Here is a 45,048-nt window from a genome sequence, read left to right on the forward strand (position 1 = left end):
CCGTGGGGCTGGGCGCGGGCCTCGCGCTGGCAGGCGGCACGGCGACCGCGCAGCCGCTGTTCGGCGGCGCGCCGGGCTCCGTGGAGTTGCCGCAGATCCCTGCGCCCGAGCTGCCGCAGATGCCGCCCGTCCAGGTGCCTGACGTTCCACTGCCCGGGGGGCAGAACCTCGCCGGCGTGCTCGAGCAGGCCGGCGTGCCCGTCGCGCACGGGCCCGACGGCGCCACCGTCGGGCAGTCCGGCCCGGCGCCGCTGGAACCGGCCAACTTCGCCACACCGCAGATCACGCCGTCGGAGGGCGCCGTGGTGGGCGTCGCGCAGCCGATCATCATCAACTTCCCCGCGCCGGTGGGCGACCGCGCCGCAGCCGAACGGGCGATGCGCGTGACTACCGACAACGGCGTGACCGGCGCGTTCCACTGGTTCGGCGACTCGCAGGTGCGCTGGCGCCCCGAAAACCTGTGGCCCGCGCACACGCAGGTCACCGTGGAGGCGGGCGACGCGGTCCGGCACTTCACCATCGGCGACGCCCTCATCGCCACCGCCGACGACGCGACGAAGACGATCACCGTCACCCGCGACGGCCAGGTGGTGCGCACCATGCCCACGTCCATGGGCAAACCCGGCCACGAGACCCCCAACGGCATCTACACCGTGGGTGAGAGCTTCCGGACGATGATCATGGACTCGTCCACGTACGGGGTGCCGATCGACGCACCGGAGGGCTACCGGCTCGAGGTCGAATACGCCACGCGGATGTCCAACAGCGGCATCTTTCTGCACGCGGCACCGTGGTCGGTGGGCGCCCAGGGCAATACGAACGTGAGCCACGGCTGCCTCAACGTGAGCACCGCCGACGCCAAGTGGTTCTTCGAGAACGCCAAGCCCGGTGACCCGGTGATCGTCGTCAACACGCAGGGCGGCCAGCTGAACGGGCACGACGGCTTGACCGACTTCTCCATGCCGTGGGGCACCTGGGCGGGCTGACCCGCCAGGGCGCCGCCGAGCGCCGACCCTTCCGATGCGCGCCGGCCACCCGGGATCTCCGGGTGGCCGGCGCGCTTGTTCGTGGCGGGCCCGCCGAGCAAGCGGTTTTTGCACGTGCTGGCCCGCTGGTGTGCATATTCCGCTTGGTCGGCGGAGCAGTAGGGGGCCGGCAGGAGGTTCAGAGCCTGTCCACCGGGGCGGCGCTGTCCGACTCGATGATCTCGACCGGCCGGATGCCGGTGGCGCGGCGGCCCCGCAGCCGGCGCCAGCGGGCGGTGCGGGCATCGTCCCCGACGTCGACGGGGGTGGGCCCGGACCCGGCGCTGCGGGTTCCGAGGCGCCGCGGCTCGAAGGCCACCACTGCCACCGCCGCGATCACGACGACGCAGCCGAGCAGCTGGGCGGACGTGGGCCGCTCGCCCAGGATGATCATGGCGAACACGACGGCGAGGGCGGGCTGGAGCAGCAGCATCGACGCGCCCACCTGGGACGGCAGCTTGGGCAGCGACGCGCCCAACAGCACCCATCCGAGTACCTGGCCGACGAGGGCGAGTGCGGCGAGCCAGCCGATGGCGCCCCAGCCGGGCGTGAAGTCGATGCCGCCCCACGCGGTACCGAACGCGGTCCCGACGATGCCTGCGGTGATCGTGGCGACGAGCACCTGGGAATTGGGCCCGCCGCCGCTCGCCTTCCCCGTGCGGCCGATGATGATGATGTAACCGGCGAACGCGACGCCGGAGAGCAGGCCCAGGGCGGTGCCGGCGAGCGGATCGGAGCCCGCGGCCGACTCGCCGCCGAGCACCCCGCCCGCCAGCGCGATGCCGAGGAACATCACCGGCACCGAGATGACGAAGCGCATCGGGATCGTGTCCCGGAAGAACGCCCAGGCCAGGAGTGGCACGACGAGCACCTGCACGTTGTTGAGGATGGTCGCGATGCCAGCGCCGATCATCGCGATCGACTGCGTCCACAGCGCGAAGTCGAGGCCGAGGAACACCCCGCCGAGGGCGTGCAGGGCGACGGTGCGGCGCGACGGTGCGCCGTTCCTGCGGATCTCGGCGTAGGCGAGGAACGCCAGGGGCAGCACCGCGAGCAGGCAGCGGTAGAACACGATGGTGGCCGTGGAGGCGTCGACGAGCTTGGTGAACACCGCGGTGAGCGAGATCGAGGCCGCGCCCGCGGCGGCGATGAGGCGCGGGTCGAGCCCGGGGCGCGTGGTGGGCGCCCCCGTCGCGGAGGTCGGGGCGGCTGAAGTTGCCGGGGCGAGCGTGCGCGACGGGGTGCGGAAGACCATGCCCCAATGATGTCGCCGTGAACAATCCAGCACAAGTGACGAGTGTTTAGTATTTCGCATTAGAAAACGTCATGTATTGTCGGTCACATGCTGAACGTGGAACGGTTGCGGGCGCTGTGCAGCGTGGCAGATCTGGGATCGCTGGCCGCGGCGGCCGATGCGCTGCATGTTTCGGCGTCGGGAGTCTCCCAACAGCTCGGCCGGCTGGAGAAGGAGCTGGGCGTGGCGGTGGTCGAGCGGCAGGGGCGCGGGGTGCGGCTCACCGACGCCGGCGCGTTGCTGGCCCGTAGGGGGCACCGGATCCTGTCGCTGCTCGAGCGGGCGGAATCCGAGGTGGCCTCGATGCACGGCGACGTGGTGGGCGCACTGCGGCTGGGGGCGTTCGTCTCCGCCAGTCGCACAGTGCTCCCGCGGGCCGTCGCGGCGCTCCAGGCGCGCCACCCGCACTTGGAGGTGACGCTCGCGGAAGGCGAGGCGGAGTGGCTGATACCGCACGTGCTGCGCAGGCAACTCGACCTCGCCGTGGTGGACAGCTGGTCCACTCTTCCGTTGGAGATCCCGCAGGACGTCTCCATCCACTTCCTGCACCGTGACGTGGCGGACCTTGCCCTGCCCGTCGACCACCCGCTGGCGGAGAGGACGGTGGTGCACCTGGCCGACCTGTCCGGGGTGCCGTGGGCCGCGTGGAGCGAGGGGACGGGATTCCATGACTGGCTGGTGCAATCGCTGCGCGGCCAAGGCGTCGAGCCGAGGATCGACTACCGCGTGGCCGAATTCGCGACACACCTGGAGTTCGTCGCGCGTGGACTGGCGGCGGCGCTCATCCCCCGCCTGGCGCAGCTCCCTACGCCCGAGGGGGTCCGCGTGGTGCAGACGGAACCGGAGCTCTATCGCGAGGTGTTCGCTCTGTCGCGCCGCGACAACGACCGGCCGACGGTGCGGGCCGGGATCACCGCACTGCAGGACGCTTTCGTCGAGACATGATCCGCCCGGCATGCCGGGGAGGCGTCACCACTGCGCGTTAGCAGTCATTATGCTAATCTGTTAACCATGCGGCGGAGGGCCGCACTACCGCATCCGACGTATTGCGTCACCCGAACAGAGGAGCACCTCATGGCCGACACCGACAAGAACGCCACCGTCATCGACGGTTCCGTCGACTCCGATGCGAACGTCGCCGGCCGGATCGTGTCCGTCGTCAAGCAGGCGGGGCTCTACGGCGTGGAGACCTACGAGAAGTCGCTCGAGCGCAGCTTCGGGTTCCAGAAGAAGATCGCGGGCATCACCGGCGTCAAGCCCTATGGCTCCCTGGTGGAGACGCAGGAGAAGGTGGTCATGGGCGTGAGCGGCGCCGCCACGAACGTGCTGCGCGGAGTCCTTTCCTGACCCGCCCCTGAACTCGTGCCGCACCGGAGCGGGGCCCGCGATCACCGCGGCCCCGCTCCGGTGCGTTCGTCACCGGATGCGGCACCGTCGCGTTCGGCGACCGCCTCCCCGTGCAATGCGACATCGCCGGCGGCCCGCCCGGTGCCGCGGCCGCGTCGGCGGTTCTCGACGGTGACGTGCCGGAAAGTCGAGTACATCTCCTCGAGCGTGGCGCGCTGGGCGTGCGTCAGGTCGGGATCGCGCCGGATCGCCGCCACCACCTCGGGCTGGCCCTCGGGGTCGGAGGGGCGGGCCGTGCTGAACAGCAGCTCCGAGGACAACTTGAGGTTCTCGGCGATAGCCTCGAGCACCTTGTCGCTCGGCGCGCGCAGGTTCCTTTCGATCTGTGAGAGATACGGGTTGGAAATGCCCACCATCTCCGCCAGGCGGCGCATGGGAAGCGAGGCCATCTCACGCTGGGTGCGGATGAGCTCGCCCAGCGTAGGGCGTCGTTTGTCCCCTTCTGCCATGCCCCGATGATAATCGGCCGGGATGCCTCGCGGCCCTGCGAGTCTGCTCGGCGATGCGGTGCGACTCAATCGGGCGGGGCGGTCTCGTCCAAAACGAGGACGCCGACGCGGCCGGCGGCCACGTGCATCGGCCGGGGCAGGTCGCCGCTGGAGCCGTCCGTGACGATACGGGGGTTCGTCAGCTCGACGATCTTGCCGCGGCGCCGCATCCGGCAACCCTGTGCCGCGACGACGTTGCGCACCCAGTCCGCCTGCGCGCCGTAGGGGAGGGCCACGCTGACCGACCCCTTGTGGCGCAAGGCCAGCACCGGCGTCTCATAGGCCCGCCCGCTGCTGCGGCCGACGTGCAGGACCATCGCCCACGGCGGCAGATACGGCGCCCACGCGCCCTGGATCCGGTTGGTGAACCGCCGGTTGACCCGGGGAAGCCAGCGCGGAGTGACGACGGGGGTGGCGGGCGGCGTCGGACGTGCGGCCTCCCCGCTGCCGCCCGTCCTGCTGCCGCCTGTCTTGCTGCTGTCCGGCTTGTCGCCGTGCGGTCCGTCGGCCATTGCCCGCTCCCTCCACGCCCCTACGCCCGGCGTCCGCCTGCAGTCGCGCACCAGCCCCCCCCGGCTCACGTGCGACGCGAGTACTCCCGCGCGCGCCGGACCTGCTCCTCGTCGGGGCGGATTCCCGTGTACAGCCGGAATTGCTCGGCGGCCTGCAGTGCCATCACCGCGTCACCCGTGACCGTACCGACCCCAAGCCGCTCGGCGAGCGCGATGAGCGGGGTGCGCGGTGGCAACGCCACCACGTCCACCACGGTATGCGCGCCCGACACCGCGGCGCGCGGGAATGCCGGATCCGGGGTCGCGGTGGCCCCGTCGGCCGCCCCGGCCATGCCGATCGGGGTGGCGTTGACGAGCACGTCCGCCCGGTGCCCGCCGCACTCCGGGATCCACCGGGCGGAGAAGCGCCCGGCCAGCGCTCGGCCCGTCTCCTCGTTGCGCGCGGCGATCACGACGTCGTCGAACCCGGCGCGGCGCAGTGCGGCGACCACGGCCGACGCCATGCCCCCGCTGCCCGCGACGAGCGCGCTGCGGCCGGCGCCGTCGGGCAGCAGCGACTGCACGGCGATCACGTCGGTGTTGTAGCCGGTGAGCCGGCCGCCGTCGTTGACGATGGTGTTCACCGCGCCGATCGCCGCGGCCGACGCGTCCACCGCGTCGAGCATCGGAAGGACGTCCTGCTTGTACGGCATCGACACCCCGCAGCCGCGGATGCCGAGCGCCCGGATCCCCGTCACGGCGCCGGCGAGGTCGCCCGTCGTGAACGCTTTGTAGACGAAGTTCAGCCCCAGCTCCGCATAAAGGAAGTTGTGGAACCGGGTGCCGACGTCGCTGGGCCGCGCCGCCAGCGACATGCACAGGCGCGTGTGACGGTCGAGCCTGTGCACGCCCGGATCGGCGGCGGGCAGCGCGGCGTGCGGGCGGGACGGGTCGTGCGGTCCGCTCACCAGATGCCGACCCGCTCGTCCGGCGGCAGGTACAGAGCGTCGTCCTCGGACACCCCGAACGCCTCGTAGAACGCGCCGATGTTGCGGATCACGCCGTTGCAGCGCAGGTCCGGCGGCGAGTGCGGGTCGATGGTCAGGCGGCGGATCGCCTCGGAATCGCGGACCTTGGTGCGCCACACCTGCGCCCACCCGAAGAACACGCGCTGCACGCCGGTGAGCCCGTCGATCTCCGGGGCCGCGCCGCCCGTGCGCTCGAGAGCGATCCGGTAGGCGGCCAGCGCGATCGACAGGCCGCCGAGGTCGCCGATGTTCTCGCCGATCGTCAGTTCCCCGTTGACCTTGTGCTCAGGCAGGCCACGCGGCGAGAGCTTGCCGTACTGCTCGATCAGCGCGCGGGTGCGCACACCGAACTCGGCGCGGTCGTCGTCGGTCCACCAATCGACCAGGTTGCCGTCGCCGTCGTACTTGGCGCCCTGGTCGTCGAAGCCGTGGCCGATCTCGTGCCCGATCACCGCGCCGATCCCGCCGTAGTTGGCGGCGTCGTCGGCGTCCGGATCGAAGAACGGCGGCTGGAGGATGGCGGCGGGGAACACGATCTCGTTCATGCCCGGGTTGTAGTAGGCGTTGACCGTCTGCGGTGTCATGAACCACTCGTCCCGATCCACCGGCCCGCCCAGCTTGTCCAGCTCGCGGCGCGACTCGGCCAGATTGCCGCTGCGCACGTTGCCGAGCAGGTCGTCGGAGGTCACCGTCACCGCGGAGTAGTCACGCCACCGGGCCGGATACCCGATCTTGGGCGTGAACTTCTCCAGCTTGGCCAGCGCCCGCGCCCGGGTGGCCGGGGTCATCCACTCCAGCTCGGAGATGTTGCGGCGGTAGGCCTCCAGCAGGTCCTCGACGAGCACCTGCATGCGCTCCTTGGCCCGCGGCGGGAAGTGGCGTTCCACGTACAGCCGGCCCACGGCCTCGCCCATCAGCTCCTCGACCAGCGAGACCGCGCGCTTCCACCGGTCGCGCAGCTCCTCGGCGCCGGTGAGGGTGCGGCCGTAGAAGTCGAAGTTCTCGTCCACGATCGCGTCGGTCAGGTACGGCGCCCGCGCGTGGGCCAGCTGCCACAGCGCCCACTCGCGCCACTGCTCCAGCGGACGCTGCGACCACAGCTCGGCCAGGCCCGCAAGGAAACTCGGCTGCCGGACGATGAGCTGTTCCGGGTGCGCCGCGGCATCCGCGCCGGTGGCCTCGACCGTGGCCGACAGCCACTGCTGCCAGGGGAAGCCCGGATGCTGTGCGGTCAGCTCGGCGGCGGTGGTGGGGTTGTAGGTGAGGTCGGCGTCCCGGTTGCGCACGCGGTCCCAGTGTGCGGCCGCGATCGCCGTTTCGAGGTCGACGATGCGCGCGGCGGCGGCCGCCGCGTCGGTGCCGGCGTCGGGCCCCGCGAACCCCGTCGACTCCAGCATCCGGCCGATGTGCGCGGTGTACGCGGCGCGGGTCTCGGCGTGCTCGTCGCCGCGGTAGTACGACTCGTCCGGCAGGCCGAGCCCCGACTGGTTGAGGTGCAGCAGGTACCGGCTCGAATCCTTGGCGTCGGTGTCGACGAAGAGGCCGACGACGCCGCGCACGCCGCCGGCCTGCAGGCGCGCGACGGCCACGGCCAACTCGGTGGGGGTGGCGGCGGCGCGGATCCCGGCGGCTTCCTGCGCCAGCGGCTCCGTCCCGGCGCGCGCGACGGCGTCGGAATCCATGAAGCTGCGGTAGATGTCGCCGATCTTGCGCTGGTCCGAGTCCTCGGCGGCGGCGCCGGCGCGCGCCGCCGCCACGGCCTCCTCGATGATGACGCGCACGTCCTTCTCGGCCTGGTCGTAGAGGGTGCGGAACGCCCCGTCCACGGCGCGGTCGGCCGGGATCGCGTGCTCGTCCAGCCACGTGCCGTTGACGTGGGCGAACAGGTCGTCCTGGGGGCGCACGTCCGGGTTCCGGAACGACAGGTCGATGCCCGACGGGCGGTCTGCGGGGTGCTGCGAATCGCTCATGGGCCCCATACTTCCATCGGAGCAGTGGATCGCGCACTGACGGATCGCGCACTGACGGATCGCGCACTGACGGATCGCGCACTGACGGATCGCGCACTGACGGATCGCGCACTGACGGATCGCGCACTGACGGATCGCGCACCGACGGCGCGCGGCTGCCGGCTCAGGTGCCGATGCCGAGGTTGAGCGCCGTGAGCACGGTGCCGTCGGACCGTTTGCTCACGGACAGTCCGGTGGGGTCGTAGATCGTGTCCGCATCGTTGCGGGTGTCCCGGGTGCCGCGCAGCGAGTACGGCGCGGTATCGCTGTAGACGGCGTCGGTGAGGCCGTCGTCGAAGTACAGCTGCGTGGTGAGCACCGTCTTCTTGTCGATATGCACCTTGATGTGCACGTGCACGGCCCGCCCGCTGTACCAGCCCGGGAAGATCGACGTGAACCGGACGATCCCGTCCGCGCCGGTGACCTGGGCGCCGCGCAGGAACGTCGCTGTGCCCGAGGGTGTCGATTCCACATCGCCCGCGCTGTAGCCGCCGTCGGAGACGGGGCCCGAGGCGGGCGCGCCGCCGGAGTCGAAGGCGGGCGGGACTGGCGGCGCGCCGGACGGCCCGGGGCCCGCACCCTCGCCTCCCGGAGGCGGTCCCGGGGGAGCGCCGGAGCCCGGCGCGCCGAACCCGTTGCGGAACCCCGAGTACACGCCCATCGCGTCGCAGTGCCAGATTTCGACCACGGCGTTCTGCACGCCGCCGGCGGAGGGGTCGGCGGCGCACTGCGCGAGGTCCTGCACCCGCAGTGCGAGCTCCATCGGCATCCCGGCGCGGTCCTCGCGGATGTCGCTGCGGATCGAGTCGACGTCGAACCAGTACGGCCCCTGCGTCTCCTCGGTGGTCATCACGCACTGCGGTGCGGAGGCGAGCATCGCCGACAGCCGGTCATCGATGCTGCCGGTGGCCGCACCGGTGCCCGCCGCCGCTGTACCGGTGGCCTCGGCGGGGCCCGCCGCCTGCGACCCGCACGCCGCGAGCAGGCCTGTCGCCCCGAGCAGGCCGCTGAGGCCGAGCGCGCGCCGCCGGGTGAACCGCGCACCCGGCGCGGTCGAGCGGGGGTCCACCCCGCGGTGGTGATGGCCGGGCTTCGGCATCGGCACTCCTTCCGGTCCGTCGCCGCGCGCCGACTCCGGGGCCGGGGGCGGCGATGTTCCCCGTGAAACATCGAGGCGGGCGCTCTGTACACGCGAGTCGCCGAGCCCGGTCCTGCGGCGTATGCGGCCGATGCCGGAACGATAACGCGGGGAATTCGCAACCGACTGTGCGCAGGCTGTGAGCAACCTGTGAGAAAAGCGGTTCCGGCAGACTTCTGACAGACTGCAGCGATGATCGTCCCCGCGGTGTTCGACGCCGTGCAGTACTCGTACTCGCTGCCCCCGGCCGTGGGTGAGCGCGTGTGCTGGGAACTGGCTTGGAATGAGTCGATGGGACGGCGGTGGAGCGCGCTGCAGCCGGGGTGGCGCGTCACTACGGCATTGCGGCCCGCGGACGAGGATCCGGTGATGATGTTGGGTGGCCGCGACATGCAGGAGCGCGTCGCGGTGCAACCGTCGATCGCGTCCAGCGGCGGCCTCCGGGTCCGGTATGAGACGGCGGACCCCGTCCCTCTGTCGTTGACGATGCACGGCGCGGTGCGGGTGCTGGCCACGACGAACCCCCGGCCAGGCAGGCGTGACGCACTCCCACCGACCCCCGGGTTCGCGACGTTCGGCGAGGTGACGCGGCTGCGCCTCGTGTCGATGCTCATCGACTGGGAGCTCAAGCGCGAGGGCTGGATCGGGATGGAGCCGGTGCCGGGCGCGGAATGGATCTATGAGCTCGCGGAGCCGCCGTCGACTCTGCATCACTATCGGCCCCCTGGCGAAGACACCGCGGCCGTGCGCAACGAGGTGCTGCTGGTCGACCTTGCGGTGCCCGACTGAAGGCAACGGCCCCGGGAACCGAGATCCCCGGGGCCGCCGCTATGCGGACGCCGCTACTGCTCGCCGGCCCGCTTCATGCCGCGCTCGACGGCCGCGATCAGCTGGGGTCGCAGCTGCTCGGCGGTGACGATGGTGTGCACCGATCCGACCTCGCGCGCCCGCTCGATGTTGTGCACGGCCTCGAACTCGGAGGCCACCTCGCCGAGCTTGCCGGAGCGCACCTCTGTCCAGGCGGCGGACAGCTCGACGCCGATCCGCGCCTGCTCGGCCTCGGTGGTCGCCGCGGCCAGCTCGGTCTCCAGCCGGCGCACGGTGTCGTCGGCCTTGGTGCGCTTGTTGACCTCGCGGGTGAACACCACGGCCGCGGCGGGCGCTCCGCCGAGCACCGAGGCGTAGGAACCCTCGACGGCGAGCACCTCCATGTTGTCGTTCAGCGCGCCGGAGAACACGACGAAGGCGCCGCCGTGGTAGCGGGAGACCACGCAGAACACGATGGGCCCGTCGAAATTGACGATGGCCCGGCCGATCTCGGCGCCGTACTGCAGCTGCAGGTTGCGCAGCGACTCCGGCGAGCCGTCGAATCCGGACAGGTTGGCCAGCACGACGATGGGCCGCACGCCCGACGCCGCGTTGATGGCGCGCGCCGTCTTCCACGACGACGCGGGGAACAGGGTGCCGGCGGTCCAGGTGTCGGGCCCGTCGGCGGGGAACCAGCCCTTGCGGGGGATGGCCCGCGACTCGATGCCGATCACGCTCACCGGGTTGCCGTCGAGGTGCGCGTCGAACACGACGGACGTGTCGGCGTCCTTCATGTCGGCCCAGCGTTCGAGCGGCGCGTGGTCCTGGTCGACGACGGCGCGCATGACCGTGCGGATGTCGAACGGCTTCTTGCGCTCGAAGTTCTTCTCGGCGGAGAAGATTTCGCCGACCGTGGCGAAGTCGCTGCCCGGGTGCACGTGCGGGTAGCTGCGCACGTCGCGGTCCACCGGGTCGGTGCTGGGGGCGCGCCGGGGGAAGCGTTCGCCGGAAGCGGTGTAGGAGTGCTCGTAGTGGGCGGCGAGCACCTCGCAGGCCGCGCTGAGGTTGGGCGCCCAGTACTGCGCCTGGCCGTTGGGGCCCATCACGCGGTCGTAGCCGCCGATGCCGAAGTTGTCCTCGGCGGACACGCCGCCCGAGTAGTCCAGCGACTGCTTTCCGGTGAGCACCATGGCGCTGTCCGGGGTCATCACCAGGATGCCCTTGGTGTGCATGAGCATCGTGGCCTCGGCGTTCCAGTACGGCTGGGCACCCACGTTGATGCCGGCGACTACGACGTTGATCTCGCCGCCGTTCTGCGTGAACGTGACGATCTTGCGCAACGCCCGCGACACCCAGTCCATGTTCTCGGTGCCCGAGTCCATGGCGATGGTGGCCCCCGAGGACAGGGTGAACCATTCGACGGGCGCGCCCAGTTCCTCGGCGAGGGTCAGCGCCGCGACCACGCGAGCGCATTCGGCCTCGGCGACGGTGCCGAGTGCCCGGGTGGGGTCGCCGAACAGCGCGACGCGCCGGACGCCCTCCGGGTACCGCTCGGTGGGGGTGGTGACGACGCCGGTGATGACGCCGGCCTTGTTCTCGCCGTGCGGGCGGTCCACCGGCACCAGCGTGAGCGTGCCGTCGTCGGCCAGGTCGTGCTCGATGAAGGTCCCGTCGGGGCCGGTGAGCAGCGGGATCAGCTCGTACGGGTACACCGTGCCGCGAGCCCGGGAGCGCTGCACCTTCTGGGTGTAGGAGGAGACGGGCTGCATCGGAGCGGTGGGCGGCTCGGTGATCGACATGACCACGCCCGCGCCGGAGCGGTACGAGAACCGGACGGCGACGTCGCGTGTGCCGGCATCGCCCTGGCCTGTCTCGCCGGGGTCGCTGATCGATGCCATGAGGATGATCTGCTCGATGCCCGCGCCCTGGGTGATGGGCGCGATGTTGCGGGCGATCTTCTCGATGCGGTCGGGGGCCAGGGTGATGGTGGGCCAGATGTAGAGGACCACGCGGTTGGCGTCGAGCCGGCGCTTGCCGGTCCGCGCGCCCTGGGCGCGGCGGATCCCGTCCAGGCACGCGGTGAGCGTGCGCTCGATCTCCGGCATGCCGACGACCAGGCCGGCCGCGTCGAGCTCGGGCGTGGCGTCGCGGACCTCGGCGAGGGCGATGAGCCGCTCGTCGCTGGGGTTCTCGCGCCCCTCCAGGTGGTAGAGGTACGTCCCGGGGGCCGCGGGCATGCGGGTGCCGACGAAGTTCTTCAGCCGCCACAGGTCCAGCCGCTGCGCCGTGAGCGGGTGCAGGTCGCGGATGACGACCTCCTCCTGGGGGGCGCCGTCGGCGTCGGGGCGGAAGGTGAACTGGCGGTTGGGGCCCGTGTCGGAGCAGACGGTGAAGGTGACGCGCCGGCCGTCGCCTGTGGTCCGCCGCCCCGCCAGCAGCGCGCGAAGCTCCTCACCCACGGCGTCCGGGTCGGTGATGGTCTCCGGCCAAGTGATGTAGAGGTCGGTGACGAGGGTGTCCGTGCGCCCGCCGTCCCCACCGTTCGGGTACATCCCGGCGGTGATCCCGTCGACCTCGTCGAGAAGCTGCGTGATCGTGTCGTGCGAGCCGAGCGCCGACACCAGCCGCAGGGTGTCGCCCTGCAGCGTGTAGGAGCCGGTGACGAAGTGGTGGCTGCCGCGGCTGGTGAGCTCCACCCCGGTCAGGTCGCGGATGTCGTAGTAGCGCCGGGTGATGACGTCGAGCAGCGGGCCGGCCTCGGCGGCGTCGCGCGCCACGTGCGCGGCGAGCAGGTCCGTCAGCGGTTCGGGCGTGGAGATCAGGCGCGCGATGCGGCGGGTGTAGTCGGTGGCGCGCGGGTTCTCCGCGAGCCGGGCGAGCACGCCCCGGATACGGTCGAATGAGTCCTGCCGGGTCTGCGCGATGCGCGGCTGGTCGTACAGCCGGAACCGCAGGTTGCGCGCCGCGTCGCCGATGACGGGGTAGCGCAGCTGCGTGGCGACGATGAGCCGGTCGAGCACCTCGGCCAGCTGTTCGGGCGGGGTGGCGGCGGCGTCCGCGGCGGCGAGCCCGTCGGTCTGGGCCAGCGCGTCGGCCGCGTCGTGGGCGGGGCCGGCGTCGGCCGGGCGGGCCGACCCCGCCGCGTCGCTGAGCCAGCGTTCGAGCAGCGCCGCGACCACCGGGATCTGGTTCTCGGTGCGCTGCAGCGAGAGGAACACGCGGTAGACGGCCTCTTCGAGGGTCTGGCCCTGGCGATCCGCCGCGTCGCTTTCGACTTCCTTGGGCGTCACGCCGTAGTGGCGCAGCGCGCGGGCCAGGTTGTCCTGGAACGACGGGGGAAGCCCCTCACGCTCGGCGTCGAGCGAATACAGGAACGTGTGGAAGTGCTCGCGGGGGCTGTGGACCGACTCGTCGCCGGACTCCTCTTCGTAGGTGGGCCGGTTGCGGGACAGCTCGCACACGTCGGCGAACATGGTGAGCAGGTTGAGCTCCGCGTCGACGATGGCGGAATCGTCGGCGGCCAGGCCCGAGCGCAGCCGCTGGTACTCGTCCAGCAGCGCCTGCGCGCGCTCGCCGGGCACGTCGTAGCCGGTGATCATCGAAGCCATGACGTCGATGAGGTGCAGGGCGCGTTCGCGAGGGTCCTGCACGGCGGCGTCGACGGTGGACGGTGTGAACGCGATGCGCGGCGCCGCGGCGGCCGCGGCGCCCTCCTCGCCCTCCGGTTCGACGCGGACGAGCGGTGCGCCCGCGTCGACCTGCGAGTTGACGGTGGCGACGACCTCGCTGACGCGGCCGGCGATGGGCGCGCGCACGGCGGTCTCCATCTTCATGGCCTCGAGGACGACGACCTGGTCGCCGGCCTCGACCAGGTCGCCCGCCGCGACGGGCACGTCGACGACGACGGCGGGTGCGGGCGCGCGGACCACGCCGGCCTCGTCCTGGCTGATCTGGTGGCTGACGCCGTCGACCTCCACCAGGTATTGGGCGGGTCCGGCCACGGTGACCACCTGGTGGCGGCGGCCGTGCACGTTCAGGCGCGACTCGTAGAGACCCAACCGGTCGACCCCTACCTCGACCTCGCCGTGTTCGCCCTCGATCAGGTAGGTGCGCGGGCTGATCTGGCCGACGGTGAGCTTGTAGCCGGCGCCCAGGTGGCTCAGCTCCACGGTGCGGCCGATGGTGTGCGAGGCGCGGGGGCGGCCGCCACGTGCCGACGACAGGAAGTTGGTGCGCTCGACGGACTCCTCGACGTCGTAGGCGTGTACGGCGGCGGCGAGCAGCGCCACCTCGGCGGTCTCGCCGGGCTCGCCGCCCACGCCGGCGCCGGTCTTGTCCAGCCAGCCGGTGTCGGCCGCGCCGCTGAGCAGGTCGGGCTCGTCGAGCAGGGCGAGGAGGAACGACTTGGTGGTGGTGCCGCCGTCGAGTACCACCGTGGTCTCGCGCAGCGCGGTGCGCAGGCGCGCGAGGGCCTCGTCGCGGTCGCTGCCCCAGGCGATGATCTTGGCGACCATCGAGTCGTAGTCGGGTGGGATGACATCGCCCTGGGCGATGCCGGTGTCCACCCGCAGGCCAGAGCCCAGAGGGAACTTGCACAGTTTGACGGTGCCCGGAGCGGGGGCGAAGCCGTTCTCCGCGTCCTCCGCGTTGAGCCTGGCCTCGACGGCGTGACCGAATTCGGGCGGGCACCCGCCGGTGAGCGGTGCGCCCGCGGCGGTGAGGATCTGCAGTTTGACCAGGTCGAGGCCGGTGGTGATCTCGGTGATCGGATGCTCCACCTGCAGGCGGGTGTTGACCTCGAGGAACGTGAAGATCTGCTGGCTGGGCTGATAGAGGTATTCGACGGTGGCCGCGCCGTGGTAGTCGGCGGCGTGGACGAGGTCGGCGGACACCGTGCGCAGGTGGTCCTTCTGCTCCTCGGTCATGAGCACCGAGCTGGATTCCTCGATGACCTTCTGGTTTCGGCGCTGGATGGAGCAGTCGCGCACGCCCGGCGCCCACACGGCCCCGTGCTTGTCCGCGATCACCTGCACCTCGACGTGGCGGGCGTCGGTGACCAGGCGCTCGATGAACACGACCGGGTCGCCGAAGGACCGCTCGGCCTCGCCCTGGGTGCGCTCGAGCGCCAGCTCCAGCTCGTCCTCGGCGTAGACCTTGCGGATGCCGCGGCCGCCGCCGCCGCTGCGCGCCTTGATGATCAGCGGGTATCCGATGGCCTGCGCGTGGCGGCGTGCGTCCGCGCGGGTGTCGACGGGGCCGCCGCTCCACGGGGCGACGGGCACACCGACCTTCTCGGCGAGCAGCTTTGCCTCGACCTTGTCGCCGAGGAGCTTCATCGCCTCCGGCGAAGGCCCGATGAACGTGATGCCCATTGCACGCACCATCTCGGCGAAGGCCGGGTCCTCGGCGACGAAGCCCCAGCCCACCCAGACGGCGTCGGCCCCGCAGCGGCGCAGCGCGTCGGCGAGGGCTTCGTGGTCCAGGTATGCGTTGCCGGTGCCGGTGGGGCGGATGCAGACGGCGTCGTCGGCCTGGCGGACGAACATCGCGCGGCGCTCGGCGTCGGTGTGCATGGCGATCGACTGGATGCCGTAACCGTGCTCGGCGTTGAGCTCGCGCACGGCGCGGATGAGGCGTACCGCAGACTCGCCTCGGTTCACTACCGCAATCCGCTTGAACATCGTCGTCATCTGAACCATCGCTCTCGTCGTCGCCCTGTCCTGGTCCCGCATGGCGGGTGTGCTGTGCTCGTCCCCGTCGGCAGCCCCCCGCCGTGCTCCGCAGGATCGCCTGCGGGCCCGCCGGCGGCCGCGCTCCCGCGGCCGGTGCAGCCGTCCGCGCGCTCCCGCCATTGTCCGGGATCCGCTCGCCGTCGACGGCGTATCGGCCCCTCCCGCCGGGGCACTGGAATGCGGCAGGGCCGGGCTGCCGGCGCGGGAGGCCACATCAATAATGCACATTCCCGTGGCGCGTGTCATATCTGAGTCCGATTGCGCAATCGGCACCGCAACGCGTTCGATATCGGCGTGGGGCGGGTGCCGCGGACTGCGTCAAGAATGTCTGTGAACTGCCATCGCGGCTGGGTCCGACGGGTTTCGGAATCGCCTACCAATGGGTAACGGAATTGCTACCGGTAGGTACGAGATTCGTTACCGACGGGTATCGGACGGCGTACCCGTCGGTAGCGATTCCGGTACTGTAATAGACGACACATCGCGGGTTCGGCCGGTGCACCGAACAGCCCGGATGCGGATGTCCGATACGCCCCGCCAGGCCCCGGCACGGCCCCGGGCATGCCCGGCCGCCCGCCGGCCGGGCATAGATTGGGTGCGTGAACGCCGACGATCCCGCTGCCCCTGATGCTGTCGCCCCTGCTGCCGCCTCCGGCCCCGCCGCTCCCGTAGTGCCGCGGGACGCCCGGCACTACGGATCCGGGACGATGCCGCCGGACGCGCAGGCCGGGCCGATGACCACGGCGGTGCACGTGGGCAACGAGATCGACGGCGGCACGGGCGCGGTGCGCACCCCGCTGGTGCTGGCCAACTCCTACGCCCTGCCCTACGACCCGTCGCAGATGAGCTGGTCGGGCACCGACGTGCCGTTCTATACCCGCAACAGCGGCGTCAACCAGCTGGCGCTGCAACGCAAGCTGGCCGCGCTCGAGGGGGCGGAGGACGCGGTGGTGCTGGCCAGCGGCGTCGCCGCGCTGCATGGCATCTTCTTCGCGCACCTCCAAGCGGGCGACCACGTAGTAGTGGCGGACGTGAGCTACGAGGCGATCTTCCGGCTGTTCTCCGACTTGCTGCCACGCAAGTACGGCATCCGGGCCGACTTCGTCGACGCGTCGGACCTGCAGGCCGTGCGCGCGGCGATCCGGCCGAACACGCGGCTCGTGCACCTGGAGACGCCCGCCAACCCCACCACCAAGATCACCGACGTCGCCGCAGTATCGGCCATCGCGCACGAGGCCGGCGCGCTCGTCTCGGTCGACTCCACGTTCGCCACGCCGCTCCTGCTGCGGCCGCTGGAACTGGGCGCCGACTTCGCGGTGCACTCGCTCACCAAGTACATCAACGGGCACGGCGACGCGATGGGCGGCGCGGTGCTGGGGTCGCGCGCGCTGATCGAGCCGATCAAGGCGGACGCGATGGTGGACGTCGGCGGCGTGATCAGCCCGTTCAACGCGTGGCTGATCGGACGCGGGGCGACCACCCTGCCGCTGCGCATGCGGCAGCACTGCGCCAACGCGCAGGCGGTGGCCGAACTGCTCGAGGCGGACGAGCGGGTCGCCTACGTGTACTACCCGGGGCTGGCGTCGCACCCGCAGCACGCGTTGGCCGCGCGGCAGATGCGCGGCGGATTCGGCGGGATGCTGGCCTTCGCGGTCGACGGCGACTCCGACGCGCAGAACCGGTTCGTCTCCCACCTGCGCATCGTCACCTCGGCGGTGTCGCTGGGCCACGACGAGTCGCTGATCGTGCACGTCTCCGGCGACGGCCCGCGGACGGCGCCGTACCCGGAGGAGTTCCGGAAGTACGGTCACCTGCGGTTCTCGGCCGGAATCGAGGATACCGAGGACCTGGTGGACGACATGCGCCGCGCGCTGGACGCCACCGTCGAGGCCTGAGTCGGGCACGTATGCTGCGAAACACGCCGCGCCACGCCGTCGGCCGGGGGAACATGCAGGTGACGGTGGTGTTCTGCACTTCGCCCGGGCACCCTGCGCCTGCAGAAGGGCACCGGCATAGGACAATCGTGGCGTGAGGAGGACATCGACGGTGGGAACCCGGGGGAGCAGGCGCCGCGCGCTGGCAGTACTGGCGGTGGCGGCGGCGCTGGTGGCGGGCCTTGTCGCGTGTGCGGACACCCCGTCGTCGGCGGAGAACATCGTCCGGCAGTTCACGGCGTCGATGAACAGCCGCAATGCGGCGTCGGCCGCCAATCTCACCGACAATCCCGCGGCCGCGCGCCCGGTGATCGAGCAGATGCTCGCCGGCCTTCCGGCCGAGGACATCGACTATTCGATCGAGCAGGTGGCGACCACCGGCGGCCGGTCCGGCAATGTCAGCCTCGAGGCCAAGTGGGACTTCGGCGACGGCCGCACCTGGCGGTACACCACCGACGGGCAACTCACCCAGCTTTCGATCGGCTGGCGGCTGGTGTGGTCGCCGGGCCTGATGGTGCCCAATCTGGGTGTGGGTCAGACGGTGCACCTAGGCCGCACCGACGCCGCGCCCCCCACGGTGCTCGACGCCGCGGGCGCGCCCTACATGCAGGAACAGAACGTGCACGAGGTGCGCTTGGATCCGGCGAAGGTGCGCGACCCGGCGGAGACCGCCCGCAGGCTCGCCGCGGCGCTCGCTCCGGTGGCGCCGCTGGTCACCGACGCCGCGCTCACCTCCAAGCTCGCGGACGCGCAGGGCAAGACAGTGGACGTGGTGGCGCTGCGCGACGGCGACTACGCGGTGCTCAAGAGCACCCTGGACTCGATCCCGGGCGTCGTGGTGGCGGAGGAGCCGCAGCTGGTGCTGGTCAACAGGCTGGCCACCTCGCCGGTCACCTCGGCGATCGCCGCGCGGTGGCAGGCCAGCCGCGACGCCACCGCGGGGTGGGAGGTCACCATCAACGACCCGGACGGCACCCGCCACCGGGTCGCCGGGGAACAGGGGCCTCCGCCGCCCGACCTGGCCACGTCCGTGGACCCGCACGTGCAGATCGCCGCGCGCAACGGGGTCGTGGGGGTGGGCCCGCCGGCGGCGCTCGTGGCGTTCCGGCCGTCCACCGGACAGCTGGTGGCCGTGGCGCAGAACAACCAGGCGCAGCAGGAGGAGGGCATCGTCGCGCTCGAACAGGCCGACGAGCCGGGCGTGATCTTCCAGGCGTTCCTGGACGCCGCGGGGGTGGACCCGGAGGACGAGGACGCGGTCGCGAACGCGGCGCGCCAGCTCGGCATCGGCGTCGACATCCCGGTGCCCGGACTCGACGTGAGCACCGGGAGCGCGGGCGACGACGGTGTCACCGCCACCACCTACGGAATGGCGGTGGCGGCCGCGACCATCTCGGTGGGCGCGCTGCCGCATCCGGTGCTGTTCGCCGGTGACGCGGGGAGCCCGCAGGGCGACCCGCCGGCGCTGCCTGGAGAACTGCGCGACAAGTACCGCGCAATGATGCACGAGTCCGTGCAGACGGGCGCGCTGACGTCGCTCAAGCGCCACGAAGGCCTCGATGCGCTGACGGGGCAGGTCGTCAGCACCAGGCCCAACCCGCCCAGCTGGCTCATCGGCATCAAGGGCGACCTGGCCTTCGCCGTCTACGTGGCGTCCACCGACGGAGCCTCCAACGCGGTGATCGTGGCCGACCAGTTCCTGCGGTGGCTGGAGCAGCCGCCGTCGGAGTAGGCCACGCCGGGTGGCAGGTGGTCAATGCCCGGGCCGGCCTCCGGTGCTGGGGAAGGTGCTCAGTGTTCGGGCAGGTATTGGGGCAGCCGTGACCGCCGGGCCTGATTGACCAGGTCGCCGGCGGGGCCGCCGAGGGTGCGCGGCGAGCGCCACACCGCGCGCAGCGTCCGGCGCAAGTCCAGGTCCTGCACCTGGACCTCGTGCAGCACGCCGCTGGCGATCCACGGCGCGGTGGCCAGTGTCGACAGGACCGCGGGGCCCACGCCCGCGAGCACGCTGGTGCGCACGGCCGCGCTGCTGCCCAGCTCCAGCAGCGGGGCGGGCCGCGGGAAGTCGGCGAGCGCGACGTCCAGCGTCGTGCGTGTGCCCGAGCCGGCCTCGCGCACCACCAGCGGGGCCGCGGCCAGCTCGGTGACCGTGAGCGGCCGGCGCAGCCGGGCCCACCGGTGATCCGGGTGCACGATCACGGTGAGCCGGTCCTGGCCGACCACCGTCGTGTGCAGCCCCTTGGCGACGTGTGGCGACTCGATGAAGCCGACGTCGTGCTCGCCCGCGAGTACCGCCGCCGCCACCTCCGTGGAGTTCTGCACGCGCAGGTGGACGCGCACGTCGGGGTGCTGTTCGCGGAATGCCCCCAGCCACGACGGCACCAGGTGCTCGGCGACGGTCATCGACGCGCCGATGCCCAGTTCGGATTCGCGCTCGCCGCGCAGGGCGGACGCGGCATCGAGCAGCCGCTCCGCGTCGGCCAGCAGCTCGCGGGCCCAGTGCGCGATCACCGTGCCCTGGGGCGTGAGCCGGGAACCGCGTGGGTTGCGGTCCAGCAGGGGCAGGCCCAGCCGTGTCTCGAGCCCGCGAAGCCGGCGCGTCGCATTGGGCTGGGCCATTCCGATGCGGCGCGCGGACGCGCCCAGGCTGCCGAGGTCGTCGATGCCGACGAGAAGCTCGAGCACCGTGAGGTCGGGCCACTCCTGCGTCATGCGTCGATCGTATGCCTCGACGTTAAGTCATGCTTCAACGATATGTGCTCATCCAGGTTTGGGGGCTACTGGAGGGGGCGGATCCGCAGCAACCTGGTGGCATGACGCAAGCAGATGTGGATACCGGGGGCCGCGAGCCGGCGGACGCCACGCGCAGCACGGGCCCGAGCGCCGTGCGCGCCGACCGGACGGGCGAGGGCAAACCGCCCGTGGCGCAGCGCCTCGCGGCGTGGGGCCGTGACGCGCTGCCCGGGCTCGCCGTCGTGGCGGTGTGCACCGGCCTGGCGATGCTCATCGGCCGGTTCACCCCGACGGTGAGCCCCCTGCTCATCGCCATCGTCCTGGGCGCAGTGATCGCCAACGTGGTCCCGCTGCCGCAGCGCATCGAGCCGGGCCTGACCTTCTCGGCCAAGCGGCTGCTGCGCGTCGGTGTCGCCCTGCTGGGGCTGCAACTGGTGGTCGGGGACATCTTCGACCTGGGCTGGGGTGTCATCGGGCTCATCGTGGCGGTCGTCGGCCTGGGCATCGTGTTCGGGATGTGGGCGGGGAAGCTGCTGGGGCTCACCTGGACCCAGCGCCTGCTGATCGCCTGCGGGTTCTCGATCTGCGGTGCAGCCGCAGTGGCCGCGGCCGACGGCGTCGTCGACGCGGAGGAAGAAGAGACGATCACCGCCATCGCGCTCGTCGTCATCTTCGGCACGCTCATGATCCTGGCGATTCCGCTGCTCACCGACCTGACCGGGATCACCGACGAGCAGGGTGGCCTGTGGGCGGGCGCCTCGATCCACGAGGTGGCCCAGGTGGTGGCGGCCGGCGGGGCGATCGGCGGCGGCGCGCTGGCCGTGGCGGTCGTCGTCAAGCTGGGACGCGTGCTCATGCTCGCCCCCGTGCTCACGGCCATCGGGCTCATGCGCCGGCGGGCCGACCGGGCGCGGGCCGCCGCCGGAGATGCGGGCTCGGGGGCCGGCGACGACGTGACGGGCGATGCGCCTGCGGCGGTGAAGCGCCCGCCGCTGGTGCCGCTGTTCGTCGTGATGTTCATCGTGTTCGTGGCGATCAGCTCGACGGGGATCCTGCCCGACCCGGTGCTCTCGGTGGGCAAGACCGTCGAGACCGCGCTGCTCACGGCCGCGATGTTCGCGCTCGGCACCGGCGTGCGGGTGGCGACGATGAAAAAGGTGGGGCCCAAGCCGTTCGTTCTCGCCCTGGTGCAGACGGTCTTCGTCGCGGCTCTGTCGCTGGGCGGGGTGCTGATCCTGACCTGAGGGGCGCCGGCCGGAGCGGGGGTGGACGGGGTGCGGGGCCGGCCGGCCCCGCACCGCCCTCTCTCTGTCTCAGTGCGGGGGGTCGTCGAGGCCGTCGAGGAAGTTCCGGGCGGCGTGGGCGATGGTGTCGGTCTCGTAGTCGTGGACGTAGTGTCCGGAGTTCAGGATCACCTGGCGGCTGTCGTGCACCGTGTCCAAGAACGCGCGTTGATACCCGCGCCAGGTGTCCGTGTCGATGCCGGTCCCCTCACCGTTCGAGGTGAAGAACAGCATCGGCACCTGCGGCGGCGGTGCGGCCCCGACCTTCTCGGCATTCTCCTTGACAGCCTCGATCTCGCGGATCATCGGCGTGGTCTCGGTGCGCCGGTACAGGATCGCCCGGTAGACCTCCTCATCCTCGGCGCTCAGCCCGCCCGAGGCGATCGCCGGACGGCCGTCGGCGAACGACGGGACCAGCCGCGTCAAGCCGAGCTTCGCCACCACCGAGAAGGCATGCAGCAGAAGGCTGTTCGGTATCGTGATGTCGGAATAGGATTGAGGAACCGCCGCGTCGAGCCCGACGATCCCCGCCACTTCCTCCGGCCGCACCTGCGCCCAGCGGATCGCGGTCAGCCCGGACATCGAGTGGGGGAGCAGGACGTACGGGCCGTGCACACCGGCCTCGACGAGGGCCTGCCGCGTCTCGCTCAGGACCGTGTCCACGTCCCGCGGTTCATCCGCGACATCGCTGTACCCGTACCCCAGTCGCTCGACGACCGCGATCCGGTAGTCGCCCGACAGCCGCGAGAACAGCGGCGTGAAGTCCAGGACCGGCGACGCGGTTCCCCCGCCGGCGAGGAATACGAGGGTGGGCGCATCCGGCGCCGCCCCTTCGCCGCCCTCGGTGTAGACGTGCATCCGATGGCCGTCGACTGAGACCATCGTGCCCGGCGGATCCATCAGCGAATCCTCGCGATCCAGCGCAATGCGGTGGTGGACGAAGCTCGCGGCGAGTGCGACACAGATGGTGAGCAACAGGGCCGTTCCCGCGACGGCCGCCCACCGCAGGGCCCGTCTCGTACGTCCTCGACCGGTGGACACTCCGGTGCCGGTGCCGATCACGATCGCCTGCCCGTCCGGTCGGCGACCGCGTCCGGGGTCTCCTGCGCGGTGGCGTCTTCGCCGCTCCGCGCGATCTGTGCCCCGGTGAGGTTCGCTTCCAGGGCGGCGAGAGCTTCGAGCGCGGAGATGCGCTCGGCTGCGGCCCACTCGCCCGTGGTCGAGGCTTCGAGTGTGGACCAGGCCCGTTCGACCTCGACCCGCAGCGCTCGGCTCTGCCCGGTCGCCTCGACGATGACGACGCGGCCGTCTTCGGGGCTCCGCGACGTGCGCACCAGCCCGGCCTTCTCGAGGCGTTTGATCGTGCGGGTGATGGTGGGGGCCTCGGACTCCAGCATGCGTACGAGGTCGACCTGGCGCTGCGGCCCCTCGGCCCACAGACGCATCATGACGAGTTCCTGGTTGGGGTACATGCCGACGTCCCGCAAGAGCTGCCCGGCCAGCGTCTTGTGCAGCCGTGCGACGCGGAAGATCGCGTGGCTGACCGGCGCGAGCCGGGCGAGGACGTCGTCGCTGCCCTCGCCGGCCGAGGTTCCGGGCGTATCGGCCGGTCCGTTCGAGTGCCGGACCTTCCCATCCCGTCGTCCCGGCTGCTCAGCCCCGTCGTCCATCCTGACCCTCTCGTCTCATTCCGTCGTCTCGAGGTTCTCGATCCGATACTGCGGACCCAGACCCACGGCTGTCTGCAGCCGCCGTCGGGACTCATCCTCGTCCAGGCGCGGCAACGCTGTGCGGGTGGGCAAGGGCACCCCCCAGGTGGCGGCGGGCCCCCGCCCGGCGGGACGAGCATGTCGATCAGCGCGTAGCGCCCGTCAGTCTCCTCGCCGGTGAGCAGGATCGTGTAGTCATCGCCGACGACACCGTAGTGCGGCAACTCCTCGTCGGAATCCGGGCGGGCGACGGCCAGGTCGCGCACCGGGTCGTCGTCGCCGAGCGGGGCTGCGGCCATTCTCCACTCCTCTCTGTCAGGATCGGCTCCGTCGCGGGGGTCAGTTCATGAACATCCCGCCGTCGACGTTGAGGGTCTGGCCGGTGATGAAATCGGCGTCGGGTGAGGCGAGGAAGAACACCGGGCCGACGAGGTCGCCGGGCTGCTGGTCCCGCTTGATCGCGCGCCCGTCGCGCTGCGACTCGATGAGTTCCGGCGCGAAATTCTCGCGGACGGGGCCCGTCATGGTGACGCCGGGCGTGACCATGTTGACGGTGATGCCGGCGTCGCCCACCTCGCGTGCCAGGCTGCGGGTGAAGCCCATCAGCCCCGATTTCGCGGAGACATAGTGCACCTGCCCCGCCACTCCGGGGAACATCGATGCGGAGCCGAAGTTGATGATGCGGCCCCTGCCGTGTCCCGTCATCAGCGGGAGCATCGTGTGCGTCACGAGGTAGTAGCCGGTCAGGTTCACCTCGATCACGTTGCGCCACAGTGCGGGCGTGGTGTCGGTGAAGGAGTGGAACGGGAAGTATCCGGCGCAGTTGACGAGGACGTCGAGGCGGCCGCCGCCGGCCCGTCGGACCGTCGCGGCGAGCGCGTCGACGTCGTCGCCATCGGTGATGTCGCCGGCGATGGTGACGAGCGCCGGGCCCGCGGCCATGTCGGTCTCGAGGGCCGACAAGGCATCTGCGGAGCGGTCGGTGCCCACGACCGTGTCGCCGTTGTCGAGGAACCTGCGGACCAGTGCTGCGCCGACGCCGCCGCCGGCTCCGGTCACCAGGACGATGCGTCCGTTCGTGTCGCTCTGTGTGGTCATGGCGTGCCTGTCCTTCCTGGGGGCGTGCGGGGTCAGACGGCGGCGACTGTCGCGGCGGCCGCATCCGTCATCGCCGGGTAAGTGGTGTAGCCGTGGTGGTCGCCGGCGTAGGCCTTGGACATGTCCGGGACGGCCAGCGGGGCGCCGGCGCGCAGCCGCGCGGGGAGATCCGGGTTCGCGATGAAGGCCTGCCCGAACGACACCAGGTCCGCGGCGCCGCTGTCGATCAGTGCGAGATGTTCCGGACCGGTGCGTCCTCCCGGAGTGGCCGGATTGAGCATGAAAGGCCCGCTCCAGGACCGCCGCAGTTCCGGCGTGAGATCCCGGTCGACGGATTCGAGGATGTGCAGGTATGCGAGGCCCCGACCGTCGAGGGCCTGCAGGATCAGCGGGTATACCTGCCGGTGGTCGTCTTCGTCGATGTCGTTGAGCGGATTGGCGGGCGAGAGTCGCAGCGCCGTGTGCGGCGCGCCGATCGCCTCGGCGACGGCCCGCGTCGTTTCGATCACCATGCGCGCCCTGTTCACGGCCGTACCGCCCCACCGGTCGGTGCGCCGATTGGCGTTCGTCGACAGGAACTGGTGCAGCAGGTATCCGTTCGCCCCGTGCAGCTCGACGCCGTCGAACCCCGCTGCCATGGCGTTGCGGGCGGCGAGCGCGAAGTCCTCGATCGTGCCCTCCACCTCCGCTGCAGTGAGCCGCCGCGGTTCGACGAAGTCCTGCATCCCGCCGCTGGTGAACACCTGCCCCGCCGCCTGCACCGACGAGGGACCGACGGGACGCTGCGGCGTCGGGAATGTGGAGGGGTGGCCGACGCGGCCGGTGTGCATCAGCTGCGCGAAGATGGTCCCGCCACGGCCGTGCACCGCCTCGGTGACGCGCCGCCACGCGCGTACCTGCACGTCATCGTGCAACCCGGGGGTGTACGGATAGCCCTGGCCGATGACGCTCGGCTGGGTCCCCTCGGTCACGATCAGGCCGGCTCCGGCGCGCTGCGCGTAGTAGAGCGCCACGTCCGTGGTGGGGCTGTTGCGGTCGCCGTAGGCGCGGCTGCGGGTCATGGGCGCCATGGCGATGCGGTTGCGCAGGGTCCGTCCCCCGAGGTCGATCGGATCGAATGCGGTGGTCATGGAAATCGTCTTCCAGTCGAAGTCAACGCTACTACTTAGCCGAACAACTAAGTGAGGTCACCGTATTCCTTGGCCGAGCAACTTTCAAGGGTGCGGCGTGCGTCGGGGGCTCGGACTCCGGGGCCGCTGCACCGCCGCCGCGCCCGAAGTTCGGGCGCGGTCGCGAGAGCTCCGCCGTCGCGCTCGAACTTCAGGGGCGACAGTCACGTCACGCTCGAAGTTCGAACGCGGTGGTGCATCGCGCCCGTAGTTGCCCCATCCAGTGCGAAGTTACGAACCCGATGGCACAGTTACGGGCGCGACGTGGCGTTACGTTCGAACTTCGGGCGCGAAACCGCCGTGGCGTTCGAACTTCGAACGCCACGGCGGGGAAGACCCGCCCTACTTCACCCCGCTCATGAGCTTCTTGATCCCTGGCGAGGCGACCGCCAGCACCATGCCGACGGCCACGGCGACGAGCCCCAGTGTGGCGAAGTACGGCGCTTCGTTGTCCTCGTCGTAGTAGCGGGCCAGAGTGCCTGATAGCGCAGTGCCGAGCGCCACCGAGAGGAAGAACAGTGCCACCATCTGCGTGTGGAATGCCCGGGGTGCGAGCTTGGTGGCCAGCGACAGGCCGACGGGGGAGAGCATGAGCTCGGAGGTCGCGAAGACGCCGAGGATGAGCACGAGTCCCCACACTGGCGCGGTGTTCTGGCCCGCCGGCATGAGCAGGAACAGCAGGAAGGCGACGCCCATGCCGCCGGTGCCCAGCGCGAACTTGATGGGGGTGGCGGGCTGCCGGTCGCCCATCTTCGTCCACATCGCGGCGAAGGCGCCGGCGCCGACGACCACCCACACGGGTTCGATCGACTGCACCCAGGACACCGGGAACTCCCAGCCGAACAGGTTGCGGTCGAGCCGCTTGTCGCTGTAGATCGTCAGCACTGTGAAGATCTGCTGGAACAGCGACCAGAACACGACCGAGGCGATGAACATCGGCATGAACGCGATCACGCGTCGGCGCTCGACGTGGGTGACCTGGCGGCTGGTGAGGATGACGAGGAAGTACAGGAGAGTGGCCGCAGCGGCGATGCCGACGACGATGTCCGAGAGCCTGTCGGCGGTGACGACCCCGGTGACGGAGAGGACGGCGACGATGACGATGACGGCGACCGCGCCCCCGGCGTAAGCGAGCCGCTGGTTGCGGCTGAGCGGGTCGCTGGGCCGGGCGCCGACGCCGTGCAGGTTGCGTCGGAACACCGTGTACTGGATCAGTCCCAGCGCCATGCCGATGGCGGCGAGCCCGAAGCCCCAGTGGAAGCCGGCATTGTCGCGCAGCAGCCCGGTGAGCAGGGGGCCGACGAGCCCGCCGATGTTGATGCCCATGTAGAACAGCGAGAATCCGGCGTCGCGCCGCTCGTCGTGCTCGTCGTAGAGGTCGCCGACGAGGGAGGTGGCCGTGGCCTTGACGCCGCCGCTGCCGAACGCCACCAGCACCAGGCCGACGCCCACCCCGAGCAGGCCCGGCAGCACCGACAGGGCGATGTGGCCGCCCATGACCAGGATGGCGCTGTAGAACAGCGTGCGTTCGCCGCCGAGGACCCTGTCCGCGATCCACCCGCCGACGATAGTCGAGATGTAGACCATGCCGCCGTAGGCGCCGACTATCCCGGTGGCCGTGTGCTCCGAGATCCCCAATCCGCCGTCGGTGGTCTGGTAGTACAGGTAGATCAGCAGGATCCCCTGCATGCCGTAGAACGAGAACCGTTCCCACATCTCGACGCCGAACAGGTTGGTCAGCGCCAGCGGCTGTCCGAAGAAGGCGCGGTCCCTGCGGGCCTCGCGGGTGTCCTGCTCCGGCGCGGGGGGAGTGGAGGTCATGGGGTCCAGCCTGGCAGCCGTCCCAGTGCTGCGCGCGTATCTACCGTCGGCGCGCCGCGACGAGCTGCGCCAGCAGCCGCCAGCCCACCAGCGTGAGCAGGTTGAACAGCGTCGCCACGATGACGAAGGCGAACGCGGTGCCCTCTCCGGTGGCCGCGCGCAGCAGCATTCCGCACAGGACCGTCGCGACCCACACGGTGACGCCGGCTGGCCAGGCGCGCTGGGGGCGCACGGTGCGTCCGGCGCGGCGGGACAGGGCGTACACCACAACCCAGCCGACGGCGAGGCCGACGAGGAACGGCCATGCGGTGGTCAGCGTGCCGACGACGCCGTTCGTCTCGTCGTGCGATTGGCGGCCGATCGCGGCGAACAGGATGACGAGCCATGCGTCCGTCACCGCGGTGACGGCCACGACCGCCGGAGTGACGACGGCGCCCCGCGGGGTCTTGCCGTCGGGCGTCGCAGTGCCGGTGCGTGCTCCGTCGTCGCTCACGGGCACCACCGTAGCCGGTGACGGCGTTGCGCCGGCGGGACGCCTGCGCGCGGCCGCCGGGGTGCCGGGGCCGCGCGCAGGCGGTGTCGGGGGCCGATGGGAACTCCCGCCCGCGAGGGTCGGGGTCCGGTCAGGCGGCCAGCCGGGCCTGGGCGTCGATGCTGATCGTGATCTTGTCGCCCACTGCGGCGCCGCCGCCGTCGAGCGGCATGTCGAGCGTGATGCCGAAGTCCTTGCGGTTGAGGACCGTCGACGCTTCGAAGCCTGCTACGGGGCCGTCGCCGGTGCCCGGGTTGACGCCGGTGAGCTCCAGGTCCATCTCGATGGGCTTGGTGACGCCGCGGAGCGTGAACTCGCCGGTGAGCACGTGCGCGCCGCCCTTGGCGCGGATGCCGGTGGAGCGGAAAGCGGCGACGGGGTGGGTCTCGACCTCGAAGTAGTCGGCCGAGCGCACGTGCGCGTCGCGCTGGTCGTTTCCGGTGTTGATGGAGCCGACGTTGATGTCGGCCACCACGGTGGCCTCGCCCTCATCGCTGATGGTGATCTGGCCGGTGAACTCGTCGAATTTCCCGCGGACCTTGCTCACCATCATGTGCCGGACGCTGAAGCCGATGCTGGAGTGGACGGGGTCGAGGTTCCAGGTGCCGGCGGTCAGTCCCGAGTCGCGAACGGATGTCGTCATGGTTTGTTTCCTCCGCAATGATTGACGTTTCAACAAGGCTAACCGGATCGAGTGCCGATGTAATCCCCCAGTGACCAACGCCACCGTGGGCACAGGGTGAGGAGGGATGCGGGCGGTACGGTGACGGCGTCTGCGACGGTTGGGGGGACGGTCGAGCGAAGGGGCGAGGGCAGTGGTGATGGGTGGCGGGATCGGAGGCGGCGGGCCCAAGTGGGCGCCGGGGCACAGCAAGGAGACGCAGCAGGCGATGCTCGCCGAGGAGTGGATGATCGCCGAGCGCAACCGTCGGCAGACCGAGGCGATCCAGCGTTTCCTCGGCCGCGTGGTCCGCCGGGTGCGCGAACTTCTCAAGCGCGGCGGCTGACTCGGCGGCGGGGCCGGCTGAGCGCGGCACGGGGGCGTTACCGCACCTGCAGCCCGACGAGGTCCGGCGGGTACGACGTGCGCCGCGGCGTCGCCAGCCGGGTCCTCGCCCCGCGTCCGCGCAGCAGCACCCGCTCGCGCAGGCGCCAGTGCGACTGCTCCGACGGGCCCGCGGCGTCGATGGTGCGCTGCGATGCCAGGACCCGGCCCGGGCGCTTCTTCGCCAGGTCGGTGAGCCGGGCCGCTTCGTTGACGGGGTCGCCGATCACGGTGTACTCGTAGCGGTTCGATGCCCCCACGTATCCGGCGACGACGGGGCCGGAGGACACGCCGATGCCCGCGTCGGCGATGCCGAGCCGCATGATCTCGGTGCGCAGCTCGCGGGCGGCGCGCAGGGCGGCGCCGGCGGGGTCGTCCAGGTGCTCGGGGGTGCCGAAGATCGCGAGCGCCGCGTCGCCCTCGAACTTGTTGATGAACCCGCCGTTGCGGTCCACCACGTCGACGGCCACGCGGAAGAAATCGTTGAGCATGCCCACCACGTCTTCAGGCCGGTGCACGGTGGCCAGCCCGGTGGAGCCGATGATGTCGGTGAACAGCACGGCGACGTCGTCGATCTCGCCGCCCAACGCGGTGCCCTGCTCCACCGCGTGCCGCGCGACGTCCTCGCCGACGTGCTTGCTCAGCAGGTCGCGTACCAGCTCGCGCTCGGCCAGCCCGGCCACCATGCGGTTGAAGCCGGCCTGCAACTTGCCGATCTCCGAGCCGTCGTACACGCTCACCCGCGCATGGGTGGACCCGTTCTCCACCTCCCGCATGGCGTCGCTGACCTGCCGGACCGGGTCGGCGATGGAGCGCACGACGTAGAGCATGCCGACGCCGCCGACGGCGATCGCCAGGACCCCCAGCACGAACACCGCCGAGCCGATGGGGCCGGTCTGCCGGTCGCTGAGGCCGGCGGCCTCGGGGAACGCCAGCAGCACGATGCCGAATACCGGCATGGCGGTGCTGAGCGCCCAGATCACCATCACGCGGGTTTTCACGCCGGATGTGCGCCAGGTGGCGTCCGGGTCGGATGCGGCGGCCAGCGCGACCAGGCCGCGCAGCTCCCGTTCCCCCATCACGTAGGCGATTGCGCAGGCGGTGGTGGCGCCCATCGTGATGGTCACCGTCACCAGCGTGACCAGTTGCGTGCCGCCCTGCAGATTGGTGGCCAGGAAAACGACGAGGCCGACGGCCCAGGTGGCCACCTGCACGGTGAGCTGGCGCATCGGCTGGCGCAGGGTGGCGCGCCGCTCCCGTGGGGTGGGCGGTCCGCCGCGCGCCGTCCACGCCAGGATGGGCCGGCCCGCGATGAGCCCGCCGCCCAGGAGCATCACGGCCGCGATCGGCATGAAGACGAAGAAGACGACGGCGTTGGCGCGGTCGAGCCGCAGGGGCGTGACGCCGGTGGGCAGCGGCAGCACCTCCAAAACCAGGAGGAACACCACGATGCCGCCGATGAGGTGTGCAAGCATGAGCTTGGCCGCGTAGGCCAGGACCGGCCGGCGCACCAGCTCGCGGACCTGCAATGCTTGCATTTGCATACACCCAAGCTAACGGCTGCGCGCGGCGCCCGCCACGCCCGGACCGGTGGGATGGTTCACGTCGGTCCCACCGGGAGGGAGGTCAGTCGCACTTGCTGATGACCTTGTCGGAGAATTTCCGCAGCGCCGTGATCTTCTCCTCCAGCGGCTGGGTATCCTGCTCCATCTGGTAAGGCATCCGGAATCCGACCGTCACGTCGGTCACGCCCTTGTCCTCGAGCCGCTTGACGCCGTCCACGGAGAACGCGTCGATGGAGGCCACGTGGATCTCGAACGGATCGCCCTCCTTGCCCTCCGCCTTGCGCACGGTGGCCAGGCGGGTGAGGATCTCGTCGAGCTCGTCGGTCTCGCCGCCGGCGTGCATCCAGCCGTCGCCCAGGCGCACCGCGCGGCGCAGCGCGGCGTCGCTGTGGCCGCCGACCAGCATCGGGACCGGTTTGCTGGGCACCGGGTTGATCTTGATCGACTGCAGGTCGTAGATCTCGCCGTGGTGCTCGAAGTACCCGCCGGAGGTCAGCCCCCTGATGATCCGCATGGCCTCGTTCATGCGCTTGCCGCGCTTGGGGAACGGCACGCCCATCACGTCGAAGTCCTCGGGCCACGGGCTCAGGCCCACGCCCAGGCTCAGGCGGTTGTCGTAGAGGGCGGCGATGGACGCGGCCTGCTTGGCGACGAGCACGGGGGGACGCACCGGCAGCTTGAGCACGAACGGCACGAACCGGATCCGCTCGGTGGCCTGCGCCATCGCGGTGATGAGGATGAACGCCTCGATGAACGGCTTGTTCTCCAGGAACTCGCGGCTGCCGTCCGGGGTGTAGGGGTAGGTGGAGTCGGAGACCTCGGGGTAGCAGATGCTGTCCGCGACGGCGAACGAGTGGTAGCCCGCGTCCTCGGCGGCCTGCGCCAGAGGCACGTAGTACTGGGGGTTCGTCATGGCATCGGCAAAGGTGAATCGCACGCGCTGCTCCCGGGGTCGTGAGGGTTCGTCGGAATTCCGGTCCGTCGCGTCATGCTAGGCCGGACTGGTGTCCAGCGGGCGGCCGGTAGGTGATCAGTGGGACAATTGCCCGCCGCGGATTCGCCGGAACCCGCGTGACGGCGCCGTTGCACGCGCATAATCGGAGCCGACGTCGCCGGACGGCACCTTTCGAGGAGAGACGATGACCGCATTCGACGAGTTGCCCTCCCCGGTGGACCCGGCCACGAACCCGCACCTGCGGGGGGTTTTCGAGCCGCAGCGTGCCGAGATCGACTCCGCGGAGCTCGAGGTGCAGGGCGAGCTGCCCACAACGCTGCGCGGCAGCTACCTGCGCAACGGCCCCAATATGCGCTTCGACCCCATCGGGTCGTACCTGTACCCCATCGACGGCGACGCGATGGTGCACCGCATCGAACTCGACGGGGCCGGCGCGCGTTACCGCAACGCCTTCGTGCGCACCCCGGCCCTGGTGGCGGAGGAGGCGGCGGGGCGCGCGCTGTGGCCCGGAATCATGACGCTGTATCGGCCCGGGCCCGAAGTGGTGGGCGACGACCTGGCCTACAGCGACCGCGACCTGCCGGACATCAACGTGGTCCGGCACGGCGGGCGGCTGCTGGCCCTCGCCGAGTCGGCCCCGCCGTTCCGCCTCGACCCGGCCGACCTGCGCACGGTGTGCAAGGAGACCTTCGACGGAGTGGTGCCGGCCGGGCTCACCGCGCACCCCAAGGTGGATCCGGCGACGGGGGAGATGTTCTCGTTCTGCTACTCGCTCGAGGCGCCGTACCTCACGTGGACGGCGATCGGGCGGGACGGCGTCCCCACGCGGCCGGTGACGGCGGTGGACGGGCTCGACGTCCCCGTGATGATCCACGACATGGCCCTCACCGCGACATACCTCGTGGTGCCGGTGTGCCCGCTGGTGTTCGACATCGGCGCAGCGATGACGGGCGGATCCGTGCTGCAATGGCGTCCGCGAATGGGAGCGCGGATCGCGCTCATCCCCCGCGACGGCGCGCCGGTGCGCTGGTGCTCCGACGAGGCGTTCTGGATGTGGCACACCGCCAACGCGTACGACGCCGGCGACGGCACCGTGGTGCTGGACTACGTCCAGTGGGATCACCCGGGGGTCGTGATCGGAGCGCAGGAACCGGCCGCCAGCACCCTGGTGCGGGCGGTGCTGGACCCGGCGACGGGGCGGATGACGCGCACCGAGCTGGCCGACGGGACCATGGAGTTCCCGCGCATCGACGACCGCCTCATCGGGCGCCCGCACCGTCAGGTGGCGACGGTGGGCGAGAGTGCCGGATCGGACCTCGTCGGCGGCGACGCGGACCTGCTCAGGTGGTACGACCTCGACACGGGTGCGGGCGTCACGTGGGGCGACGCGGCGCTGTCGTTCGGCGAGCCCGTGCATCTGCCCGCCGGCGACGGCGCGCACTACTGGGGCTCCATCGTCACCGATCGCAGTGACCGGACCAGCTGGTTCTACGTGTTCGACGGCGAGGAGCCGCACGCGGGCCCACGCGCCCGCGTGCGGCTGCCGCACCGGGTGCCGGCGGGGCTGCACGGGGCCTGGCTGCCGGGGTAGTGAGCGGCGCTCCCTTACGCGTGCCCACCGCCTCTTCCGCGGCTACTCATCAGGACAAGGATGAATCGGCGGCGCAGGTGTACCCGGACTACGGAGTAGCGTCCTCGGGGTAGACAACTCTGGGTGCGGGGGCACTGCCGCTATCCCAGGTCGCGTGCCAGCGCCCGGCCCGCCGCCCGGCCGGAGAAGATGCATCCACCCAGGAACGTCCCCTCCAGCGCGTTGTATCCGTGCATGCCGCCGCCGCCGAACCCGGCGACCTCCCCGGCCGCGTAGAGCCCGTCGAACGCGGTACCGTCGGGCCGCATGACCTGCGAATCGAGGTTGGTCTCAAGGCCACCCAGCGTCTTGCGGGTGAGCAGGTGCAGCCGCACCGCGATGAGCGGGCCGTGGGCCGGGTCGAGCAGCTTGTGCGGCCTGGCCACCCGGGTGACCTTGTCCGCCAGGTAACTGCGCGCGTTGCGTACGGCCATGAGCTGCAGGTCCTTCGAGTAGGTGTTGTCGAGCTCGCGGTCGCGGGCCAGCACCTCGCGCTCCACCTGCGCGTAGTCGAGCGTGGGGCCCGAGCCGATGGCGTTCATGCCGTCGACGAGAGAGCGCAGGTCGTCGCGCACCACGAAGTCCTCCCCGTAGCGCATGAAGCTGTCCACCGGGCCCGGCGCGCCCTTGCCCACGCGTCCCAGCAGCAGCTTGAGGTCCTTGCCGGTCATGTCGGGGTTCTGCTCGGAGCCCGAGAGCGCGAACTCCTTCTCGATGATCGACTGCGTGAGGATGAACCACGTGTGGTCGTGCCCCGTGCCCAGAATGTGCTTGAGGGTGCCGAGCGTGTCGAACCCGGGGAACAGCGGCGTCGGCAGCCGCCGGCCCTCGGCGTCGAGCCATAGTGACGAGGGCCCGGGGATGATGCGGATGCCGTGGTCCGGCCAGATGGGGTCCCAGTTGACGATGCCCTCTGTGTAGTGCCACATGCGGTCGCGGTTGACGATGCTGCCGCCCGCGTTCTCGGTGATCTCCAGCATGCGGCCGTCGACGTGCGCGGGAACCCCGCAGATCATGTTCTGCGGCATGCGCCCCAGCCGGTCCACGGGCCAGTTCTTGCGCACCAGCTCCTGGTTGCCGCCGATGCCGCCGGAGGTCACCACCACCGCCTGCGCCCGCAGCTCGAACTCCCCGGCCCGGTCCCGGTTGGACTTGACGCCCCGGGACTCGGTGGACGGTGACAGCACGGTGCCGCGCACGCCCACCGCAGTGCCGCCCTCGACGATCACCTCGTCCACCTGGTGCCGGTGCCGGAAGGCGACCAGCCCCCTCTTGGCCGCCGCCATCACCGGTTCGGCGAAGATGCGCACCACCTCCGGGCCGGTGCCCCACGAGATGTGGAAGCGGGGCACCGAGTTGCCGTGGTCCAGGGCGGTGCCGCGCCCGCGCTCCGCCCAGCCGACCGTGGGCATGAACCGCATGCCCAGGTCGTGCATGTAGGCACGCTTCTCGCCCGCCGCGAACTGCACGTAGGCCTGCGCCCACTGCCGCGGCCAGTGGTCCTGATCGTCACGGTCGAACCCGGCTGAGCCGCTCCAGTCCTGCAGCGCCAGGTCGTAGGAATCCTTGATGCCCATGCGCCGCTGCTCCGGGCTGTTCACCAGGAAGATCCCGCCGAGCGACCAGAACGCCTGCCCTCCCAGATTGGCCTCGTTCTCTTGGTCCACCACCAGGACCTTGCGCCCGGCGCGGGTGAGCTCGTAGGCGGCGACGAGCCCGGCCAGGCCGGCTCCCACCACGATCACGTCGGCGTCTTGGGTCATCTGCGCTCCTCGGGGTCGGGCGGGTCCGGCGTGCAGTGGTGCGGGCGGGGTGCGGCTGTGGCTGCGACTGTGGCTGGGGCTGTGGCTAGGACTGCGGCTGGGACTGCGGCTGTGTTGATCTGGGCGGGTGTCCGCCCGCCCATTGAAACGTATCGAGTTCGCCGGTGGAGCGGAAGAGGCACAGCTGGCGCTCCGCCGCGTTGGTGGCTCTCCGGTGCTCCGGCCGGGCTCGGGCACCGGAGAACGGCTGACTCGGCGCTAGTCTCGGTGCATGGGCGACGACTACGAGGGACTGGTCGACGAGGTGCGCGCGTCGGGGGAGCGGCTGCAGGCCACCCTCGCCGGCATGACCGATCAGCAGGCGCGGGAGCCGTCGCTGCTGCCGGGGTGGACGCGGGGGCATGTGGTGACGCACCTGGCGCGCAATGCGGATGCGATGTGGCGGTTCGCGCGTGGGGTCGTCGACGGCCGTCCCGCGCCGGCGATGTATCCGGGCGGGCCGGATGCGCGGGCGTCGGCGATCGAGGAGGGCGCCGACCGGCCGGCGGAGCTGCTGCGGGCGGACCTGGAGTTCTCCGGTGCGCGGGCGGCCCGGACGATGGGGAGCATCGACGGAGCATCGCTGGACACGGACATCCACTGGAAGCACACGGTGCCGGCCCGGATGATCCCGGTGCTGCGGTGGCGCGAGCTGGAGATCCATCACGTGGACCTGGGTCTGGGGTACACCCCCGCCGACTGGTCGGCCGCGTTCGTCGCGCACACCCTGGCCACTGAACTGCCCGCGCTGCCCGGCACCGGCTGGGACGGCGAGACGCCCGACCTGCCCGAGGCGGAACTGCTCGCCTGGCTGATCGGGCGGCCCACCCGCGAGGACCTGCCTGCGGTGCCGAGCTGGCCGTATTGATCTCTCGGCTTACGCGCCCGGCTTGTAGACCATCAGGAATACGGTCGCCAGGAACAGCAGGGCGATGACGCCGCCGGAACCCGCCACCTTGCCGATCAGTGCCGACGCGGATTCACCTGCCTTGAGCTTCTCGACGGCGGAGTCGAGCGCGGGGACCACCACGATGAGCGCGATGACGATGGCCACGAACCACAGGATCAGCGAGATCCAGATCCACGGCTCGGAGAACGACGCGACGGTCTCATCGTCCCAGGGGTACTTGGACGACATGAGTCCGAAGCCGAAGATCACCGCCAGGAACGACGCGTACGAGTAGATCCGGGTGGACTTGGACGACGTCGCGACGGCACCGGCGTCCCCGGTGCGCAGCCCGCGCGAGGCGGTCGTGGTCGCGTGGATCAGCGGGCCGATGGCGAAGATGGCGAACACCAGGTGCAGCGCCAGCATGATCTTGTACATGCCCGAGACGGTACGGGACCGGTCCGCGGCAGGTTAAGTGCGCGGGCCGGGACGTGACCGGGCCCGCACGCGTGCTCATGCCGCTGCGGCGCCGGCGCCCGAATCCGCGGAAGCACCCCGGAGGAGGCGCCGCCGGAGCACAATCGTCCTTGTGGGTTCGGTAGCGGCGGGCATCCTGACGACGTTCGAAGACGTGCTCAAAGCGCCGCTGCCGTTGCGGCTCGTCGCGTGGGACGGCTCCGAGGCCGGCCCGGCGGACGCCCCGGTGCGCGTGGTGTTCCGCAATCGGCGCGCGCTGCGCCGCATCCTCTACTCGCCCGGCGAGCTCGGCCTGGCCCGCGCCTACGTCTCCGGCGACCTGGAGGTGCAGGGCAGCGTGTTCGACCTGCTGGACATGCCGCAGATCATCGAGCGGGTCTCCAGTCACGGCGTGCGCGGGGTCGACTCGCGTTCGATCCGCAGGGGCGTCGCGCGCATGATCCGGCACGGCGTCGTCGGCCCGCCGCCGCGGCCGCCCGCGACGGAGCTGCGCAGGCGCGCGGGCGGGCGGCACAGCGAGCATCGCGACGCCGTCACCGTCTCCTCGCACTACGACATCGGCAACGAGTTCTATCGGCTGCTCCTGGGGCCGACGATGATGTATTCGTGCGGGTACTGGGCGGACGGCTGCACCTCCGTCGACGACGCCCAATGGGCCAAGTGCGAGCACATCAGCCGCAAGCTGGATCTGCGGCCAGGGACGCGGCTGCTGGACGTGGGCTGCGGCTGGGGCGCCATGGCCATCCACGCCGCGCGTGAGCACGGCGCGCGGGTGGTGGGAGTGACGGTGAGCCACGAGCAGGTGGACCTGGCACGCCGTAGGGTCGCCGAGGCCGGCGTCGAGGACCTGGTGGAGATCCGTCTGCAGGACTACCGCGAGGTCCGCGACGGCCCGTTCGACGCGATCTGCTCCATCGGGATGGCCGAGCACGTGGGCCTCGATCACTTGCCGGTGTACGCGGAAGACCTGTTCGGCCTGTTGCGCGACGGCGGCCGGCTGCTCAACCACCAGATCTCCTCGGTGCGGCCGCTACCGCCCGGCCACTCGGCGCGGGCGCGTGTGCAGGGCGGGGCGCGGGTAGTGTCCTCTGGGCGTAAGGCGGCGCGCACCTTCATCGACCGGTACGTGTTCCCCGACGGGGAGATCCTGCCGCTCAGTGCCACTGTCGACGCGCTGGAGCGGGGCGGCTTCGAGGTACGCGACGCGGAATCGCTGCGCGAGCACTACGCGCTGACGTTGCGGGCCTGGGTGGCCAACCTGACCGCGCAGTGGGACCGGGCGGTGACGCTGGTGGGGGCCGAGCGTGCGCGGACTTGGCTGATGTACCTGGCGGCCAGCGCCATCGGCTTCGAATACCCGCACCGACTGGGGCTCAACCAGACGCTGGCGGTGCGCCCGGGCCCGGGCGGCGAGAGCGGCATGCCCCGCACGCGTGGGTGGATGTACGGCTGACAGAGGGCTGACGGAGTGTCTCGCCGCTGTGCCGCTCGCCTAGGAGGCTACTCGGCAGTACAGGCGATCCGGCGGCCCCGAGTGTGTCCGTGCTGTTGAGCAGGCGCAGAGAATCGGGAGCGCGCGGCAGAGCCCGGTGCGGGGACCTCCTCAGACCGTGCCCTGGTACACCCACTCCCCGTCGACGCGGGCGAACCGGCTGTTCTCATGCTGCCGGCCCCGCTGGAAGGATCCGCCGGGCCCGCGGGTGTGGTACTGGGCCACGAACTCCACTGTGCCCGCCTGCTCCAGCAGCCCGCCGCCGGTGGTGGCGACGATCGTCAGCCGCGTCCACTGCACGCCCGGGTCGAGCGTGAGCGTCCGCGGCCGGGTGTCCGGATGCCACGTGCGCAGCAGATAGTCGGCGTGGCCCGCGACGAACGCCGTGTACCGCGAGCGCATGAGTTTCTCGGCGGTGGGCGCCGTTGCGGGTGCGCCCCCGTCCTCGCCGTGAAACCGCCCGCAGCATTCGGCATACGGGGGGCCGAATCCGCAGGGGCAGGGTGCGTCCGGGCGGAGTGCGCCGTCGCGGCGGAAATCGCTCATCGGACCATTATCCTGCGGGCATGACAGACACAGTTCCCGAGCCCGGGCCGGGCCGCACGCGCCAGAACCGCATCTACCGGGACGGGGTGCTGGGCCGGCGGCCCGCGATCCCCACCGACTTCGCCGCCCTGGAGAAGGCGGCCCGGCGCAGGATGTCGCGCCGGGCCTGGGCATACGTGGCGGGCGGCGCGGGTGCGGGCACCACCATGGACGCCAACCGTGCGGCGTTCGACCGGCATCGGATCGTGCCGCGCCTGCTGCGGGACGTCTCGCGCCGCGACCTGTCGGTGGAGCTGTTCGGGCGCCGCATCCCGGCCCCGGTGCTGTTCGCCCCGGTGGGCGCCGCCGAGCTGGTGCACCCCGAGGCGGACGTGGCGATCGCGGAGGCGGCGGCCGAGCTGGGCGTGCCCTACATCTTCTCCAACCAGGGCTGCGCGCCGATGGAGGACGCGGCCGCGGCGAAGGACCGGGCGGCGGGTCCCGGGGGCGCCCCGCACTGGTTCCAGCTGTACTGGAGCACCGACGAGCAGCTGGTGGACAGCCTCATCGGCCGGGCCGAGCGCAGCGGCGCCGACGCGCTGGTGGTCACCCTGGATACGACGATGCTGGGTTGGCGGCCGCAGGACCTCAACATCGGCTCGCTGCCGTTCGCGCGTGGTGAGGGCATCGCGCAGTACACCTCGGACCCGCGGTTCGTGCGCATCGTCAAGGACCGGGTGCGCGCCGCGGCCGGGAGCAAGGCCGATGTCGAGGTGACGTGGGGCGCCGTGCGGTCGCTGATCGCGATGAGCCGCCGCTACCCGGGCGCGCTGGCGGCCAACCTGCGCTCGCCGGAGCCGCGGGCCGCGGTGGAAACGTTCCTCGACATCTACTCGCGGCCGTCGTTGAGCTGGGAAGACATCGCGACGCTGCGCGGCCGCACCCGGCTTCCGGTGCTGCTCAAGGGCGTGCTGCATCCGGACGATGCGCGCCGGGCGATGGACGAGGGCCTCGACGGCATCATCGTGTCCAACCACGGGGGTCGCCAGGTGGACGGGGCGATCGGGTCGCTCGACGCGCTTGAGGTGATCGCCCCGGTGGTCGACGGGCGGGCGGCCGTGCTGCTGGACAGCGGGGTGCGCGGCGGTGCCGACGTGTTCAAGGCGCTCGCCCTGGGCGCCGACGCGGTGACCGTCGGCCGCCCGCACCTGTACGGTCTGGCGCTCGGCGGCCGCGACGGCGCGCGCGACGCGGTGGCGAACATCATCGCCGAGTTCGACCTGACCTTGGGGTTGGCCGGGCTCACGTCGGTGGGGGAGGTCGCGCGCGATAGCCTTTCCTGAGACCCGGACCACAGCGAAGCGAGGGCGGCGAAAGTGACGAAGGCGAGCGGGAGCGCGGCGGCGATGCTCTGGGAACCGGACGCGGACACGGTGGCGGGCAGCGCGATGGTCGAGTTCGCGGATCTGGTCCGGCAGGAGAATCCGGACGGCCCGGGCGTGCCCACCGACGCCTCCGACTACGACCGGCTGTGGCAGTGGTCGACGGCGAATCTGGGCGCGTTCTGGCAGGCCGTGTGGGATTACTTCGACATCGCCTCCGACACCGACCCGGGGCCCGCGCTGGCCGAGGACCGCATGCCGGGGGCCGTGTGGTTCCCGGATGCGCGCATCAACTACGTCGACCAGGTGTTCCGGCACGGCGCCGCGCAGGACGCCGCCGGCCGTCCCGCGATTCTCGATCTGGCGGAGGGGCGCGCCGCGCGCGCGGTCACCTGGGCGGAGTTGCGCTCGCGGACGGCTGCGCTGGCGCACACGCTCCGCGAGGCCGGTGTGCGCCCCGGCGACCGCGTCGTCGGGTACCTGCCGAACATCTCCGAGACGGTGATCGCGTTCCTCGCCGCCGCGAGCGTCGGCGCCGTCTGGGGTGCGTGCGGCCAGGACTATTCGGCGCCCGCCGCGGTGGACCGGCTGGGGCAGCTGGAGCCGACGGTGCTCGTCACGGCCGACGGGTACGACTACGGCGGCAAGCCGCGTGATCAGCGTGCCGCGGTGGACGAGCTGCGCGCGGGCCTGCCCGGCCTGACGCTGACGGTGCTGGTGGCGCGCTCCGGCGGCGACGAGCAGACCGTGGTGGCCTCGCTGGCTCCCGGCGGCGACCAGGTCGTCGGCTGGGCCGCCGCCACCGCGGGGGAGCACGTGTTGGTCACCGAGCGGGTGGCTTTCGACCATCCGCTGTGGGTGGTGTTCTCCTCGGGCACCACCGGGCTGCCCAAGGGGATCGTGCACGGGCACGGCGGGGTGGTACTCGAGCACCTCAAGGCGGGCGTGCTGCACTCGGACCTGGGCCCCGGAGAGACGTTCTTCTGGTTCACCTCGCCCAGCTGGATGATGTGGAACTTCCAGGTGGCGGGTCTGCTGGCGGGCGCCACCATCGTCACCTACGACGGCAGCCCGGCGTATCCCGGCCCGGACGGGCTCTGGCGGATGGCGGCCGAGAACGCGGTGACGTTCCTGGGCACCAGCCCGGGCTACGTGCTCGCGTGCATCAAGGCGGGCGCGCGTCCCGCGGCCGAGTACGACCTGTCCGCGCTGCGCATGGTGGGCGTGACGGGGGCGACGCTGCCGGCGTCGTCCGCGGAGTGGCTGCGCGACGAGGTGGGCGCGCGGGTGCAGATCAACTCGATCAGCGGCGGCACGGACGTCGTCACCGCCTTCGTCGGCGCCGCGCCGAACGTGCCGGTGTGGGCGGGGGAGCTGTCTTGCCGCCTGCTCGGCGTCGCGCTCGCCGCGTTCGACCCCTCGGGCGAGCCGGTGGTCGACGAAGTGGGGGAGCTGGTGGTCACTCGGCCGATGCCGTCGATGCCCTTGCGCTTCTGGAACGACCCGGACGGCGCGCGCTACCACGACGCGTACTTCGACACCTACCCCGGCGTGTGGCGGCACGGCGACTGGGTGACCGTCACCGAACGGGGCAGCGTGGAGATCCACGGGCGCTCCGATTCCACGCTGAACCGCAACGGCATCCGAATGGGCAGTGCTGACATCTACCAGGCCGTCGAGTCGATCCCCGAGGTGGCCGAGGCGATGGTGCTGGGCGTGGAGCAGCCGGGCGGCGGATACTGGATGCCGCTGTTCGTGGTGTTGCGCGACGGTGCCGAGTTGGACGACGCCCTCGCCGGCCGGATCAAGGCGGCGGTGCGCGACAAAGCGTCGCCGCGGCACGTGCCCGACGAGGTCATCGCGGCCCCCGGCGTGCCGCACGCGCGCACCGGCAAAAAGCTCGAGGTGCCGGTGAAGCGGCTGCTGCTGGGCGCCGACCCGGCCACCGCCGTCGACCGGACCGCGGTGGACGAGCCGGAACTCATCGACTGGTACGCGGCGCACAAGAAGGGGTGACGGGCGCCGCGCGCGGGAGACGTCAGTCGCGGAGCCTTGCGCTCGGGTGGCGGCGGTCGTACGGAGCGCGATCGGGGGGCCGACCGGAACGCGGCCAGTCGAGCAGGCCGTCGTCGACCGCGGGCAGCCCGTCGTCGGCTGCGGCACCCCCGGATGCGTCCGCAGCGGCGGACGGTCCGCCGCCCTCCCGGGGCGAGGCCTCTCCGGCGCGGCCGGGCGGGCCGTCTTCGTCGGACTCCGGCGCGGCGGCGCTCACGCCGTGGGTGCTGGACCGCTCGTCTTCGAGCTCGGCCAGTTCGCGTTCGCGCAGGTCACGGTCGGCGGCGAGGTCTTCGTGGTCCTGGGTGCGGAACAGGACGAGGAAGATGATCCATCCGACGATCGCGACCAGGATGAAGCTGACGATGCGGTAGACGAGCACCGAGGCCACCGCTTCGCCACCCGTGAGCCCGCCGGCGGTGAGCGCCGCGATCAGTGTGCCCTCTACGAACACGAGCCCGCCGGGCATGCCGGGGATCGCCCCCACGGCCTTGGCGGCCGCGTATGCGATGGCCAGCGACGAGATGCTGGGATGCGCGCCCACCGCCCAGCAGGCGAACCCCAGGCAAGCGATGTCCGCGACCCAGTTGTAGAACGACCAGCCGAAGGCGACCGCGCCGTCCTTGGCGCCCAGCTGGACGTATTTGAGCTGCTCGATGATGCCGCGCCAGCGGTCCATCCCGGTGGCGCGGGGTTTGCTCCGTGCCCAGTTGAACCAGCGCAGCGCCCACCGGCCGAGGTCTTCGAGCGAATCCGGGTGGTTGGCCACGTACCGGCCCGCGTACGCCAGCGCGAACAGTCCGACCACGCTGAACACGGCGGTGAACGGGTTGACCGCCGTGCCGACGAACAGCGCACCACCCACCCCCAGCACGGTGAGGCCCGCAGCGGCGAGCACACCGGACATCGCGACCTGCCACGACGCCACCACAGGGCTGGCGCCCCACCGGCGGGTGCGCCGGTACGTGAACGCGGTGGAGAACACCTGGCCGGCGGGAAGAGTGAGGCTCATCGCGGTGCTGGCGTAGATCACGGCCAGCGACTTGAGCTGGCTGATCTTCACGCCCGCGGCGCCCAGCAGCACCTTCTGCACACGCCCGAAACTGCTCATCGACGCGGCCTGGGCCAGGATGCATGCGGCCACCCAGCCCCAGTGGATCTCGCTGAGCGCGTGCCAGGAATTGTTCAGCGACGGCCACAGGTAGAAGCCCTCCGCGGTGAGCAACGCTATGAGCCCGACGCCGAGCACCCACCGTACCCACCAGAACCGGGGGCGCTGCCGGGTTGCGGGCGCAGCAGAGTCGCGGGCGGGCATCATCCCAGCCTATCTGCCCGCACTGCAATGCCCGTGTCGCAGGTGGCACCGGCGTGGCCCCGAACGCCTGCTCGCACGGGGCGGATGAGGGTCATGCCCGCGGCCGTCGTCGGTGCTGCAGCCGCTCAACCGGTTTCGCCCGGGTGCGGCCGGTATTGGGGCGCGGTGGCGGGCCCCGGGTCGTCGTTGTCGGCGACTCTGCCCACCGCAGCGGATCCGCGCGTATCGGCGGATCCGTTCGCGGCGGCGTGCGCGTCCGCCGGGTACGCGATCTCGGTCGGCATCCTGCGGCCGCGCAGCACCAGGCTGCGTCCCGCCGTCCAGTGCTTCCGTTCCTCGGCGCAGGCCGCGGTGACGGTGCGCTGCGAGGCGAACACCCGTGACGGATGGATCTTCGCAAGCTCGGTGAGCCGCGCGGCCTCGTTGACGGCGTCGCCGATCACCGTGTATTCGAGCCGTTCGGCGGCGCCCACGTTGCCGGCCACGCACACGCCCGACGAGACGCCGATGCCCGCGTCGATCCCGGTGCGTTCCACCAGTTCGGCGCGCATCCGGCGCGCCGCCTGCAGCGTCGCCGTGCACGGATCCGGCATCTCCAGCGGTGCGCCGAACACGGCGAACACCTCGTCGCCGATGAACTTGTTGATGAAGCCGCCCTGCCGGTGCACCACCTCCACGATGACCTCGAAGAAGCGGTTGAGCACGTCGACCACCTCGGTGGGCGGGCGGGCCGCGGCCATGCGGGTGGAGGCGATCATGTCGACGAACAGCACGGCGACGAAACGTGTCTCCCCGCCGAGCTCGGTGCCGTTCTCCAGCGCCAGCCGCGCGACGTCGTCGCCGACGTGCTTGCCGAACAGCGTGCGCAGCCTGCGCCGTTCGTCCACCGCGGTCACCATGCGGTTGAAGCCCACCTGCAGCATGCCCAGCTCACTGCCGTCGTAGACGTTGACGCTTGCGCCGCGCACATCGTTGCGCACGTCGAGCAGCGCGGCCCGCAGTTGCCGCACCGGATCGGACAGGTGCGCACTTGCGAGCAGCGTGAGCACGAGCGACGTCAGCCCGGTGAGCACGCACATCGCGATGACGGCCGCGGCGAAGGTGGTGCTGCTCGCGTCGACCCAGCCAGTGAGCTGGCCGATGGCGAGGGTGAGCAAGCCGATGGTGGGCACCAGCGTGCCGAGCCCCCAAGTGAGCAGCAAGCGCATGCTGATCGGCGGAGCGTACAGCGGGGCGTACTCGGCGTCGGACAGGGCCCGCGCGGCGACGGGGCGCAGAATGCGCTCGCCCAGCATGTAGCTGGCACCGAACGTGCCCACCGAGACCAGTGCCAGCACGATGCCGCCGGTGATTGCGAGGTTCGGCGTGTCCGAGTAGTTGTAGGCGATGAAGGCGACGGCGCCGATCAGCCACACCACCGTGTGCACCAGCGCCTGGCGCAGCGGCAGGAGCATGACGGAGGACTGTTCGGCGGCGGTGGGAGGGCCTCCGCGTCTACGCCATCGCGCCACCGGGCCCAGCAGCACCACGGCGGTGCCGATGCTGATCACGGCGCCGGCAACGAGATAGATCAGTGCGGTGTAGAAGATGACGTCGCCGCGGTTGAGTTTGAGCACGTCCCTCGGGATCGGCAGCACCCAGAGCAGGAGCACCGCGGCGACCACACCCGCGAAGACGTTCGCAGCGGCCATGCTCGCGATGTAGAGCATCCAACGGTTCTTGACACCGCGGGCGAGGATGTCGCGGAAGGAGGCCACGGACCCACCGTATCGCCCGGGGGTGCAGCCGGTGGCGGTCGCCACCGCAGGTCGGCCCTGCGACGTGTGCCACGATCCGGCCCGGTGCGGGGCGGCCGAGGCTACTTCCGGTGGCGCCGCAGCAGTTCCTCCACGGTGACCTGGCCGGAGACGTCGGGACGCAGGTGCCTGCCGCCGGTGGCCTCGTCGGATTCGTCCTGCCCGTGCCCCGCCGATTCCGGTTCCAGCGCAGTGTCTTCGGGCGCTGCATGTGCGCCGGGCCGCTCGCGGGCCGCTCCGGTGCCGGGGTCGCCCCCGTTCGCACGCATGCGCGGCGCGGTGGGGCGCTCCTCCCACGGGTACCGGGGCCGGGGGGTCTCTGAGCCCGCCGCCGGTGCCGCCGTGCTGCGCCGGGGCGGCTCGGCGCCGGACCGGTGCGCGGGGTTGGTGGCCGGTGCGGGGGCCGACCCCTGCGCAGGGCC

Annotated in this window: 34 protein-coding genes and 2 pseudogenes; 13 read left to right on the forward strand and 23 right to left on the reverse strand. The window is 71.3% G+C overall.

The annotated features are described in order from the left end of the window. Positions 1-2 precede the first annotated feature (2 nt). A complete protein-coding gene (locus JJ683_RS13170) occupies positions 3-986 on the forward strand; it encodes a L,D-transpeptidase (protein WP_307810914.1) in 984 nt (327 codons plus the stop codon). Between the two features lie 178 nt (positions 987-1,164). Here JJ683_RS13170 and JJ683_RS13175 read toward each other — a convergent pair whose 3' ends face one another. Next, a complete protein-coding gene (locus tag JJ683_RS13175) occupies positions 1,165-2,280 on the reverse strand; it encodes a DMT family transporter (RefSeq protein WP_200174746.1) in 1,116 nt (371 codons plus the stop codon). Between the two features lie 87 nt (positions 2,281-2,367). Here JJ683_RS13175 and JJ683_RS13180 point away from each other — a divergent pair, with 87 nt between their 5' ends. Together JJ683_RS13180 and JJ683_RS13185 are read left to right on the forward strand one after the other, a co-directional pair. After that, on the forward strand, positions 2,368-3,264 hold the full coding sequence (locus tag JJ683_RS13180; protein ID WP_200174748.1) for a LysR family transcriptional regulator: 897 nt from the start codon (positions 2,368-2,370) through the stop codon (positions 3,262-3,264). 129 nt (positions 3,265-3,393) lie between these two features. Then, entirely contained in the window at positions 3,394-3,666 is a 273-nt protein-coding gene (locus tag JJ683_RS13185) for a hypothetical protein (RefSeq protein ID WP_200174750.1), read from the forward strand. A 41-nt stretch (positions 3,667-3,707) separates the two neighbouring features. On the opposite strand, the gene JJ683_RS13190 is transcribed toward JJ683_RS13185, so the two are convergent. The 5 genes from JJ683_RS13190 to JJ683_RS13210 all read right to left on the reverse strand — a co-directional run bounded on the left by JJ683_RS13190 (position 3,708) and on the right by JJ683_RS13210 (position 8,841). Further along, positions 3,708-4,175 carry a helix-turn-helix domain-containing protein gene (locus JJ683_RS13190; RefSeq protein WP_200174752.1) on the reverse strand — a complete coding sequence of 156 codons (468 nt, stop codon included), beginning with the start codon at positions 4,173-4,175 and terminating at the stop codon, positions 3,708-3,710. 65 nt (positions 4,176-4,240) lie between these two features. Then, complete coding sequence (locus tag JJ683_RS13195) at positions 4,241-4,726, reverse strand: nitroreductase family deazaflavin-dependent oxidoreductase (RefSeq protein WP_200174760.1); 486 nt, start codon at positions 4,724-4,726, stop codon at positions 4,241-4,243. Positions 4,727-4,791: 65 nt separating this feature from the next. Continuing rightward, positions 4,792-5,613 (reverse strand): shikimate 5-dehydrogenase, encoded by an 822-nt coding sequence (locus tag JJ683_RS13200; RefSeq protein WP_200174802.1) that lies wholly within the window; start codon positions 5,611-5,613, stop codon positions 4,792-4,794. A 56-nt stretch (positions 5,614-5,669) separates the two neighbouring features. Continuing rightward, positions 5,670-7,703, reverse strand: coding sequence for a M13 family metallopeptidase (locus tag JJ683_RS13205; protein ID WP_200174761.1), 2,034 nt, complete (start codon positions 7,701-7,703; stop codon positions 5,670-5,672). A 163-nt stretch (positions 7,704-7,866) separates the two neighbouring features. Beyond that, entirely contained in the window at positions 7,867-8,841 is a 975-nt protein-coding gene (locus JJ683_RS13210; RefSeq protein WP_200174762.1) for a peptidase associated/transthyretin-like domain-containing protein, read from the reverse strand. 231 nt (positions 8,842-9,072) lie between these two features. On the opposite strand from JJ683_RS13210, the gene JJ683_RS13215 reads away from it, so the two are divergent. Beyond that, positions 9,073-9,669 (forward strand): hypothetical protein, encoded by a 597-nt coding sequence (locus JJ683_RS13215; RefSeq protein WP_200174764.1) that lies wholly within the window; start codon positions 9,073-9,075, stop codon positions 9,667-9,669. Between the two features lie 53 nt (positions 9,670-9,722). Here JJ683_RS13215 and JJ683_RS13220 read toward each other — a convergent pair whose 3' ends face one another. Next, positions 9,723-15,368 (reverse strand): ATP-binding protein, encoded by a 5,646-nt coding sequence (locus JJ683_RS13220; RefSeq protein ID WP_200174804.1) that lies wholly within the window; start codon positions 15,366-15,368, stop codon positions 9,723-9,725. Between the two features lie 758 nt (positions 15,369-16,126). Between JJ683_RS13220 and JJ683_RS13225 the strand changes: the two genes are divergently transcribed. Together JJ683_RS13225 and JJ683_RS13230 are read left to right on the forward strand one after the other, a co-directional pair. Next, entirely contained in the window at positions 16,127-17,314 is a 1,188-nt protein-coding gene (locus JJ683_RS13225) for a trans-sulfuration enzyme family protein (RefSeq protein ID WP_200174806.1), read from the forward strand. 133 nt (positions 17,315-17,447) lie between these two features. Further along, on the forward strand, positions 17,448-19,085 hold the full coding sequence (locus tag JJ683_RS13230; RefSeq protein WP_200174765.1) for an NTF2-like N-terminal transpeptidase domain-containing protein: 1,638 nt from the start codon (positions 17,448-17,450) through the stop codon (positions 19,083-19,085). Positions 19,086-19,144: 59 nt separating this feature from the next. On the opposite strand, the gene JJ683_RS13235 is transcribed toward JJ683_RS13230, so the two are convergent. Then, entirely contained in the window at positions 19,145-20,065 is a 921-nt protein-coding gene (locus tag JJ683_RS13235) for a LysR family transcriptional regulator (protein WP_200174767.1), read from the reverse strand. A gap of 101 nt (positions 20,066-20,166) precedes the next feature. Here JJ683_RS13235 and JJ683_RS13240 point away from each other — a divergent pair, with 101 nt between their 5' ends. Next, the gene (locus JJ683_RS13240) at positions 20,167-21,330 is read left to right on the forward strand and encodes a YeiH family protein (protein WP_200174769.1); all 1,164 of its coding nucleotides are present in this window, start codon (positions 20,167-20,169) and stop codon (positions 21,328-21,330) included. Between the two features lie 69 nt (positions 21,331-21,399). Here JJ683_RS13240 and JJ683_RS13245 read toward each other — a convergent pair whose 3' ends face one another. From JJ683_RS13245 to JJ683_RS13275, 7 genes are all read right to left on the reverse strand, one after another. Beyond that, positions 21,400-22,344, reverse strand: a complete 945-nt coding sequence (locus JJ683_RS13245; RefSeq protein WP_200174770.1) for an alpha/beta fold hydrolase — start codon at positions 22,342-22,344, stop codon at positions 21,400-21,402. Between the two features lie 83 nt (positions 22,345-22,427). Continuing rightward, the gene (locus JJ683_RS13250) at positions 22,428-23,039 is read right to left on the reverse strand and encodes a MarR family winged helix-turn-helix transcriptional regulator (RefSeq protein WP_200174771.1); all 612 of its coding nucleotides are present in this window, start codon (positions 23,037-23,039) and stop codon (positions 22,428-22,430) included. 378 nt (positions 23,040-23,417) lie between these two features. Beyond that, a complete protein-coding gene (locus tag JJ683_RS13255) occupies positions 23,418-24,176 on the reverse strand; it encodes an SDR family NAD(P)-dependent oxidoreductase (protein WP_200174772.1) in 759 nt (252 codons plus the stop codon). Between the two features lie 32 nt (positions 24,177-24,208). Beyond that, complete coding sequence (locus JJ683_RS13260; protein WP_200174773.1) at positions 24,209-25,306, reverse strand: alkene reductase; 1,098 nt, start codon at positions 25,304-25,306, stop codon at positions 24,209-24,211. Between the two features lie 381 nt (positions 25,307-25,687). Beyond that, positions 25,688-27,166, reverse strand: coding sequence for a peptide MFS transporter (locus tag JJ683_RS13265; RefSeq protein ID WP_200174774.1), 1,479 nt, complete (start codon positions 27,164-27,166; stop codon positions 25,688-25,690). Positions 27,167-27,206: 40 nt separating this feature from the next. Further along, positions 27,207-27,659, reverse strand: coding sequence for a DUF3054 domain-containing protein (locus JJ683_RS13270; protein WP_307810916.1), 453 nt, complete (start codon positions 27,657-27,659; stop codon positions 27,207-27,209). 130 nt (positions 27,660-27,789) lie between these two features. Beyond that, positions 27,790-28,341, reverse strand: coding sequence for a YceI family protein (locus JJ683_RS13275; protein WP_200174776.1), 552 nt, complete (start codon positions 28,339-28,341; stop codon positions 27,790-27,792). A 172-nt stretch (positions 28,342-28,513) separates the two neighbouring features. On the opposite strand from JJ683_RS13275, the gene JJ683_RS13280 reads away from it, so the two are divergent. Next, on the forward strand, positions 28,514-28,705 hold the full coding sequence (locus tag JJ683_RS13280; protein ID WP_200174778.1) for a hypothetical protein: 192 nt from the start codon (positions 28,514-28,516) through the stop codon (positions 28,703-28,705). A 37-nt stretch (positions 28,706-28,742) separates the two neighbouring features. Here JJ683_RS13280 and JJ683_RS13285 read toward each other — a convergent pair whose 3' ends face one another. Then, entirely contained in the window at positions 28,743-30,287 is a 1,545-nt protein-coding gene (locus tag JJ683_RS13285; RefSeq protein ID WP_207280208.1) for an adenylate/guanylate cyclase domain-containing protein, read from the reverse strand. Positions 30,288-30,369: 82 nt separating this feature from the next. Further along, positions 30,370-31,245, reverse strand: a complete 876-nt coding sequence (locus JJ683_RS13290; RefSeq protein WP_200174781.1) for a TIGR03619 family F420-dependent LLM class oxidoreductase — start codon at positions 31,243-31,245, stop codon at positions 30,370-30,372. Positions 31,246-31,447: 202 nt separating this feature from the next. Between JJ683_RS13290 and JJ683_RS13295 the strand changes: the two genes are divergently transcribed. Further along, entirely contained in the window at positions 31,448-32,854 is a 1,407-nt protein-coding gene (locus tag JJ683_RS13295; protein WP_200174782.1) for a carotenoid oxygenase family protein, read from the forward strand. A 140-nt stretch (positions 32,855-32,994) separates the two neighbouring features. Here the strand turns inward: JJ683_RS13295 and JJ683_RS13300 are convergent, their stop codons facing one another. Continuing rightward, positions 32,995-34,656 (reverse strand): FAD-binding dehydrogenase, encoded by a 1,662-nt coding sequence (locus JJ683_RS13300; RefSeq protein ID WP_200174783.1) that lies wholly within the window; start codon positions 34,654-34,656, stop codon positions 32,995-32,997. A 271-nt stretch (positions 34,657-34,927) separates the two neighbouring features. Here JJ683_RS13300 and JJ683_RS13305 point away from each other — a divergent pair, with 271 nt between their 5' ends. Further along, a complete protein-coding gene (locus JJ683_RS13305; protein ID WP_200174784.1) occupies positions 34,928-35,563 on the forward strand; it encodes a maleylpyruvate isomerase N-terminal domain-containing protein in 636 nt (211 codons plus the stop codon). Positions 35,564-35,572: 9 nt separating this feature from the next. Here the strand turns inward: JJ683_RS13305 and JJ683_RS13310 are convergent, their stop codons facing one another. Beyond that, positions 35,573-36,022 carry a DUF2269 family protein gene (locus JJ683_RS13310; protein ID WP_200174787.1) on the reverse strand — a complete coding sequence of 150 codons (450 nt, stop codon included), beginning with the start codon at positions 36,020-36,022 and terminating at the stop codon, positions 35,573-35,575. Between the two features lie 151 nt (positions 36,023-36,173). Between JJ683_RS13310 and JJ683_RS13315 the strand changes: the two genes are divergently transcribed. Beyond that, on the forward strand, positions 36,174-37,514 hold the full coding sequence (locus JJ683_RS13315) for a class I SAM-dependent methyltransferase (protein ID WP_200174789.1): 1,341 nt from the start codon (positions 36,174-36,176) through the stop codon (positions 37,512-37,514). Between the two features lie 150 nt (positions 37,515-37,664). Here the strand turns inward: JJ683_RS13315 and JJ683_RS13320 are convergent, their stop codons facing one another. After that, the gene (locus JJ683_RS13320; RefSeq protein ID WP_200174791.1) at positions 37,665-38,099 is read right to left on the reverse strand and encodes a YchJ family protein; all 435 of its coding nucleotides are present in this window, start codon (positions 38,097-38,099) and stop codon (positions 37,665-37,667) included. A gap of 20 nt (positions 38,100-38,119) precedes the next feature. Between JJ683_RS13320 and JJ683_RS13325 the strand changes: the two genes are divergently transcribed. Beyond that, positions 38,120-39,421, forward strand: coding sequence for an alpha-hydroxy-acid oxidizing protein (locus tag JJ683_RS13325; protein WP_200174793.1), 1,302 nt, complete (start codon positions 38,120-38,122; stop codon positions 39,419-39,421). Positions 39,422-39,484: 63 nt separating this feature from the next. Next, positions 39,485-41,476: an acetoacetate--CoA ligase gene (locus tag JJ683_RS13330; RefSeq protein ID WP_200174809.1), complete on the forward strand. Its 1,992-nt coding sequence runs from the start codon at positions 39,485-39,487 to the stop codon at positions 41,474-41,476. Positions 41,477-41,732: 256 nt separating this feature from the next. On the opposite strand, the pseudogene JJ683_RS13335 reads toward JJ683_RS13330, so the two are convergent. The 3 genes and pseudogenes from JJ683_RS13335 to JJ683_RS18745 form a co-directional block, all read right to left on the reverse strand. After that, positions 41,733-42,833: pseudogene (locus tag JJ683_RS13335) on the reverse strand (lysylphosphatidylglycerol synthase transmembrane domain-containing protein); the annotation flags it as partial. 122 nt (positions 42,834-42,955) lie between these two features. Further along, entirely contained in the window at positions 42,956-44,587 is a 1,632-nt protein-coding gene (locus JJ683_RS13340; RefSeq protein WP_307810918.1) for an adenylate/guanylate cyclase domain-containing protein, read from the reverse strand. Positions 44,588-44,688: 101 nt separating this feature from the next. After that, positions 44,689-45,048: pseudogene (locus JJ683_RS18745) on the reverse strand (hypothetical protein); the annotation flags it as partial.

Source organism: Tomitella cavernea (assembly GCF_016599145.1).
GTDB classification, from domain to species: domain Bacteria; phylum Actinomycetota; class Actinomycetes; order Mycobacteriales; family Mycobacteriaceae; genus Tomitella; species Tomitella cavernae.

Bases quoted from the DNA above. Each gene is read 5' to 3' on its own strand.
- JJ683_RS13325 (WP_200174793.1), top strand. From the start codon at position 38,120: ATGACAGACACAGTTCCCGAGCCCGGGCCGGGCCGCACGCGCCAGAAC.
- JJ683_RS13190 (WP_200174752.1), bottom strand. From the start codon at position 4,175: ATGGCAGAAGGGGACAAACGACGCCCTACGCTGGGCGAGCTCATCCGC.
- JJ683_RS13215 (WP_200174764.1), top strand. From the start codon at position 9,073: ATGATCGTCCCCGCGGTGTTCGACGCCGTGCAGTACTCGTACTCGCTG.
- JJ683_RS13225 (WP_200174806.1), top strand. From the start codon at position 16,127: ATGCCGCCGGACGCGCAGGCCGGGCCGATGACCACGGCGGTGCACGTG.
- JJ683_RS13300 (WP_200174783.1), bottom strand. From the start codon at position 34,656: ATGACCCAAGACGCCGACGTGATCGTGGTGGGAGCCGGCCTGGCCGGG.
- JJ683_RS13305 (WP_200174784.1), top strand. From the start codon at position 34,928: ATGGGCGACGACTACGAGGGACTGGTCGACGAGGTGCGCGCGTCGGGG.
- JJ683_RS13285 (WP_207280208.1), bottom strand. From the start codon at position 30,287: ATGCAAATGCAAGCATTGCAGGTCCGCGAGCTGGTGCGCCGGCCGGTC.
- JJ683_RS13320 (WP_200174791.1), bottom strand. From the start codon at position 38,099: ATGAGCGATTTCCGCCGCGACGGCGCACTCCGCCCGGACGCACCCTGC.
- JJ683_RS13275 (WP_200174776.1), bottom strand. From the start codon at position 28,341: ATGACGACATCCGTTCGCGACTCGGGACTGACCGCCGGCACCTGGAAC.
- JJ683_RS13310 (WP_200174787.1), bottom strand. From the start codon at position 36,022: ATGTACAAGATCATGCTGGCGCTGCACCTGGTGTTCGCCATCTTCGCC.
- JJ683_RS13240 (WP_200174769.1), top strand. From the start codon at position 20,167: ATGACGCAAGCAGATGTGGATACCGGGGGCCGCGAGCCGGCGGACGCC.
- JJ683_RS13250 (WP_200174771.1), bottom strand. From the start codon at position 23,039: ATGGACGACGGGGCTGAGCAGCCGGGACGACGGGATGGGAAGGTCCGG.
- JJ683_RS13205 (WP_200174761.1), bottom strand. From the start codon at position 7,703: ATGAGCGATTCGCAGCACCCCGCAGACCGCCCGTCGGGCATCGACCTG.
- JJ683_RS13185 (WP_200174750.1), top strand. From the start codon at position 3,394: ATGGCCGACACCGACAAGAACGCCACCGTCATCGACGGTTCCGTCGAC.
- JJ683_RS13175 (WP_200174746.1), bottom strand. From the start codon at position 2,280: ATGGTCTTCCGCACCCCGTCGCGCACGCTCGCCCCGGCAACTTCAGCC.
- JJ683_RS13260 (WP_200174773.1), bottom strand. From the start codon at position 25,306: ATGACCACCGCATTCGATCCGATCGACCTCGGGGGACGGACCCTGCGC.
- JJ683_RS13195 (WP_200174760.1), bottom strand. From the start codon at position 4,726: ATGGCCGACGGACCGCACGGCGACAAGCCGGACAGCAGCAAGACAGGC.
- JJ683_RS13235 (WP_200174767.1), bottom strand. From the start codon at position 20,065: ATGACGCAGGAGTGGCCCGACCTCACGGTGCTCGAGCTTCTCGTCGGC.
- JJ683_RS13180 (WP_200174748.1), top strand. From the start codon at position 2,368: ATGCTGAACGTGGAACGGTTGCGGGCGCTGTGCAGCGTGGCAGATCTG.
- JJ683_RS13330 (WP_200174809.1), top strand. From the start codon at position 39,485: ATGCTCTGGGAACCGGACGCGGACACGGTGGCGGGCAGCGCGATGGTC.
- JJ683_RS13295 (WP_200174782.1), top strand. From the start codon at position 31,448: ATGACCGCATTCGACGAGTTGCCCTCCCCGGTGGACCCGGCCACGAAC.
- JJ683_RS13265 (WP_200174774.1), bottom strand. From the start codon at position 27,166: ATGACCTCCACTCCCCCCGCGCCGGAGCAGGACACCCGCGAGGCCCGC.
- JJ683_RS13220 (WP_200174804.1), bottom strand. From the start codon at position 15,368: ATGTTCAAGCGGATTGCGGTAGTGAACCGAGGCGAGTCTGCGGTACGC.
- JJ683_RS13255 (WP_200174772.1), bottom strand. From the start codon at position 24,176: ATGACCACACAGAGCGACACGAACGGACGCATCGTCCTGGTGACCGGA.
- JJ683_RS13210 (WP_200174762.1), bottom strand. From the start codon at position 8,841: ATGCCGAAGCCCGGCCATCACCACCGCGGGGTGGACCCCCGCTCGACC.